48 protein-coding genes, 1 pseudogene and 1 riboswitch (2 of these 50 running past the window's edge) are annotated in these 57174 nt (G+C 61.7%); of the genes and pseudogenes, 27 read left to right on the top strand and 22 right to left on the bottom strand.

Features of this window, described 5'->3' with window-relative positions; all coding sequences use genetic code 11:
- Together CDO35_RS04450 and CDO35_RS04445 are read left to right on the top strand one after the other, a co-directional pair.
- Window positions 1–566, top strand: partial view of a glycosyltransferase family 2 protein gene (locus CDO35_RS04450; protein WP_099522750.1) — the 3' portion only. Its footprint begins 331 nt before the window's first position; 566 of the gene's 897 nt are visible here — the last part of the coding sequence; the start codon falls outside the window, past its left edge; the stop codon is at window positions 564–566.
- A 71-nt stretch (window positions 567–637) separates the two neighbouring features.
- Complete coding sequence (locus CDO35_RS04445) at window positions 638–1807, top strand: O-antigen ligase family protein (protein ID WP_099522749.1); 1170 nt, start codon at window positions 638–640, stop codon at window positions 1805–1807.
- Between the two features lie 42 nt (window positions 1808–1849).
- Here CDO35_RS04445 and CDO35_RS04440 read toward each other — a convergent pair whose 3' ends face one another.
- Complete coding sequence (locus CDO35_RS04440; protein WP_099522748.1) at window positions 1850–2455, bottom strand: BUD32 family EKC/KEOPS complex subunit; 606 nt, start codon at window positions 2453–2455, stop codon at window positions 1850–1852.
- A 183-nt stretch (window positions 2456–2638) separates the two neighbouring features.
- Window positions 2639–3490: a lipopolysaccharide kinase InaA family protein gene (locus CDO35_RS04435; RefSeq protein ID WP_099522747.1), complete on the bottom strand. Its 852-nt coding sequence runs from the start codon at window positions 3488–3490 to the stop codon at window positions 2639–2641.
- A 223-nt stretch (window positions 3491–3713) separates the two neighbouring features.
- On the opposite strand from CDO35_RS04435, the gene msbA reads away from it, so the two are divergent.
- From msbA to CDO35_RS04405, 6 genes and pseudogenes are all read left to right on the top strand, one after another.
- On the top strand, window positions 3714–5543 hold the full coding sequence (gene msbA / locus CDO35_RS04430) for a lipid A export permease/ATP-binding protein MsbA (RefSeq protein ID WP_099522746.1): 1830 nt from the start codon (window positions 3714–3716) through the stop codon (window positions 5541–5543).
- Window positions 5543–6439, top strand: coding sequence for a GNAT family N-acetyltransferase (locus CDO35_RS04425; protein WP_099522745.1), 897 nt, complete (start codon window positions 5543–5545; stop codon window positions 6437–6439). Before msbA ends, CDO35_RS04425 begins: the two co-directional genes overlap by 1 nt.
- 4 nt (window positions 6440–6443) lie before the next feature.
- Window positions 6444–7880, top strand: a complete 1437-nt coding sequence (locus CDO35_RS04420; RefSeq protein WP_099522744.1) for a PIG-L deacetylase family protein — start codon at window positions 6444–6446, stop codon at window positions 7878–7880.
- Window positions 7881–7924: 44 nt separating this feature from the next.
- Window positions 7925–9346 (top strand): bifunctional D-glycero-beta-D-manno-heptose-7-phosphate kinase/D-glycero-beta-D-manno-heptose 1-phosphate adenylyltransferase HldE, encoded by a 1422-nt coding sequence (gene hldE, locus CDO35_RS04415; RefSeq protein WP_099522743.1) that lies wholly within the window; start codon window positions 7925–7927, stop codon window positions 9344–9346.
- Window positions 9347–9497: 151 nt separating this feature from the next.
- The gene (locus CDO35_RS04410; protein WP_099522742.1) at window positions 9498–10778 is read left to right on the top strand and encodes an acyl-CoA dehydrogenase family protein; all 1281 of its coding nucleotides are present in this window, start codon (window positions 9498–9500) and stop codon (window positions 10776–10778) included.
- Between the two features lie 10 nt (window positions 10779–10788).
- A pseudogene (locus CDO35_RS04405) lies at window positions 10789–11989 on the top strand (acyl-CoA dehydrogenase family protein).
- 56 nt (window positions 11990–12045) lie between these two features.
- Here CDO35_RS04405 and CDO35_RS04400 read toward each other — a convergent pair.
- The 10 genes from CDO35_RS04400 to thiC form a co-directional block, all read right to left on the bottom strand.
- Window positions 12046–12768, bottom strand: a complete 723-nt coding sequence (locus CDO35_RS04400; protein WP_099522975.1) for a PqiC family protein — start codon at window positions 12766–12768, stop codon at window positions 12046–12048.
- A 171-nt stretch (window positions 12769–12939) separates the two neighbouring features.
- Window positions 12940–15189, bottom strand: coding sequence for a DNA topoisomerase IV subunit A (parC, locus tag CDO35_RS04395; protein ID WP_099522741.1), 2250 nt, complete (start codon window positions 15187–15189; stop codon window positions 12940–12942).
- A 7-nt stretch (window positions 15190–15196) separates the two neighbouring features.
- A complete protein-coding gene (locus CDO35_RS04390) occupies window positions 15197–15682 on the bottom strand; it encodes a retropepsin-like aspartic protease family protein (RefSeq protein ID WP_425048525.1) in 486 nt (161 codons plus the stop codon).
- 35 nt (window positions 15683–15717) lie between these two features.
- A complete protein-coding gene (locus tag CDO35_RS04385; protein WP_099522739.1) occupies window positions 15718–16701 on the bottom strand; it encodes an esterase-like activity of phytase family protein in 984 nt (327 codons plus the stop codon).
- Window positions 16701–18599 (bottom strand): DNA topoisomerase IV subunit B, encoded by a 1899-nt coding sequence (gene parE, locus CDO35_RS04380; RefSeq protein WP_099522738.1) that lies wholly within the window; start codon window positions 18597–18599, stop codon window positions 16701–16703. The genes CDO35_RS04385 and parE overlap by 1 nt, the downstream gene beginning before the upstream one ends.
- Window positions 18600–18614: 15 nt before the next feature.
- On the bottom strand, window positions 18615–19226 hold the full coding sequence (locus tag CDO35_RS04375; RefSeq protein WP_099522737.1) for a YqiA/YcfP family alpha/beta fold hydrolase: 612 nt from the start codon (window positions 19224–19226) through the stop codon (window positions 18615–18617).
- A gap of 61 nt (window positions 19227–19287) precedes the next feature.
- On the bottom strand, window positions 19288–20109 hold the full coding sequence (cpdA, locus tag CDO35_RS04370; protein ID WP_371919640.1) for a 3',5'-cyclic-AMP phosphodiesterase: 822 nt from the start codon (window positions 20107–20109) through the stop codon (window positions 19288–19290).
- Window positions 20110–20301: 192 nt separating this feature from the next.
- Complete coding sequence (locus CDO35_RS04365; protein WP_099522736.1) at window positions 20302–20754, bottom strand: DUF1249 domain-containing protein; 453 nt, start codon at window positions 20752–20754, stop codon at window positions 20302–20304.
- Window positions 20745–21344, bottom strand: a complete 600-nt coding sequence (locus CDO35_RS04360) for an NUDIX domain-containing protein (RefSeq protein ID WP_099522735.1) — start codon at window positions 21342–21344, stop codon at window positions 20745–20747. Before CDO35_RS04360 ends, CDO35_RS04365 begins: the two co-directional genes overlap by 10 nt.
- Window positions 21345–21442: 98 nt before the next feature.
- Window positions 21443–23326 (bottom strand): phosphomethylpyrimidine synthase ThiC, encoded by a 1884-nt coding sequence (gene thiC, locus CDO35_RS04355; protein WP_099522734.1) that lies wholly within the window; start codon window positions 23324–23326, stop codon window positions 21443–21445.
- Between the two features lie 97 nt (window positions 23327–23423).
- A riboswitch (TPP riboswitch) is annotated at window positions 23424–23530 on the bottom strand.
- Window positions 23531–23753: 223 nt separating this feature from the next.
- Here thiC and CDO35_RS04350 point away from each other — a divergent pair.
- On the top strand, window positions 23754–25196 hold the full coding sequence (locus CDO35_RS04350; RefSeq protein WP_099522733.1) for a TolC family outer membrane protein: 1443 nt from the start codon (window positions 23754–23756) through the stop codon (window positions 25194–25196).
- 195 nt (window positions 25197–25391) lie between these two features.
- On the opposite strand, the gene waaA is transcribed toward CDO35_RS04350, so the two are convergent.
- Window positions 25392–26657, bottom strand: a complete 1266-nt coding sequence (gene waaA / locus CDO35_RS04345; RefSeq protein WP_099522732.1) for a lipid IV(A) 3-deoxy-D-manno-octulosonic acid transferase — start codon at window positions 26655–26657, stop codon at window positions 25392–25394.
- Between the two features lie 202 nt (window positions 26658–26859).
- A complete protein-coding gene (locus CDO35_RS04340) occupies window positions 26860–27747 on the bottom strand; it encodes a LysR family transcriptional regulator (RefSeq protein WP_099522731.1) in 888 nt (295 codons plus the stop codon).
- A gap of 89 nt (window positions 27748–27836) precedes the next feature.
- Between CDO35_RS04340 and CDO35_RS04335 the strand changes: the two genes are divergently transcribed.
- From CDO35_RS04335 to CDO35_RS04320, 4 genes are all read left to right on the top strand, one after another.
- Complete coding sequence (locus CDO35_RS04335; protein ID WP_013713833.1) at window positions 27837–28169, top strand: DMT family transporter; 333 nt, start codon at window positions 27837–27839, stop codon at window positions 28167–28169.
- Window positions 28170–28232: 63 nt separating this feature from the next.
- On the top strand, window positions 28233–29408 hold the full coding sequence (locus CDO35_RS04330; RefSeq protein WP_099522730.1) for an NAD(P)/FAD-dependent oxidoreductase: 1176 nt from the start codon (window positions 28233–28235) through the stop codon (window positions 29406–29408).
- Window positions 29405–30214 (top strand): aldo/keto reductase, encoded by an 810-nt coding sequence (locus tag CDO35_RS04325; protein ID WP_099522729.1) that lies wholly within the window; start codon window positions 29405–29407, stop codon window positions 30212–30214. Before CDO35_RS04330 ends, CDO35_RS04325 begins: the two co-directional genes overlap by 4 nt.
- A gap of 288 nt (window positions 30215–30502) precedes the next feature.
- A complete protein-coding gene (locus tag CDO35_RS04320; protein ID WP_099522728.1) occupies window positions 30503–31411 on the top strand; it encodes a metal ABC transporter ATPase in 909 nt (302 codons plus the stop codon).
- A gap of 13 nt (window positions 31412–31424) precedes the next feature.
- Here CDO35_RS04320 and CDO35_RS04315 read toward each other — a convergent pair whose 3' ends face one another.
- Window positions 31425–32957 (bottom strand): AhpA/YtjB family protein, encoded by a 1533-nt coding sequence (locus tag CDO35_RS04315; protein WP_099522727.1) that lies wholly within the window; start codon window positions 32955–32957, stop codon window positions 31425–31427.
- Window positions 32958–33131: 174 nt separating this feature from the next.
- Between CDO35_RS04315 and serB the strand changes: the two genes are divergently transcribed.
- On the top strand, window positions 33132–34346 hold the full coding sequence (serB, locus tag CDO35_RS04310) for a phosphoserine phosphatase SerB (RefSeq protein ID WP_013713838.1): 1215 nt from the start codon (window positions 33132–33134) through the stop codon (window positions 34344–34346).
- A 63-nt stretch (window positions 34347–34409) separates the two neighbouring features.
- On the opposite strand, the gene CDO35_RS04305 is transcribed toward serB, so the two are convergent.
- The 5 genes from CDO35_RS04305 to CDO35_RS04285 form a co-directional block, all read right to left on the bottom strand.
- Window positions 34410–36479, bottom strand: a complete 2070-nt coding sequence (locus CDO35_RS04305; protein ID WP_099522726.1) for an EAL domain-containing response regulator — start codon at window positions 36477–36479, stop codon at window positions 34410–34412.
- Window positions 36480–36541: 62 nt separating this feature from the next.
- Entirely contained in the window at window positions 36542–38344 is a 1803-nt protein-coding gene (locus CDO35_RS04300; protein ID WP_099522725.1) for a molecular chaperone, read from the bottom strand.
- 167 nt (window positions 38345–38511) lie between these two features.
- A complete protein-coding gene (asd, locus tag CDO35_RS04295) occupies window positions 38512–39372 on the bottom strand; it encodes an archaetidylserine decarboxylase (protein WP_099522724.1) in 861 nt (286 codons plus the stop codon).
- 70 nt (window positions 39373–39442) lie between these two features.
- Entirely contained in the window at window positions 39443–40258 is an 816-nt protein-coding gene (locus CDO35_RS04290) for a rhodanese-like domain-containing protein (protein ID WP_099522723.1), read from the bottom strand.
- Window positions 40259–40308: 50 nt separating this feature from the next.
- Complete coding sequence (locus tag CDO35_RS04285; RefSeq protein WP_099522722.1) at window positions 40309–41832, bottom strand: HDOD domain-containing protein; 1524 nt, start codon at window positions 41830–41832, stop codon at window positions 40309–40311.
- Between the two features lie 120 nt (window positions 41833–41952).
- Here CDO35_RS04285 and motA point away from each other — a divergent pair, with 120 nt between their 5' ends.
- The gene (motA, locus tag CDO35_RS04280) at window positions 41953–42804 is read left to right on the top strand and encodes a flagellar motor stator protein MotA (RefSeq protein ID WP_099522721.1); all 852 of its coding nucleotides are present in this window, start codon (window positions 41953–41955) and stop codon (window positions 42802–42804) included.
- Window positions 42805–42807: 3 nt separating this feature from the next.
- Window positions 42808–43812, top strand: coding sequence for a flagellar motor protein MotB (gene motB, locus CDO35_RS04275; RefSeq protein ID WP_099522720.1), 1005 nt, complete (start codon window positions 42808–42810; stop codon window positions 43810–43812).
- Here motB and rsgA read toward each other — a convergent pair.
- A complete protein-coding gene (rsgA, locus tag CDO35_RS04270; protein WP_099522719.1) occupies window positions 43806–44837 on the bottom strand; it encodes a small ribosomal subunit biogenesis GTPase RsgA in 1032 nt (343 codons plus the stop codon). The two genes, motB and rsgA, sit on opposite strands and share 7 nt — an antisense overlap.
- Before the next feature lie 87 nt (window positions 44838–44924).
- Here rsgA and CDO35_RS04265 point away from each other — a divergent pair, with 87 nt between their 5' ends.
- Window positions 44925–45719, top strand: a complete 795-nt coding sequence (locus tag CDO35_RS04265; protein ID WP_099522718.1) for a class I SAM-dependent methyltransferase — start codon at window positions 44925–44927, stop codon at window positions 45717–45719.
- A gap of 29 nt (window positions 45720–45748) precedes the next feature.
- Window positions 45749–46291, top strand: coding sequence for an oligoribonuclease (gene orn, locus CDO35_RS04260; protein ID WP_099522717.1), 543 nt, complete (start codon window positions 45749–45751; stop codon window positions 46289–46291).
- Window positions 46292–46391: 100 nt separating this feature from the next.
- Here the strand turns inward: orn and queG are convergent, their stop codons facing one another.
- Entirely contained in the window at window positions 46392–47456 is a 1065-nt protein-coding gene (gene queG, locus CDO35_RS04255; protein ID WP_099522716.1) for a tRNA epoxyqueuosine(34) reductase QueG, read from the bottom strand.
- 60 nt (window positions 47457–47516) lie between these two features.
- Between queG and CDO35_RS04250 the strand changes: the two genes are divergently transcribed.
- The 9 genes from CDO35_RS04250 to hflC all read left to right on the top strand — a co-directional run.
- Window positions 47517–49013, top strand: coding sequence for an NAD(P)H-hydrate dehydratase (locus tag CDO35_RS04250; protein ID WP_208019933.1), 1497 nt, complete (start codon window positions 47517–47519; stop codon window positions 49011–49013).
- On the top strand, window positions 49001–49468 hold the full coding sequence (gene tsaE / locus CDO35_RS04245) for a tRNA (adenosine(37)-N6)-threonylcarbamoyltransferase complex ATPase subunit type 1 TsaE (RefSeq protein ID WP_099522714.1): 468 nt from the start codon (window positions 49001–49003) through the stop codon (window positions 49466–49468). Before CDO35_RS04250 ends, tsaE begins: the two co-directional genes overlap by 13 nt.
- 22 nt (window positions 49469–49490) lie before the next feature.
- On the top strand, window positions 49491–50906 hold the full coding sequence (locus CDO35_RS04240; RefSeq protein ID WP_099522974.1) for an N-acetylmuramoyl-L-alanine amidase: 1416 nt from the start codon (window positions 49491–49493) through the stop codon (window positions 50904–50906).
- Window positions 50906–52786, top strand: a complete 1881-nt coding sequence (gene mutL / locus CDO35_RS04235) for a DNA mismatch repair endonuclease MutL (RefSeq protein WP_166432378.1) — start codon at window positions 50906–50908, stop codon at window positions 52784–52786. The genes CDO35_RS04240 and mutL overlap by 1 nt, the downstream gene beginning before the upstream one ends.
- A gap of 53 nt (window positions 52787–52839) precedes the next feature.
- Window positions 52840–53811 carry a tRNA (adenosine(37)-N6)-dimethylallyltransferase MiaA gene (gene miaA, locus CDO35_RS04230; RefSeq protein ID WP_099522712.1) on the top strand — a complete coding sequence of 324 codons (972 nt, stop codon included), beginning with the start codon at window positions 52840–52842 and terminating at the stop codon, window positions 53809–53811.
- Between the two features lie 100 nt (window positions 53812–53911).
- Entirely contained in the window at window positions 53912–54172 is a 261-nt protein-coding gene (gene hfq, locus CDO35_RS04225; RefSeq protein ID WP_024306757.1) for an RNA chaperone Hfq, read from the top strand.
- 12 nt (window positions 54173–54184) lie between these two features.
- A complete protein-coding gene (hflX, locus tag CDO35_RS04220) occupies window positions 54185–55486 on the top strand; it encodes a ribosome rescue GTPase HflX (RefSeq protein ID WP_099522711.1) in 1302 nt (433 codons plus the stop codon).
- A 97-nt stretch (window positions 55487–55583) separates the two neighbouring features.
- Window positions 55584–56753: an FtsH protease activity modulator HflK gene (gene hflK, locus CDO35_RS04215; protein ID WP_099522710.1), complete on the top strand. Its 1170-nt coding sequence runs from the start codon at window positions 55584–55586 to the stop codon at window positions 56751–56753.
- A protein-coding gene (gene hflC / locus CDO35_RS04210) for a protease modulator HflC (protein ID WP_099522709.1) crosses the window boundary here: on the top strand, window positions 56753–57174 show its beginning. 448 nt of this gene lie beyond the right edge of the window; only the first 422 of its 870 coding nucleotides appear in the window; its start codon is at window positions 56753–56755; the stop codon falls past the right edge of the window. Before hflK ends, hflC begins: the two co-directional genes overlap by 1 nt.

Here is a 57174-nt window from a genome sequence, read left to right as displayed (position 1 = left end):
CCAAGCAGGTCGCGTATCTGCACGATAAGCCGGAAGTAGGCATCTGCTCGGCGAACATCGATTTTATCGATGCGCAGGGCAATCCATTTCCTGACAGTGAACAGAAGCTACGTCACTTGCCGTTCCGCCGCCTGGACTTCGATGATCTCTTTCTCGATCGCAAACCTGGTCCACAAGCAGCTACGCTCATGTTTCGGCGTGAGGCGCTCGAGGCCGTAGGAGGCTTCGATCCGGAGATCCGGCTCGAGGATGTATACATTTGTCTAAAGATCCTTCGGGCAGGCTTTTACATCGATATCTTGGGCGAGGTACTGGCTGACTACCGTAAGCACGAGAGTAATACCTATAAGCATTTACGCTTTATGACTGACAATATGCTCAAGACCTATGCCTGTTTCTCTGATCATCCAAGTTACGAGGTGGTGACAAGACGTTATCTGGTCTCTATGTTTCTCAAAGCATCAAATCGCGACAAGCCCCTGGCGCGTGAGCTGATTCGTCAGATTCCGGTGCGTTACTGGAATGCCAAGGTGGTACGTGGCGCATTGCGCCTTCTGTTTGCCTGATTCAAGGGTGTTTAGCGGTTGCTTTCTGATACGGGCAACCGCTTCAGTGATCGGTTTAGGGGGAAGTTTCATTGGCGGGCTGGCGAGAGCGGATTTACAACGGCTATGTGGGCTACTGGGCGCCTCTTGCGCTTCTGGCGTTTCTGACCGGAATGTTCTGGATCGGTGATCGCTCGCTCTACCACAAGCTTTATTACGCCACGTTGGCATTGCCAACGCTGTTGGTCGCGCTAGTATCGCCAGTGCGTTTTCTGCATCAATTGCGTCAGTCCTATCTGATTCTTTTCTTGGTTTTTTCGTTGTATGTGATGCTTTCGTTGTCCTGGTCTCCCGAGCAGAATTACTCCAAGCTCAAGCAGCCGCTCTATGTGCTGATGTTGTTGCTAGCTGTGGGGGCGATGGCGGAACGCGATATGCGCCGGCTGGTGCAGTGCGTCGCACTGGCTGCCGTTTTTGCAAGCCTCTTTGCTCTGATCACCATGCTCATGTATGGCATGGATGAGAACAGGCCTGAGCGCCTGGAGGGCATGGGGGCACTATACAATCCTTTGCTGACCACGCACGTGTATGGTTTTTTCACGGTGATGGTGATGGGAGCGTTGGTTACCAGCCGACGGTACTTCGCTGTAAAGCTGTCGATGTTCGTTGTGTTGCTTTGCTTGCTGTTCCTGACCGGGTCGCGTACACCGTTGCTGGCATTGCTGGTCTGTGTGGGTTGGCTGGTGCTTCTGTTGGGCGATCGTCGTGTAGTTGTCTTAGCGGCGGTGGTATCGCTAGCGATCATGTTGGGTTTCTGGGGGGTGGATTACAACCCCCTGGAGCGGGGCTTGTCGTATCGTCCGTTCATATGGCAGGACGCTTGGCGTCAGACCTTGCCTGTGTTGTGGCTGGGCCATGGCTACGACGCCTCAATTGATATTTACCTGCCGGACCTTGATTACTTGCTGGCGGATACTCACAACCTGACGCTGGGGGTCATCTACCAGACTGGTCTGGTAGGAGGAGTGATGTGGCTGAGCCTCTATGTCTACGGCTTCTCCCAGGCTTGGCGTTACAGGTCGTCGGGCCTGGTGATCATCAGCTCGGTGTTACTTGTATATGGCTTCATGGCCGGTATGACCGAAGGTAGTGCCTTTATGTCGAGGCCCAAGGAGCATTGGTTCATTATTTGGATACCTATTGCCCTGCATTTTGCTGTCTTGCGCAAAGTTGGCACGGGTATGAAGGGGGCGTCTGCTTGATAGCAGCCCCATCATGGGCCTTTCACGATTTGGTGACGTTGTTTAGGGCTGGCTTACGCGGTTTGAAAGGGTGTCGAAGGGGAAGTCGGCTAGCCCGTTATGCTTGAGGTAGCGCTCGAAGTGGGCAAGATTACGGCGGATCTTGTCCTTGGACAGTGGGCCTGCAAGAAACTGTAGGTCGGCGATATCGATCAGGCCCAGTTGCCCTTCGGGGGTGCGAACGATGTTGCCTAGGTGTAGCGAGCGAAAGTAGATACCCTTGCGATGCAGATCTTTGAACAGCTCGATTAGCTGTTCAAACAGGGAAGCTGAAAGTTCTCCATGCTGAGTGAACAGATCCCTCAGCGTTTCCCCCGGCAGTGCTTTGTAGTGGATCGCAGTCCAGCCTGCTGTTGCCAGCTTGAACAACTGTAGAGGTTGCACCGTGGGTATACCTAGCTCTTCTAATCGTGATGCATTTTCCCAGAAGCGTTGCGAGTAGGGGCGCAGTAGGGCGGATGACAGTAAGCGCTTGCGTCTGAAGACCTTCAAATATTCGCCATTTTCAAAACGATAGACCTTCGGGCCGTGGCTATCTTCTTCAATGCTCTCTGCGCCCTGAATTAGCTTCTGGAATGCCTCTTGCGTTAGTGGCTGAGCGGTGGTCATATCAATCGTTTTCTAATGCTGGATGTTTACGCCTGCCAAGTTTTCGTCACTCGTGCTGTCTTGAGTGTTCGCGTATGGCAGGCATGAAAATTTAGCCTGCTAGGGTACGTAAAATTGTCCGCTTAGGCCACTGATCGTGCCTTGTCTTTTGTCGGTCCTCAGAGCCCGAAAGACGGCCTTGGCTCAGTGTGCTGGTTTGAGTCTCTCTAGCTGCCCGGTTTTGGGGATGAGGTGACGTTCCTTGCGATCTGCGCCGTGGTGCTTGAAGTGATCATAGAAGAGTCGAAAACGAGATTGTTCAATGCCTTTAAGTCTGGCAAGTTGCGTGCTTACAAGCTGATCATAGAGCGACTCGCTTATGAAGTCGTGTAGCTGATGCTGGTACAAGAAAGCAAACTGAAAGCCCAGCGTTTCAATGGAGTGAGGGTTGTCACCAATGTAGCAATTTTCCAGGTCAATCACCTTCAGGTCTTCAAGATTTCCCTCGTGAATCATGACGTTCCCCGCCCAAAGATCTAGGTGGTAGATACCTGACTGATTGAGTTGTGTGATCAGTTCCAGACAGGCTTCTGCGAATGAATTGGCCTGCGATGGGTTTTGCTGCAGCCAGTCGAAGCCATCAAGCCAGTCGGCTAGGTTTTCATAATTCAAAAACACCTCGGTAACCAAACCGCTACGCTGGCGAACCAGGCCGTAGCCAAGCAATTTGGGAACCAGCGTAGTACGCTTCTGCGCTTCTGCGTGATTGTTTAGCTCTTCAAGAACCCAATCATATAGGCCTGATCGGCGCCTGATCCCTAGCGTTGTTCTGATTCGCGCAGGAATGCTGTCTATTGTGGATGCCTTGATGAAAAGCGCGCTTGCTGTTTCTCGGGTGAGGGGGCGTGCAAGCCGCTTTTCTCCCGTTTTACGGCGCTTTGAGAGCAATTCCCTGATCTGCGGCCAGAGGCTTTTCAATGACTTTCCAGTCTCTGTATCTGTCGCGTAAAGAGTTGTGTTCTGGAGCTGCTGGGCGTGATGCTTGCTTTTGCTCATCCATCCGTGAGAGATCACTACTGGGGTCCTTATCTACTGAGGTGCGAGCGGCTTCGCTGTCTTGGGGCATAACAGATCATCGTAGTGGCATTTTGATATGGCGTCTACGAGTTGGTGCCTCTGAATGCTACTATGATGGCAAAACTTCTGATGCGCCTGGGCGCTTAAATAGGCAGTGCTGGTACAATCGCTTCTTGCTAATCCTGCCTGTGAGACGAGCTGAATGGCCAATCCTACCCAACAATCGAGCCTGAAAGTCTATTTGCGATTGTTGCGCTACGTAGTTCCCTACTGGGGGCTGTTCACCATCAGTCTCGTCGGGTTTCTGATTTTCGCTTCTACCCAGCCGATGCTGGGGTACATGCTCAAGTTTTTTGTCGATGGGCTAAGTAACCCCGATGCTGGCTTGTTCGCCGGTGTGCCTTGGGTGCTTGAGCATGCGCCCGGACTCGCTCAGCTAAAGCTGTTGCAAGCCGTACCACTGCTGATTGTAATGATCGCGTTGTGGCAGGGCTTAGGATCCTTTCTGGGCAATTACTACCTGGCCAAGGTATCAATGGGGCTGGTTCAGGATCTTCGTGTAGAGCTATTCAATAATCTGCTTACCCTGCCCAACCGCTACTTTGACAACCATAACTCCGGCCATCTGATTTCGCGTATTACCTACAACGTCACCATGGTCACCGGCGCTGCGACCGATGCGATTAAGGTCGTGGTGCGTGAGGGCATGACGGTCATCTTCCTGTTCGCCACCTTGCTGTGGATGAACTGGAAGTTGACCCTGGTGATGGTGGCAATCCTGCCGATAATCGGTCTGATGGTTACCAGTACCAGCAAGAAATTCCGCAAGCAGAGCAAGAAAATCCAGACCAGCATGGGCGATGTCACCCATGTCACCTCCGAGAGCATTCAGGGCTACCGGGTCGTGCGCAGCTTTGGTGGCGAGGATTACGAGAAGCAGCGCTTTCTGGGGGCCAGTGAGGAAAACAAGCTCAAGCAGCTGAAGATGGTCAAGACCAACGCCGTTTATACTCCTTCCCTTCAGTTGGTGATCTACAGCGCCATGGCGGTGTTGATGTTCCTCGTGCTGTGGCTGCGTGGTGACTCGTCGGCAGGTGACCTAGTGGCCTACATCACCTTGGCCGGTTTGCTGCCAAAGCCGATCCGTCAGTTGTCCGAGGTCAGCTCGACGATTCAGAAGGGTGTCGCCGGTGCCGAAAGCATTTTCGAGCAGCTCGATGAAGAACCGGAGGTCGATCATGGCACCCAAGAGCGCGAGCGCGTCAGTGGTCGATTGGAGGTGAAGGAGCTGAGTTTCAGCTACCCAGGCTCGGAAAAGCTTGTCCTGAACAACATTTCCTTCGTCGCCGAGCCTGGGCAGATGGTGGCGCTGGTCGGTCGCTCCGGTAGCGGCAAATCGACCCTGGCCAACCTAATTCCGCGTTTCTATCACCACGAGCAGGGGCAGATCCTGCTCGATGGCCTGGATGTTGAAGACTACACTCTGCGTAACCTGCGCCGGCACATTGCGTTGGTGACCCAGCATGTCACCCTGTTCAACGACAGCGTGCGTAACAACATTGCCTATGGTGATCTGGTCGGTGCTCCACTTGAAGCAGTCAAGCGGGCTGCCGAAGATGCTTACGCGGCCGAGTTCATCGAGAACATGGTCGATGGTTACGACACATTGGTCGGTGAGAACGGCGTACTGCTCTCGGGGGGGCAGCGCCAGCGTCTTGCAATAGCTCGCGCACTTCTGAAGGATGCTCCGCTGCTGATTCTCGATGAAGCGACCTCCGCATTGGATACCGAATCTGAGCGTCATATTCAGGCGGCACTGGATCAGGTGATGAAAGGGCGTACGACTCTGGTGATCGCTCATCGCCTCTCTACCATAGAGAAAGCTGATTTGATTCTGGTCATGGATCGCGGGGAGATCGTGGAGCGAGGCACCCATGCCGATTTGTTGGTGCGTAACGGATACTACGCTCGCTTGCATTCCACGCAATTTGAGGACGCTGTCACAGATAATTCAATCGAGCAGGATACTTGATGCTTTGTTATCTGCGTCTCTGGCGGGAGCGTGGCTGGGAGACAATCGAGGCGGCGGACTATGCCTCAGCTTGGAGCCGATTCGGAGGTAGCGTCATTACGCACCCGCTAGTGGTCGAGCGGCTTTCTGGCCTTGCCGGTATACCCGTGCGTTATCTCGGCTACTGTGCTGGGGGAGAAGTTCAGGCTGCTATTCCTACATGGGGGCGTTACCTCGCGCTGTCACGCATGGTTCTGAAGAGCAAAGGGCTGCGCGAACTCTTTGATCTTGGTAATGCTGAAGTCATTCTGCCTGCCGCCATGGACGCTGGAGCACCGTTGCGGCATGACGTGAGCTATATCTCCGAACTTAATCGGACCGCTTTCTCAGGGCTTCGCCAGCAGAAAGATCAGTTGGCGATGGCCCGGGCCCCTGAAGAGCTTTCGAAGAAGTTTCGCTACAATCAGAGACGTGAGCTGCGTCTATTCGAGGATGCTGGCGGCACGGTCCGTTCAGTGGGCGAGTTCGCTCCAGATGAATTCGCTGCTATCTATACCGAGTTGTTCGAGCGCCGCTGGGGCTTTTCCGTGCCTGGAAAAGGCCATCTGGGCGACGTGTTTGCGTTGTTGCGCGAGTTGCTTCAAGGCTCCTTGCTGATGTTGGATGGCGTTCCGGTTGCTGTTCAGGTGTTGTACAGGGTTGAGTCGCCAAACTGGTGCAGTTACGAATACATCAACGGCGGAGTTGACCCCCGTGCTCAACACCTCAGTCCGGGCAGTGTCCTGAGTTTCATCAATACTCAAGCTGCATGGTCTGACGCTCGACAGCAAGGAAAGGCATTGCGCTACTCTTTTGGTAGAGCCGATCGAGAGTACAAGGATCGTTGGTGCAACAGGGTTGCCGCGTTTCGGACATAAAGAAATGGAAACACGTAAGCAAGGACTGTTGCGCCGTCATCGGCGCAACAAGCGCATTACTATGGCTGTGGCGCTACCTATTATGGTGGCGCTGGACTGGTTTGCTGGCTGGAGTAGCCTGCCAGTACTTTTGCTGGTGGCTTGGATTGCTCACGAGGCTTGGTTCTCTGACCATCTCTTCTACTCCCCGCGAGACGACTACCAGTACTCCTTTCCTACTTCGAGCCAGATTGCTACCGGGACATTGAACAAGGGGCTGATAGTTCTGGATGCCGTCGATCTCACGGAGGCAATGGATACACTTATTCTTGAAGTCTTTATCCGTAGCTCCTGGCTGGGACGCTGGTTAGACCCCCATGTTCTGATCTGTGGTGAGACTGTGCTCGACAGGCAGGATTTTGAGCAAGGCGCGTGTGGTCGGCGTTACCTCAATATTTCTGGTTTGTTGCCCGAGTTGCAGAGTGGAAAGCTGCGATTGCGTACGCGCTTCTGTCGGCTTTCGCCTGACGTACGGTTATACGCATTTTCAAACCCTGATTATGCAAGGCGACGTGTGATGGTCGTCGCGCCGCATGCGGACGATGCCGAGCTCGCTGCCTTTGGTCTCTATAGTCGAAGTGACGAGGCCTTTATTGTGACGCTTACTCAAGGTGAGATCGAGGCTCATAACTATGCGCGAATGGGGCTCGACAAGGCCGCAGCGGCACGTCTCAAGGGGCGTCTGCGTAGCTGGAGTAGCCTAGCTGTTCCGCTGTGGGGGGGGGTCCCTGCAAGCCGGTGCGTGCAGTTGGGATACTACTGTCTTCAGCTGACGCCCATGGCATCGGCTCCAGAGCAGGCTTTCCCGTCTCTGGAGTCGGGGGAGTCGGATATACGCAGTGTGCGCCGCTTTAATCCCATTACTCTGCCTGGCGATGTCGACGGCGTGCCATCGTGGCGCAATCTTGTTGGTGATCTGGCTGCTCTGCTTGTCGCTTTTCGTCCAGAGGTGGTAGTTCTGCCTCACCCTGAACTAGATCCTCACCCTGATCACATCCAGACCAGTAAGCTTCTCGACGAGGCCGTTGCCCTCAGTGATTGGCGCCCTGCGGTGCGTCTGCTCTATGCCAATCACCTATACGATAATGATCGTTGGCCCATGGGACCTGCTGGTAATGGCATATCTTTGCCCCCTTGCCATACAGGTCTGTCGATCAACGGACTGTGGAGCCCGCTTCTGAAAGATTCTGTACGGATGGACAAGGCGCAGGCGTTGGCTATGCAGCATGATCTGCAGGCACCATTGCCATTCAAAAAACGCCTCCGCCGCTTAATTCAGTGGGTGCTGGCTGGGCGGCGTTGGCCCGAAGTCGGCCAGGATGATTTCTTCCGTAAAGCAGTACGCCGTCATGAGCTGTTCTGGGTGAGCACGTCACCAGATCGGGACGTTCGGGCTGAGTGAGTGCCCATGTTATTATTCTCTCCATTTTTTGCTTTGGAGCTCCCATGAATCTGACCATGCCCCGCTATGACCAAGCTGCCGTTCTGGTAGTGGGCGATGTGATGCTCGATCGCTACTGGCATGGCGGCACCTCGCGGATTTCTCCCGAAGCCCCGGTGCCCGTGGTGCGTGTCGACCAGATCGAGGACCGCCCAGGTGGTGCTGCCAACGTGGCACTGAATATCGCGGCACTCGGTGCGCGGGCGCTGTTGGTTGGCGTCACGGGTGAGGACGAAGCCGCCGACAGCCTCAGCGACAGCCTGCAGGGCGTGGGGGTGGAAACCCATTTCCAGCGTATCGATGACCAGCCCACCATCGTCAAGCTGCGAGTCATGAGCCGCCACCAGCAGTTGCTGCGCATGGACTTCGAGGAACCGTTCAGAACCGACACCGCCGCTCTGGCGCGTGAGGTCGATGCACTGCTCGATGGGGTCAAGGTGCTGGTGCTATCGGACTATGGTAAAGGTGCGCTGCAGAACCATCAGGTGCTGATCCAGGCGGCGCGCAACAAGGGCATTGCGGTGCTGGCCGATCCCAAGGGCAAGGACTTTTCCATCTACCGTGGTGCCAGTTTGATCACGCCTAACCTGCACGAGTTCGAGCTGATCGTCGGCGGTTGTGCCGATGAGGCCGAGTTGGTCAGCAAAGGCGCCAAGCTGATGCGCGAATTGGAGCTGGGCGCTTTGCTGGTGACTCGCGGCGAGCACGGCATGACCCTGCTGCGCCCGGAGCATGCGCCACTGCATCTGCCGGCCCGTGCCCGTGAAGTGTTCGACGTCACAGGCGCAGGCGATACGGTGATTTCCACCCTGGCCGCCTCCATCGCGGCGGGCGAGGAGCTGCCGCTGGCGGTGGCCCTGGCCAATCTGGCCGCTGGCATCGTCGTCGGCAAGCTGGGCACTGCAGCCATCAGCGCGCCCGAGCTGCGTCGTGCGGTGCAGCGCGAAGAAGGTTCCGAGCGTGGCGTACTGAGCCTGGATCAATTGCTGATCGCCATCGAAGATGCCCGCGCCCATGGCGAGAAGATCGTCTTCACCAATGGCTGTTTCGATATCCTTCACGCCGGTCACGTGACCTACCTGGAGCAGGCGCGCGCGCAGGGCGATCGTCTGATCGTGGCTATCAACGACGACGCTTCGGTCACCCGTCTGAAAGGCCCCGGCCGCCCCATCAATGCGGTCGACCGCCGTATGGCGGTACTCGCTGGCCTGGGGGCGGTGGACTGGGTGGTGAGCTTCAGTGAAGACACGCCCGAGCGCCTGCTCAAGCAGGTGCAGCCAGATGTGCTGGTCAAGGGCGGTGACTATGATGTCGACCAGGTGGTCGGTGCCGACATCGTCCAGGCCTATGGCGGCGAAGTGCGCGTGCTTGGTCTGGTGGAGAACAGCTCCACCACGGCAATCGTCGAGAAGATTCGCAGCAAGTGAACGCGGGCTGAGCAAGGCGCGAGTCTTGCTCCGTCTGTTCGTTTCCAGTCATGGCTTGACCCGATTGCCGCCCGGCGGCGGCTTGAGGGTCATAGGCACTCTCCGGTTCTGACTTCATCATCAATGGCATTCCTCTCTGGAGTGAGATGCCATGGTTGTCGATGTACAGGGCCAGGCGCTGAGCGTACTGAGCAAACTGGCCCAGGCCGACTGGCCGGATCGCCTCAAGGTACGCAAGTCCTTCGAAAAACTCGTCTACAGCGGTAGTCGCGCCAGTTTTCGTCTGGCTGCCGGACGTGCAGCGAGCAAGCCGCGCGAGGCGTGTCCTGCGGCGGGTGATCTGTTCGACCTGTCCTTGACCGATGAGCAGCAGATGCTGGTGGATATGCTGCAAGGCTTCGCCCTAGACGTGTTGCGCCCCGCTGCGCATGAGGCCGACGCTCAGGCACGGGTGCCTGCTGCGTTGATCAACCAGGCCCATGAGTTGAGCCTGGCTCACTATGGCGTCGGTGAAGCGCAAGGTGGTCTGGCCGGTGAGCGTACGGTATTGAGCAATGCGCTGATCGCCGAGAGCCTGGCGCAGGGCGACTTTTCCCTGGCAGCCGCGTTATTGGTGCCGCTGTCGGCTGCCAACTGCATTCGCCGCTGGGGCACTGCGGAGCAGCAGGCCGCCTGGCTGCCGGCGTTCGTCGCTGAGGAACGCGCGCCAGTCTTCGCCTTGGCTGTCAATGAGCCTGGTGTGCTGGCCGACCCAGCTCAGCCGGCGACGCGGGCGCGCAAGCGCGGCAAGCACTATCTGCTCGACGGTGAGAAGACATTGGTCATCGCGGGGCTGGAGGCAAGCCGGCTGGTTGTCAGCGCCCAGGCGGGCGATGGTCCAGCGCTGTTCGTCGTCGACGCGGCGAGCAAGGGTGTCAGTCGCCGTGCCGAGCCTTGCATGGGGCTCAAGGCTTGCGGGCTGGCGCGTATCCAACTAAAGGGCGTCAAGGTGCCGAGCGACTGCCGCCTGGCCGGCAAGGGGTTCGACTTTAAGGCCTTTCTCGACCTCGGCGCGCTGGCGTTCTGCGCACTGGCTGTGGGGACGGGCCAGGCCGCGCTGGGCTTCGTGATGACTTACTGCAACGAGCGCCAGGCGTTCGGTGAGCCGATCAGCCACCGTCAGGGGGTGGCCTTTATGGTGGCCGATATCGCCATCGAACTGGATGCCATGCGTCTGTTGACCTGGCGTGCCTGTGCACGTGCCGAGGCCGGCTTGCCATTTCGCCGCGAGGCTTACCTGGCGCGTCTGCTCTGTGCGGAAAAGGCGATGAAGATCGGCTCCGATGCGGTGCAACTGCTCGGCGGCCATGGTTTTACCCAGGAGCCCCCGGTCGAGCGCTGGTATCGCGACCTGCGCAGCGTCGCCGTGCTCGCTGGCGGCCTTCATCTATAGGGTGGCAACGATGAATCTGGAAACTCCGAAGAAATTCCGAGGCCTGCAACACCAGGCTGGACAGGTGGCCAAGCACTATTTCCGGCCAATCTCGCGCAAGTATGACAAGGTCGAGCACGCCTATCCCAAGGAGCTGGATCTGCTTGCCGCGCTGCTCGACGGCATGAACGAAGGCTCTCCCGAGGCCGTCGGCGCTGGTTCGGCCAGCAAGCGTGGTGCGGCCCGTGAGCAACAGGAACGGCGGCAATATGGCGGCGCTGCTCGGTGTGATGGAGCTGTGCTGGGGCGACGTTGGCCTATTGCTGGCCATGCCTCGCCAGGGGCTGGGCAACGCGGCCATCGCGGCGGTGGCCAATGACGAGCAACTGACACGCTTCGGCAGAACCTGGGCGGCCATGGCCATTACCGAGCCGGGATGCGGCTCCGACTCGGCGGCAATTCGCACCACGGCGGTGAAGGATGGTGATCATTACATCCTCAATGGCGAAAAGATCTTCGTTACATCTGGCGAGCGAGCGGACTCGGTGGTGGTGTGGGCCAGCCTGGACAAGCGTCTGGGCCGAGCGGCGATCAAATCCTTCGTGGTCGAAAAGGGTACGCCCGGGATGACGGTTACCCGTCTGGAGAAGAAGTTGGGGATCAAGGCGTCCGATACGGCCTCGATCAGCTTCAGCGACTGTCGGGTGCCGGCTGCCAACCTGCTGGGCAATGCCGAGATCGACGTGCAGAAAGGCTTCGCCGGGGTCATGGAGACTTTCGATAACACCCGCCCGCTGGTCGCCGGGATGGCCGTCGGTGTGGCTCGCGCCGCCCTGGAGCGTGCTAGTGAGCTGCTGAGCAAGGCCGGCTGTCGCTTCGATTACGCCAAGCCACTGCTCAGCGTCAGTCATGCCGAGGCTACGCTGTATCGCCTGGAGGCGGAATGGGAGGCTGCGCGTCTGCTGACGCTGAAAGCGGCGTGGATGGCCGACAACAAGCTACCCAACTCGAAAGAGGCCTCCATCGCCAAGGCCAAGGCCGGGCGCGTGGCCAGCGAGGTGACGCTCAAGTGCGTCGAGCTGGCCGGCGCCCTCGGTTATGGCGAGGATGAGCTGCTGGAGAAGTGGGCGCGCGACTCGAAGATTCTCGATATTTTCGAGGGTACTCAGCAGATTCAGTTGCTGATCGTCGCGCGTCGGGTGCTGGGCAAGAGTTCCGGCGAGCTCAAATAGAGCGTCCCAGTGCGTCCTGGTCGCAAACAAAAAGCCCGCAATTGCGGGCTTTTTGTTTAGAAACGGAAGACTTCCGTATCGATCTTGATGGGTTCTGCCACCGGGATTTTCGGCCCGGTAGCTGCAGGTTCCTGCGGTTTGGCTTTGGCGATCGGGGTCTTTTTGCGCGGGGGCTCAGGCGTGGGCTCAGCCGCTGCGATGGGCTGGATGGCCACCGCCAGTTCCGCGGCCAGGCGTTGCAGCAGGGCGCTCTGCGCCTTGACCTGTTCAGCCAGAGGCCCGTTGTGCGGCTCTTCCAGGCGAATCAGGCGGCTGTCGCGCAGTTGTCCTCGGCGGTCGAGCAGGCGCCATTGCGCTTCGAGTACGGCGGGTTGAGTTGGGCCGGAGTCCAGGCGTGTAATGGTCAGCATGACCTGCGCATCGGCGCTGAAGCCGGGCGCCGCCGGGGCCAGCACCAGGCGCTGGCTGTCCAGACGCCAGGCCAACTGGCGCAGCATCTGCTGGTCGATGTCGTTGGCCAGGCCGCTGGCCCAGCGCGCATCCTGAGCCGCGACCAGGCTGCCGTCTGCCTGGCGTTGCAGCAAATTCTGCTGGCGCAGGTAATCTGCCACGCTGATCGGACCGACCAGTACGGTTACACCGTTGTCCTTGGTCGGCGTTACGGCACTACCGCTATCGAGTTGGTAAAGAGGCACCGGCTTCTGCTGCAGCAGGCTGCAACCGCTCAATACGAGCAGTGTGGTCAAAAGCAGGGCCACGGGGCGTACTACAATCATCATCAATCCCAGGCAGCCGCTTTTGGGGCAGCTGCACATCGAACCCATATCATTCAAGGGGTCATTCGCGCATGACCCGGGGCGCGTATCATCCGTCAAACCGCGCCACGACTCCAGCCTTGACTGCCGGCTGGTAGCGCGGATTTCCCGGAAGAACGGGGCGTGTTGCCGACGCTATTCCACCAGAAGCTGGTCGACGCGCTGGAAGCCGCGCGGCAGTTTGTTGCCACGTCGGCCGCGCTCGCCCTTGTAGTGCTCGAGATCGTCGGCTTTGAGTGTCAGGGTACGCTTCCCGGCCTGCAAAACCAAACTGGCGCCGCTGGGCAGCACGGCCAGATCGGTCAAATACTCCTCGCGTGACGCCACTCGCTCACCCGGAATGCCGATGATCTTGTTGCCCTTGCCTTTGCCCAGTTGCGGCAGATCGGTGACCTTGAACAGCAGCAGGCGGCCTTCGGTGGTCACCGCGGCCAGCCAGCCGTCTTCCAGATTGCTGACGGGCTTGGGGGCGACCACTTTGGCGCCGTTGGGCAGGGTCAGGAGCGCCTTGCCTGCCTTGTTCTTGGCCTGCAGATCCTCGCCCTTGACCACGAAGCCGTAGCCGGCGTCGGAGGCGATCACGTACAGCGCGTTGTCCTCCGGCAGCATCACGCATTCGAAGGTCGCACCCGGTGGCGGTGTCAGACGACCGGTCAGCGGTTCACCCTGGCCGCGCGCCGACGGCAGGCTGTGGGCGGCGAGCGAATAACTCCTGCCTGTCGAGTCGATAAACACCGCGTACTGGTTCGAACGGCCCGGTGCGGCCGCCTTGAAGCCGTCGCCGGCCTTGTAGGACAGGCCGGTGGCGTCGATATCATGGCCCTTGGCGCAGCGCACCCAGCCTTTTTCCGAGAGCACCACGGTGACCGGTTCGGTCGGCATCAGCTCGGTTTCCGACAGGGCCTTGGCTTCGGCGCGGGCGACGATCGGCGAGCGGCGGTCATCGCCGTACTTCTCGGCGTCCTCGATGATTTCCTTGCGCACCAGCTTCTTCAGCTTGGCTTCGCTGCCGAGCAGGGCCAGTAGCTTCTCGCGCTCCTTGGCCAGCTCGTCCTGCTCGCCACGGATCTTCATTTCTTCCAGGCGGGCCAGTTGGCGCAGGCGGGTGTCGAGAATGTAATCAGCCTGCACATCGGTGAGACCGAAGGTTTCCATCAGCACCGGCTTGGGCGAATCCTCGGTGCGGATGATGCGGATCACCTCGTCGAGGTTGAGGAAGGCAATCAACAAACCTTCCAACAGGTGCAGGCGCTTTTCCACCTTGTCCAGGCGGAACTGCAGGCGACGACGTACTGTGCCGACGCGGTACACCAGCCACTCGCTGAGCAGGGTGCGCAGGTCCTTGACCTGCGGCTTACCATCAAGACCGATGACGTTGGTGTTGACCCGGTAGCTGGATTCCAGGTCGGTGGTGGCGAACAGGTGAGTCATCAGTTCATCTGCGTCGACGCGGTTGGAGCGCGGGATGATGACGATGCGGCACGGGTTCTCATGGTCCGACTCATCACGCAGGTCAGCGACCATCGGCAGCTTCTTGGCCTGCATCTGTGCCGCGATCTGCTCCAGCACCTTGGACCCGGAGACCTGATGCGGCAGGGCGGTGACGACGATGTCACCGTCCTCAACACTGTACACGGCGCGCATGCGCACCGAGCCGCGGCCGGTTTCGTAGATCTTCAGCAGGTCGGCCTTGGGCGTGATGACTTCGGCTTCGGTGGGGAAGTCAGGGCCCTGGATATGCTCGCAGAGCTGCTCGACCGTGGCGCTCGGCTCATCCAGCAGACGCACGCAGGCCGCGGCCACCTCGCGCAGGTTGTGCGGCGGCACGTCGGTGGCCATGCCCACGGCGATGCCGGTGGTGCCGTTGAGCAGCAGGTTGGGCAAGCGTGCCGGCAGGGTCGCCGGCTCGTTCATCGTGCCGTCGAAGTTCGGCACCCAGTCGACCGTGCCTTGGCCCAGTTCGGACAGCAACACTTCCGAGTAACGCGACAGGCGCGCCTCGGTGTAGCGCATGGCAGCGAAGGATTTGGGATCGTCCGGCGCGCCCCAGTTGCCTTGGCCGTCGACCAGGGTGTAGCGATAGCTGAACGGCTGCGCCATCAGCACCATGGCTTCGTAGCAGGCGCTGTCGCCGTGTGGGTGAAACTTGCCGAGCACGTCACCGACGGTACGCGCCGACTTCTTGTGCTTGGAGTCGGCGTCCAGGCCCAGCTCACTCATGGCGTAAACGATACGGCGCTGTACGGGCTTCAGGCCGTCGCCGATGTGCGGCAGGGCGCGGTCCATGATCACGTACATGGAGTAGTTGAGATAAGCCTGCTCGGTGAAGTCGGCGAGTGACCGGCGTTCAACGCCTTCCAGGCTCAAATCGAGGGATTCGCTCATGCGGGCCTCATTGCAAGGTTGATTGGCGCAGCACCAGGGTGCCGCCCTTCTGACTGAATTCGAGTTGTTTCAGGGCGCTCATGCCCAGCAGCACGTCGTCACCGTCCATGCCGGGAGCGATCAGTGCGGCGACGTCACGCAGTTCGATATCGCCCAGGCGCAGGCTGTCCAGCCGTGTGCGATGCCCGGTGGCACGGCCATTGGCAGTGCTGATGATGATCGGTGCGCCGCGTTGCAGGCCAAGCTGCTCGGCAACCGTGCTGGGGATCGCCACCTGGGTAGCGCCGGTATCAAGCAGGAAGGTCACGTTCTGCCCATCGATCTGGCCATTGACCACGTAATGCCCCTGACGGCTGCTGGCCAGGCTGACTTCGACGAAGCCATCGCCATGTAGCGATTGCGGCGCCTGGTTGGGATTGCGCTGGCGATCTTCCCAGTTGCCGAAGAAATGCGTGGCCAGCAGCAGACCGGCACCCCAGGCGAGCACCCACATCACGCGTCCGGCACGGCGGCCGGGCGTCTGCTCACTCACGGGCGCCGGCTCCAGCCGCCCTTGGGCGCAGCGAAACGCCAGACGATGGGGCGTTCTTCACCATCGGCGCGGGTCTGGCTGCCGTTGTCGACGCCGATCCAGGCCCCGTCCTTATCGATCCACAGCGCTTCGGCCATGCCGTAGTTGGGCGTATAGCGGCGCGGCTCGGTCAGTGCCTCGGCGGCGAATGACCAGCAGATATCCGCAATACCGTCGCTCAGCGTGCGGCGGCAGATACGATGAGCCTGGCGTTCCAGGGTGAAGAGTTTTTCGCCGAAATAGGCCAGGCCGGAGAAGTCGCGAGGGGCCGAATGGCCGCCGAGGGCTTCCGGGGAGGGTTCATCACCGCTATCGCTGGTCAGCACGCAACCGCCCGTGCAGCGCCAGCTACTGCCGCGCCGATGCAACACGGTCAGGCCGCGACGACGTTGTTCCGCTGCCAACCACAGGCGTTCGCCTGCCGGGTCGATGGCGATGCCTTCGAAGCCCTGGTTGAAATGCAGCAGCATGCCGCTGGCGCGCGCCTGGCGCACCAGGCCGCTGGGCAAGTTGAGCCACTGTGCGTTGCCGTTGCTGCTGACCTGCAACACGGCGGCACGGGTTTCGCTGGCCAGGTAACGGTTGCCCTGCGCATCGCACGACAGGCCTTCGAAATCCAGCTTGCCGCCACGTACCAGGCCAGCCGCCCAGTTGCGCATGCGCAGGCCCCAGGGTAGAGCGCTCTCGGGCGGTTCAGGGGCGACGAAGGTTTCCGCGTCGGCGCGCAGCAGGCCCTCTTCACGATGCAGTTGGTAGATACGGTCGTCGTCGCGGTCGGACACCGCCCATATCGTGTCGCCACACATGGCCAGGCCGGATAGATTGCCGCTGGGCATTTCCGTCACCGGGTACTCAGCCTGCAACTTCAGTTCTTCCAGCACCACTGGCTCGGCGTGCGCGACGCCGGCCAACAGACCGAGTGCAAGGAGGTGGTTGCGCATCAGGCCAGTACCTCGGCCAGGTTGCCCTTGCTTTCCAGCCAGCTCTTGCGATCACCAGCGCGCTTCTTCGCCAGCAGCATGTCCATCACTTCGCGGGTGCTTTCGAAATCATCCAGGGTCAGTTGCACCAGGCGCCGGGTGTTCGGGTCCATGGTGGTTTCGCGCAGTTGCGGCGGGTTCATCTCGCCGAGGCCTTTGAAGCGGGTGACCTGCGGTTTGCCGCGGCGTTTCTCGGCCACCAGGCGATCGAGGATGCCGTCACGCTCGGCGTCGTCCAGGGCGTAGAAGATCTCCTTGCCCAGGTCGATGCGGTACAGCGGCGGCATGGCCACGTAGACATGCCCGGCATCCACCAGCGGGCGGAAGTGACGGACGAACAGGGCGCAGAGCAGGGTGGCGATGTGCAGGCCATCGGAGTCGGCGTCAGCGAGGATGCAGATCTTGCCGTAGCGCAGCTGGCTCAGGTCGCTTGAACCCGGATCGATGCCGATGGCGACGGCGATATCGTGCACTTCCTGGCTGGCCAGCACTTCGCTGCCGTCCACTTCCCAGGTGTTCAGGATCTTGCCGCGCAGCGGCATGATGGCCTGGAATTCCTTGTCGCGCGCCTGCTTGGCGCTGCCGCCGGCGGAGTCACCCTCGACCAGGAACAGCTCGCAGCGCAGCGGGTTCTGCCCCGCGCAGTCGGCCAGCTTGCCAGGCAGCGCCGGGCCCTGGGTGATCTTCTTGCGTTCGACCTTCTTGCCCGCCTTGAGGCGGCGGCCGGCGTTGCTGATGGCCAGTTCGGCCAGTGCCAGGCCGGTTTCCGGGTTGGCGTTGAGCCACAGGCTGAAAGCATCCTTGACCACGCCGGAGACGAACGCGGCGGCCTCGCGCGAGGACAGGCGTTCCTTGGTCTGGCCAGAGAACTGCGCGTCCTGCATCTTCATCGAGAGGACGAAGGCGATGCGCTCCCAGACGTCTTCCGGTGCCAGCTTGACGCCGCGCGGCAGCAGGTTGCGGAACTCGCAGAACTCGCGCATGGCATCCAGCAGGCCCTGACGCAGGCCGTTGACGTGGGTGCCGCCCTGCGCAGTGGGAATCAGGTTGACGTAGCTTTCCTGCACCGCGTCGCCGCCCTCCGGCAGCCACAGCAGGGCCCAGTCCACCGCCTCCTTGTTGCCAGCCAGGGCGCCGCAGAAGGGCTCGACGGGCAGGCGTTCGAATTCGCTGACGGCGTCGACCAGGTAGGAGCGCAAGCCATCTTCGTAATGCCACTCGACTTTCTCGCCGGCGGCCTTGTCCTCGAAGGTCACCGACAGGCCCGGGCACAGCACGGCCTTGGCCTTGAGCACATGCTTGAGGCGGCTGACCGAGAACTTGAAGGAGTCGAAATACTTGGCGTCCGGCCAGAAATGCACGCTGGTGCCGGTGTTGCGCTTGCCGACCGTGCCGATGACTTCCAGGTCGCTGGCCTTGAAGCCATCGGCGAAGCTCATCTGGTACTCGTTGCCATCACGCTTGACGGTGACCACCACGCGCGTCGACAGGGCGTTGACCACGCTGATACCGACGCCGTGCAGGCCGCCAGAGAACTGGTAGTTCTTGTTGCTGAACTTGCCGCCGGCGTGCAGCTTGGTGAGGATCAACTCGACCCCGGGCACGCCCTCTTCCGGGTGGATATCCACCGGCATACCGCGGCCGTCGTCGAGCACTTCCAGCGAGTTGTCCTCGTGGAGGATCACCTGGATGGTCTTGGCATGCCCGGCCAGGGCTTCGTCGACACTGTTGTCGATGACTTCCTGAGCCAGGTGGTTGGGGCGCGTGGTGTCGGTGTACATGCCCGGGCGCTTGCGCACCGGGTCGAGGCCGGAAAGGACTTCGATGGCGTCTGCGTTATAGGCGTTCTGCTGGGCCATAGGGTCTCTTGTTCGTCAATTGAATACGGAAAAGTCGGTATCACGCCAGAGTGTGGCGTTAATACCGGCAAAAGCGAAGAGGGTCGGCAGGCGTTCGGCAAAACCCTGGAAACCGTGGTCGCCACCGGCCTGGATGCGCAGGGCGCAGGCGCGGTAGTAACGCTCGGCGTCGCGGTAGTCGAGGGTCTCGTCGCCGGTCTGCAGCCAGACCTGATAGCGCGCAGGGTCATGCGGTGCCGGGACTTCGAGTTCGGCCAGGGCGTGGACGTGATCCTCGGTCAGGTCCCAGGTCTCGTCGCTGTAGTAGTTCTTTTGCGGGCCCAGATAACCGTCGAAACGCAGGTGCGGTCGTACGGCCGGGTTGATCAGCAGGGCCTTGAGGCCGTGTTGCTCAGCCAGGTAAGTGGCGTAATAGCCGCCAAGGGAGCTGCCTACCAGCAGCGGCGCGCCGAGTTCGCTGATCAGCGCCTGCAACTGCGCCATGGCCTGGCGTGGATGATGGTGCAGGGCCGGTACGCGCAACTGATTTTCCAGGCCAAGATGGACCATGGCGCGGCTCAACTGGCTGGCCTTGTGCGAGGCAGGCGAGCTGTTCAGGCCGTGTATATAGAGGATGGATGCGGTCATGGAGCGGGAGGCTACTCGTCCGGGGCCTCAAGCTGCAAGCTTCAAGCTGATTGGGGGTATGTCAGTAGCCCTTGACGCTGTAGTCGACTTCGAAATCAATGCCGGTGACGCGCGATACGCCGGTGTCCAGCCTGCCGTCGGCATGCAGGCACAGCCAGCGATAGCCGGGGGCATCGCTGCCCACCTGAAACTCCTCGCTGCCCGGCGCGAACTGTACGCAGGTCGAGGGCGAGGCGAGCAGGCGCAGGTTATCGCGTATCTGGTCGAACTCCTGGTGGATATGCCCCCAGAGCACGGCCCGCGCCTGCGGGTAACGGTCAAGGATGGCGAACAACGCATCGGCGTTACGCAAGCCTATGGGCTCCATCCACTTGCAGCCGATGGATACCGGGTGGTGATGCAGGCAGATCAGGTGATGGCGCTGCGGTGCTTCGCTGAGGGCGCGTTCGAGCAGTTCGAGTTGGCTGTCGGCAAGAAAACCGGGCACGGCGCCCGGTATCGAGGAGTCGAGCAGGGTAATGCGCCAGGCGCCGAGGTCGATCACCGGTTCCAGCAACTCACTGTCTTTGCAGGCGGCCTGCATCGGTGGAGTTTCATCGTGGTTGCCCGCCAGCCAGCGAGCCGGGGCGGCAATGGCCGAGGTGAGTTGGCGAAAGCGCTGATACGACGCGACGCTGCCGTCCTGAGAAAGATCGCCCGTGGCGAGGATCAGGTCTATCTGCGGCTGCTCCTGCTGCACCCGCTCGATCACCCGTTGCAGGCTGTCGCAGGTATCCATGCCCAGCAGCTTGCCGTCCGCTTCGGCGAACAGATGGCTGTCGGACAACTGCACCAGCAGGACCGAGGATTCAGTGGATGGGGCGGGCAGGCTCGGCAAGACCATCTCCTAAGGCATTATCGAGTGAATTATGGTGGTTGCTGCGGCAAAGGGAAAACCCGGGAAGCGGACGCAGATCACAGAAAAAACGCCGAGAGCGTTTTTGACGTGGCTTGCGCTAACCCTTGGCAACGAAAACCATGCAAGCAGAACAGCCCCGTAATATCGGCCGGGCAGTGCAAAGCTTGATTGCTGGAACTACATCACCGGCTGTGGCTCGTGCCCGCATGCCAGGCAATGGCTCAGCCACTCGCCAAGGAACAAGTTGAGCTGACTCTTTTCATCCGGTTGATGCATCGCCGCGTTGGGGTAGGGGTAGCGTATGTGCAGACGCCGCGCGTTCTCGGCGCTGACCACTTCGGCCATGCGCGCATCGTGATAAACCCGCACCTCCAACTGTGGCACCGGCAGCCAGGGCAGGCTGTGTTCCTGGCGTACGCGCAGGGTGGTGGTATAGGGGCAGCTTTCCAGTACTTCCAGCGCCAGGATGCCGAGCAGGTGCTCGCCCTGACTCAGGGCTACGCGACGGCTTTGCGTGTGCTCGCGCATGTCTGGCAGCAGACGCATCAGGCGCGCGTAGTTGGCCTCGCAAGCCGCTTGCAGCTCGACCAGATCGACCCGATAGCGCTCGCGCAGCAGATTCACGACCACATCCCCCGCACTTCATCACGATTCAGCGCCAGCCATTGCAGGGCGATGATGCTGGCAGCATTGTCGATACGGCCGTCGCGCACGGCGGCCAGCGCATCTTCCAGCGGCATTACCTGGACACGGATGTCCTCGCCTTCCTCGGGCAGGCCATGCACACCGCCGGCACCTTCACTGCTACAGCGACCGACGAACAGATGCACGCGCTCGTCCGAGCCGCCGGGCGAGGGGTAATACTGGGTGATCGGCCACAACGAAGTCAGGGGCAGGTCGGCTTCCTCGATGGCCTCGCGACGCGCGACCTCCTCGGGCTCTTCGTCCTTGTCGATCAGACCGGCGACCAGTTCCAGCAGCCAGGGGTTGTTGCTCTTGTCCATGGCGCCGACGCGAAACTGCTCGATCAGCACCACTTCATCGCGCTGCGGATCGTATGGCAGCACGCAAACGGCATCGTGACGCACGAACAGCTCGCGGGTCAGTTGCGGACCCATGTTGCCGGCGAACTGGCGATGGCGCAGCTTGATCCGGTCGAGGCGATAGAAACCGCGAAAGCAGTTCTCGCGCTCGATGATGTCGATGTCGTCTTTGCCCATGGAAGCTCCCCAGATAGTCGTAACGGGCCAAACTACGACCCGTTACCTGTCACACTAGCGAGCATAGCGCTGTCAGATCAAGCTTCCATGACGGCCTGCTACACGCGTTGGTAGAGCTGGCTGCCCTGCGCCTTGAATTCCTCGGCCTTGGCCTGCATGCCCTGCTCGGCATCCAGATCGACGGCGTCGATGCGCTGCTCCTTGGCGTATTCACGCACTTCCTGGGTGATCTTCATCGAGCAGAACTTCGGCCCGCACATGGAGCAGAAGTGCGCCACCTTGGCCGAATCCTTCGGCAGCGTCTCGTCGTGGTAGGCGCGCGCGGTGTCCGGGTCGAGGCCGAGGTTGAACTGGTCTTCCCAGCGGAACTCGAAGCGCGCCTTGCTCAGTGCGTTGTCGCGGATCTGCGCGCCCGGATGCCCCTTGGCCAGGTCGGCAGCATGTGCGGCGATCTTGTAGGTGATGATGCCGGTCTTGACGTCATCCTTGTTCGGTAGGCCGAGGTGCTCCTTGGGCGTGACGTAGCAGAGCATGGCGCAGCCGAACCAGCCAATCATCGCCGCACCGATGCCGCTGGTGATGTGGTCGTAACCCGGGGCGATGTCGGTGGTCAGCGGGCCGAGGGTGTAGAACGGCGCTTCGTCACAGCATTCCAGCTGCTTGTCCATGTTCTCCTTGATCAGCTGCATCGGCACGTGGCCGGGGCCTTCGATCATGCATTGCACGTCATGTTTCCAGGCGATCTTGGTCAGCTCGCCGAGGGTTTCCAGTTCACCGAACTGCGCTTCGTCGTTGGCGTCGGCAATCGAGCCCGGACGCAGGCCATCGCCCAGCGAGAAGCTGACGTCGTAGGCCTTCATGATTTCGCAGATGTCTTCGAAATGGGTGTAGAGGAAGTTTTCTTTGTGGTGCGCCAGGCACCATTTGGCCATGATCGAGCCGCCGCGCGAAACGATGCCGGTGACGCGCTTGGCGGTCAGTGGCACATAGCGCAGCAGCACGCCGGCGTGGATGGTGAAATAGTCGACGCCTTGTTCGGCCTGCTCGATCAGGGTGTCGCGGAACAGCTCCCAGGTCAGATCTTCGGCGATGCCGCCGACCTTCTCCAGCGCCTGGTAGATCGGCACGGTGCCGATCGGTACCGGCGAGTTGCGGATGATCCACTCGCGGGTTTCGTGGATGTGCTTGCCGGTGGACAGATCCATCACGGTGTCCGAGCCCCAGCGGATGCCCCAGGTCAGCTTGGCCACTTCTTCTTCAATCGAAGAGCCGAGCGCCGAGTTGCCGATATTGCCGTTGATCTTCACCAGGAAGTTGCGGCCGATGATCATCGGCTCCAGCTCCACGTGGTTGATGTTGGCAGGGATGATGGCGCGGCCACGGGCGACTTCGCTGCGCACGAACTCGGGAGTGATTTCTTTCGGAATGCTGGCGCCGAAGCTATGGCCGGCATGCTGCTCATTAAGCAGGCCGGCTTCACGCGCTTCGGCCAGCTTCATGTTCTCGCGGATGGCGATGTATTCCATCTCGGGGGTGATGATGCCCTTCTTGGCGTAGTGCATCTGGCTGACGTTATGCCCGGCCTTGGCCCGGCGCGGGTTGCGCACGTGAGCGAAGCGCATCTTGGTCAGCTCGGCATCATTCAGGCGGCGCTGGCCGAATTCGGAGGACAGACCCGGCAGTTTCTCGGTGTCACCGCGGTCTTCGATCCAGGCGCTACGCACGTCGGCCAGGCCTTTGCGCACGTCGATGGTGACGTTCGGGTCGGTGTAGGGGCCGGAGGTGTCGTAGACGGTGACCGGGGCGTTGATTTCACCACCGAAGTCGGTCGGCGTCACGTCCAGGCTGATCTCGCGCATCGGCACGCGAATATCCGGGCGCGAGCCCTGGACATAGACTTTCTGCGAACGAGGGAAGGGCTTTACCGACTGTTGATCGACCTGTGCAGATTCGCTCAGGTTCTTTTGTTGTTGTGCGCTCATCAAGGCTCTCTCCGGGATAGATGTCGGAGTTGGAACCTGAGCGGACGAAGGGCGTGAGATGCACCATGGGTGGTGCCGAGAGGACTCGCCGATTTACTGGCGAGGACATCTTGTTCCCTACGCAGGCCTTAACCTGATCAGGTTCAACGGGATCCGGCAGCTGCCAATCTCAGCCCCGCATTTGGGGCACCCCGACAAGAACTCGGGCAGTCTAAACAAGCTGGTGGGAGAAAACCAACTCGGCGGTCAATAAATATCGACCCGTGCGTCGGAAAACGACTGTTGGTGCGGTGAATGATGGATTGTTCCCGACGAGCAACATAGCTTGCCGCCAGCTAGACTGATGCTGCCCATGGCGTGCTTGACCCCCGCCTGCGGCGCCCCGTAGCCTTGCCGATTACCGCCTATTCAAGGATCGACAACCATCATGTTGCGCAGACTTTCCCTGGCAATCGCCGTGGCCGCCGCTTCGGTGGGCCTGGTTCAGGCCGCAGAGGCCCCGCTGTCGAGCAAGACCGACCTGGTCACCGTGTATCAGGAAGCGGCGCAGAACAATGCCGATATCGCCGCCGCGCGCGCCGATTATCAGGCTCGCCGAGAAGTCGTGCCGCAGGCGCGCGCTGGCTTGCTGCCCAACCTGTCGGCTGGTGCCAACTACGGCGACACGCGCACTGAAATCGATTCGCCGAGTGCGACGATCTCGCGCAGTGGCCTGGTGTACCAGGCCAACCTCAGTCAGCCGCTGTTTCGCGCTGACCGCTGGTTCCAGCTGCAGGCGGCCGAGGCCACCAGCGAGCAGGCCGCACTGGAGTTGTCCGCCACCGAGCAGAACCTGATCCTGCAAAGTGCTGAAACCTATTTCGCCGTGCTGCGTGCCCAGGACAACCTGGCCTCGACCCGTGCCGAAGAGGCGGCCTTCAAGCGCCAACTGGATCAGGCCAACGAACGTTTCGATGTCGGCCTGTCGGACAAGACTGACGTACTCGAAGCTCAGGCCGGCTTCGATACGGCCCGTGCCAACCGCCTGCTCGCCGAGCGCGCTGTGGATGACGCCTTCGAAGCGCTGGTGACCTTGACCAACCGCGACTACGTGGCTGTCGAAGGGATCGTCCACACCCTGCCGGTGCTGGCGCCGACGCCTAATGACGCGAAGTCCTGGGTCGATACCGCCGCCGCACAGAACCTCAATCTGCAAGCCAGCCTGTACGCGGTAAACGCTGCCGAAGAAAATCTGCGTCAACGCAAGGCCGGCCACGCGCCGACCCTGGATGCGGTGGCCAGCTACCAGAAGGGCGACAACGACAGCCTGGGTTTCACCAATTCCGGGGCATTTGGTGCGCCGCGTTATAGCGGCGATGTTTCGCAGCGTTCCATCGGTCTGCAATTGAATATCCCGCTGTACAGCGGCGGCCTGACCAGCTCGCAGGTACGTGAGGCTTATCAGCGTCTCGGCCAGACCGAGCAACTGCGCGAAAGTCTGCGCCGCCAGGTGGTGCAGAACACCCGTAACCTGTTTCGCGCGGTGAACACCGACGTGGAAACCGTACAGGCGCGTCGCCAGTCGATCATCTCCAACCAGAGCGCACTGGAAGCCACCGAGATCGGCTATCAGGTCGGTACTCGCAATATTGTCGACGTGCTCGACGCCCAGCGTCAGCTGTACAGCGCCGTGCGCAACTACAACGATGCCCGTTATGACTACATCCTCAACAACCTGCGCCTGAAGCAGGCTGCCGGCACCCTCAGCCCGGCCGACTTGGAGGCACTGGGTAGCTTCCTCAAGCCGGACTACAACCCGGACAAGGACTTTCTGCCACCGGATCTGGCTTCTGCCGCCGAGGAACGCCTGAAGAACAATCAGGATTTCTGAGGCGTTCGCAGCAAAGCAAAAGCCCGACGCAAGTCGGGCTTTTTCATTTTGGCGATGTGTCACGTAGCGTGCGCTGCGCGCACCGATCTGGCTGGTGGTGCGCTACCCGTGTTTGAACCGAGCAAAATCAGTCGTAGCCCGGATGTAATCCGGGGAATGTTGTCGGCGTGATGCTTGCCCCGGATTGCATCTGGGCTAGAGAAGACGCTGCAAACTCTTCAGCAAGCGCTCCAGCGCACCCTGGTTGGCCTTGAGCACACTAAGGCCGGCCTGACTCATGCTTTGCATCTCGCTCGGCTCGTTGAGCAATGTTGCAACCCTGTCCGCCAACTGCGCGGCGTTTTCCACCTCGCTCAGGGCGCCGGCGTCACGCAACTGCGCGGCGATTTCCAGGAAGTTGAACAGGTGCGGGCCGCTCAATACCGGTTTGCCCAGAGCTGCCGGTTCCAGCAGGTTATGCCCGCCATTGGCCACCAGGCTGCCGCCGACGAAGGCAATATCCGCCAGCGCATAGAGAAACAGCAACTCACCCATGGTGTCGCCCAGCAGCACCTGGTCGCTGGCTTGCACGGCCTCACCCATGGAGCGGCGGCGTGTGGTCAGCCCTTGGCTGATGCACAGCTCATGGACCGAGTTGAAGCGTTCGGGGTGGCGTGGCACCAGGATCAGCAGCGAGTCCGGCCTTGTCGCCAGCAACTGGCGATGGGCGGTGAGGATGATCTCGTCTTCCCCTGCGTGGGTGCTGGCGGCGATCCACACCGGGCGCTGTTCGGCCTGCCACTGACGGCGCAGCTCGACGGCGCGTTGCAGCAGCTCGGCGTCGATCTTCAGGTCGAACTTGATAGAGCCGGTCACTTCCACGCACTCGGGGCGTGCGCCCAAGGTCAGAAAACGCTGCGCCTCGGCCTGAGTCTGCACGGCGATCAGCGACAGCTCGGCGAGCATCGGCGCGGTGAGCTTGGCGAAGCGTGCATAGCCGCGCGCCGAGCGCTCTGACAGGCGTGCGTTGGCCAGCGCCACCGGGATGCCGCGCTTGGCGCATTGGTGGATGTGGTTCGGCCACAGCTCGGTTTCCATCACCACGGCTAGGCGCGGTTGCACACGGTTGAGAAAACGCGCGGCAGCCCAGGGCAGGTCATAGGGCAGGTAGCAGTGCTGCACGCTGTTGCCGAACATGGCCTGGATGCGCTCGGAGCCAGTCGGCGTCATGCAGGTGACGGTGATCGGCAACTCGGGATGGTGCGACTGCAGCGCGCGGATCATCGGCGCGGCGGCGATGCTCTCACCGACCGAGACCGCGTGCACCCAGATGCCGCCGGGTTTCATCGTTGGCAGGCCAAGGGAGAATCGTTCGTTGATACGCCGCGCGTAAGCCGGCGCCTTGCGCGCGCGCAGGGCCAGGCGCAGGGCAATCAGGGGCAGGGCCAGGTGCAGCAGCAGGGTGTAGATGAGTCTGTTCATGGGGGCGCAGCTTAGCGTTGCCAGCCATGCGCTGGAAGGGCGCCTCTAAAAACTACCTGCGTTGTCATCACTGCGTTAAAAACAATCTGGAACGCCAGCCCGGTCAAATGCTCATTTACAACTCGTAAACTGCGCTTTTTCGCTTGTTTTTGCCTTGTGCTGACCGCCTCGCCTACGCTTTTAGAGGTGCCCTGGCGGGCAGTCATGCCTGCGGGCGTAGCAGTTCGCGCGCCAGGCAGTCGGCCAGCCAGTTGGCCGCCGGGCCGAGCGCGCCGTCGCGCCGGGTGACGAGCTCCACCACCAGCGGCAGCGGTGCCCAGTCGCTGCGCAGTTCCTGCAGGTGGCCCTGGTAGGTCGGGTACTGCGCCACATGGCGCGGCAGCCAGGCCCAGCCAACACCGCGTATCACCAGCTCGGCCATCACATAGAAGCTGTCGGCGCGCCACACCAGTGGACTGATCTGCTCGCCGCCGGGGTAGTGGCTGTCCTGCGGCGTCATCAGCAACTGGCGATGTTCGGCCAGGTCACGCCGCTCCACGCTGTCGAGTGCAGCCAGCGGATGGTTCGGATTGCATACCGTGACCATCTCGATGGTGCCAAGGCGCTGGCTTTCCAGTTCCCGCGGCATCTGCTCATGATGAAACAGCAGGCCCAGGTCGGCCTGGCGCTGCAGCAGCTTGCGCGCCACGTCGCCCTGCGCACCGCTTGACAGCTGCACTTCGAGTAAGGGAAAGGCGTCGGCCAGTGCTTCCAGGCTGGCCAGCACCGGCTGGTAGGGCATTGCTTCGTCCTGTGCCAGGCGCAGGCGCGCCTCCTCGCCGCGCGCCAGGCCGAGCGCGCGGCCGTCCAGGCGTTCGCATTGCTGCAACACGCTGCGAGCCTGCTCCAGCAGCGCGACGCCTGCTTCGGTCAGGCGCGGCTGGCGCCCACTGCTGCGTTCGAAGAGGGTCACGCCGAGGTCGCTCTCGAGCAGGGCGATGGCGGTGCTGACCGCCGATTGCGCGCGGCCGGTGTGCCGCGCTGCGGCGGAGAAGGATCGACTCTCGGCGGTCAGGACGAAGAGTTGCAGCTGATCGAGATTCCAGTTCATGGCCAACCTATCTTGATCGCAGATAGGTAATGACTTTATCCCATCATGGAAGCACTTAGAATCGTGGCCATCTTTCAGGAGTCGCCACCATGCCCGGATACCTCTATCTCGCTATCGCCATCGCGGCCGAGGTGATTGCCACCACCTCGATGAAGGCTATCGACGGCTTCAACAAACCCTTGCCGTTGCTGCTGGTGATCGGCGGTTACGCGATCGCCTTCTGGATGCTGATTCTGGTGGTGCGCACCATCCCGGTGGGCATCGCCTACGCCATCTGGGCGGGGTTGGGCATCGTCCTGGTCAGCATCGCGGCGATGTTCATCTACCAGCAGAAGCTCGATCTGCCGGCCGTCCTCGGCATGGGACTGATCGTCAGTGGCGTGGTGGTGATCCAGCTGTTCTCGCAATCGACCGGGCACTGATCGGCCGCGGGCGAGGAAGTTGACGGGTTATACTGCGCGCCTGTTTTTCGCCGAGGCCCGTCCATGTCCCAGTCTCTCAGCACCGATGTCCTGATCGTCGGCGGCGGTATCGCCGGCCTCTGGCTCAATGCGCGCCTGCGTCAGCAGGGCTTCGCCACCGTTCTGGTGGAGCGTGGCAGCCTGGGCGGCGGGCAGAGCCTGAAGTCGCAGGGCATCATTCATGGCGGAGCCAAATATGCCCTGCATGGCGCGCTGACCGGTGCTTCCGAAGCCATCGCCGATATGCCGCGCCGCTGGCGCGAAGCGCTGGCCGGCAATGGCGAGCTGGACCTCTCCGGTGTGCGCATCCTGTCCGACGCCCATTATCTCTGGTCGCCCGGTACCCTGGCCGGCAACCTCACCAGCTTCTTCGCCAGCAAGGCGGTGCGCGGTCGGGTCGATCAGGTCAAGGGTGAGCAATTGCCGCCGGCGCTGCAGCATCCGAAGTTCAAGGGCAAAGTCTATCGACTCGCCGAGCTGGTGCTCGACGTGCCGAGCCTGATCGCGCGTCTGGCCGAACTGGCCGGTGATGGCCTGCTTGCCGCCGAGCGTATCGAACCGCTGCAGGAAAACGGTGAGCTGTGCGGGTTAATCGTCGACGGTCGCGAGATTCGCGCGCAGCGCGTGGTGCTCAGCGCCGGGGCCGGTAATGCCGAGCTGCTCGCCACGCTGGGCATCGAACAGCCCGCGCAGCAGTTGCGTCCACTGCATATGGTGCTGGCCAAGGGCCCGGCACTGAAGCCGCTGTACGCGCACTGCCTCGGCGGTGGGCCGAAGCCGCGGGTCACCGTCACCACCCATCCGGCCGCCGATGGCCAGTGGGTCTGGTACCTCGGCGGCGATCTGGCCGAGGCTGACGGCGTTGCGCGCGACGAAGGCGCTCAGATTCAGGCGGCGCAAAAGGAAGTGGCCTCGCTGCTGCCCTGGGTCGACCAGAGCCAGACGCGCTGGGCGACATTGCGCGTTGATCGCGCCGAGCCCGCGCAGTCGGGCCTGGTGCGCCCGGACAACGCCTTTCTCGCCGAACAGCAGCGCCTGCTGGTGGGCTGGCCGACCAAGCTGGCGCTGGCGCCGGACTTTGCCGATCGCGTGCTGGCCACGCTGCAGCGCGAGCAGGTGCAGCCGGCCGGCCATGCGCCGCTGCCCGAGCTGCCGCACCCGCCGCTGGGGCAGCCAGTCTGGGAGGCGCTGCTGCCATGACCACGCTGCACGACCTCTATCGCCCGCTGGGTTCCACCGGCTTGCGCGTTTCGCCGCTGGGCCTGGGCACGGTCAAACTCGGTCGAGATCAGGGCGTGAAGTACCCCAACGGTTTCACCATCCCTGACGATACGCAGGCCTTGGCCTTGCTGCGGCAAGCCCGCGAGCTGGGGATCAACCTGATCGATACCGCGCCGGCTTACGGCGTCAGCGAGCAACGCCTCGGTCCACTGCTGCGTGGCCAGCGCGATGAGTGGGTGATCGTCAGCAAGACCGGTGAGGAGTTCGAGCAGGGCCAGTCGCACTTCGACTTTTCCGCCGCGCATACCCGCCTGTCGGTCGAGCGCAGCCTCAAGCGCCTGGAGACCGACCGTATCGACCTGTTGTTGGTGCACTCCGATGGCAACGATCTGGCAGTACTGCGTGAAACGGGCGTGTACGAGACGCTGGCAGCGCTCAAGCGCGAGGGCAAGATCCTCGGCTACGGGATTTCCGGCAAGACCGTCGAGGGCGGGCTGCTGGCGCTGGAACAAGGCGACTGCGCCATGGTCACTTATAACCTGAGTGAGCAGGGCGAGAAGCCGGTGTTGGACTACGCTGCCAGTCACGCCAAGGGCATTCTGATCAAGAAGGCGTTGGCCAGTGGGCATGCCTGCCTGGCCGAGGGTGTCGATCCTGTACGTGCCAGCTTCGAGCTGATCTTCGCGCATCCGGGCGTCAGCAGCGCCATCGTTGGCACCATCACGCCCGCGCACCTGGCGGGCAATGTCGCTACGGTCGCAGCGGTTTTGCAGGGTATCCGCTGAGAACCTATTCACGATCTCGCGAGCTAGAGCGATACAAGGCAAAAACAAGCGAGGAAGCGGAGTGTACTGTTGTACATGAGCATTCCGAGCTTATTTTTAACGCAGTAGCGCCGAAGCGCAGCAGCTCGTGAACAGGTTCTGAGGTCCCCGGTCACGTCCTCTTACAGCCTTGGGTTGTGCTGAGTGGTCGGCTTGGGGCAGCCTTGAGCGGTTTTCGCTTCAACCTGATCCTCGCGTGAAGGCCGCTCGTCGAGCTGGATTCACGCCCAGCCGGAACAAGGAGTCGAGATGCCGCGTACGCTGATCCGCAAGGACCCGAGTAACTTCAAGACCCTGCCACTGTTCGTCGAAGCCGGCCCCGATGGCCTGAGATACCAGAGCCTGGGACAGCCGCTGAATTTCCAGCAGATGCTCGAGCGCCGCCGTCCGGTCGAGGTGGCGGACAGTTCGCGTTTTTCCATCGAGCTGGCCAACCTTGGTGTATCGGTACGTATGACCCTGCGCCTGCACGGGCGTGACTACTGGTTGCTGGTGCGCCAGCGCCGCCCGGACCGTGGCGATACCGTCCTCAAGCTGATTTCCGGCTACGTGCCGGCGCACGAGCTGAATCTGCCGCTGCTTACTGCGGTTCAGGAAGTAGCCGAGGAATGCCTGCTGGAGAGTGCCGATGGCTGGCTGGGAGGACGTTTTGCCGATACCTGGTTGCCCACGCCCTATCAGGGTGCGCTGCGCTATCGCGAGTCGAGTCACTTTCGCCTCAGCCCGCTGTCCGGCGCTGCGCGGCCAGTACAGTGCGGCAACCTGACCTTGCTCGAGCGCCCGCGCGCCTATGTGCATCTGCCTACCGCATCCTTGCAGCTGGTCTACGACCTGAGCCTGGAGTTGCCACGCGATGCCCGCCAGTTGAGCCTGTTCCACGTCGACGAATGCCTGGAAGACGGCCGCCTGGTGGCGCGTCTGGAACGTCGGCGGCCGGACATCTATCTGCTGGCGTTGCAGCGTGGTGTGCCCAGCGGTGGGCTGTTCACCCTGCGCAAGGGCGAGTTGCTGCCCGCCAGCACCCGCGGGGTATGGCTGTCGGAGAGTTTTGCCGAACAGGATGGCTGGCTGGTGCGCGACGAGCGGATTCGCTGGAAGGACTGGCTGCAGCGCTACGGTGTAAAGACGCCGCAGCGGCGCGCATTGGCCAGTGCTTGAGTGACGCCGAGCGTCAGTGCGCCCGGCTGTCGCGCATGCGCGTCAACTGCCGCTCCAGCAGTGCCGGATAAGGATCGAGCAGGCGCTCCACGCAGCTGGCCCCTTCCGGGCTGGCAATCGGGCGGATGCGGGCGCGCTGGCGGGCCAGGGCATCCTGCGCGACGCGTTGCTCGACCAGCAGCAGGTTGCGGCTGTGTTGCGACAAGGCCAGGGCGTCCAGGGCGCTGTCGCTGAGCAGCAGGTCAGCCTGGCCCAGCTCTTCCAGATCACGGCCCAGGGTCAGCCCCAGCTGTAGTTGCAAGGTGATGCCGCTGTCGGCGACCTCGATCTGCAGGGCATGGCCCAGGGCGCGCATCAGCTCGCCACAGCAGATCGCGTGGGTCAGGTAGTCTTCACCGCATTCGCGCTCATGGAACAGCATCAGGCTGCTGCCGTCCTTGAGGGTATGCAGTTGCCCCTGATAGAGCGCGGCGGCTTGTTCCAGGCAACCCCGATAGCGATCCAGCAGGTCCAGTAGTCGCGTGCGTGGTAGGCGACGAAGCTGCTCCTGAGCACCGAGTTGAATGGCCAGCACGGCGCTGGCTTGTGAGGGGCGCGGAGCCTTGGCGACCTGCGCAGGCGCTTCGGAGTCGTCACGCAGGTCGGCAAAGGGATCATCCGGCTCTATGGCGTCGGGCCAGGGTTTGAGCTGCTCGTCATCGCCATTCTCATCGCGGATGTGCGTTTCATCGAAGGCATGCTCGGACTCTATCTCCTCCTGCTCGTCGAAGTGCTCGTCGTCTTCTTCGGGGAGATAGTCCTCGCTGTCATCGAGCAGCTGTTCGTCATCCAGTTCCTGTTCGGGCTCCGGTTTTTCCGGTACCAGGCGCGCCTGCAGTTGACGCGCCAGATCACCGATCTCGTCGTTGCGCCCCGCCCCCGGTGCAGGGTCGTCCGGGTCACGCAGCCACAGGCGCATTTGCAGCAAGGGCGTGGAAATGTAACGGCCTAGGCGCATGCTCAGGGACAGGGTCAGGGCCAGCAGGATCAGGCTGAGAATGCCCATGCTCTGCAGGCTGATGGTCATCGGCTGCTGGAACTGGCTCATGTCCAGGCTGATGCGCAACTGTCCGGCCATCACCTCCTGGAACGTGATGGGGGTGGTGTACAGACCCTCGGTTTCGCCCAGAACGCTGCGCGTCGGGCGCGAGCCAGCTTCGGCGAGGATGCGGTTATCCACGCTGTAGATGGCCGCATGGGCAACCAGCGGGTTCTTCGCCAGGTTGTTCAATAGTACGTTGAGGCTGAGGATGTCGTTGGACACCAGCAGCTCGGTGGACGACGCCGCCGTCTGGGTGATCAGCGCCTGACCCAGTGCATCGGCCTGCTGCTGCATGGCCTGCTTGAATTGCATGCCCATGACCCAGGCATAGATGACCATCGCCAGGGCTACCAGCAGCACGCTGTGGCTGGCAATACGCAGCACCAGAGGCACCCGCCGCTGACGCAGCGCGTGGAAGATCAGGATGAAGAAGTTATCGGGTTTGACGGGCGCAGGCCGGTTCACAGAGCACGGCTCTTGTCGACTGAAGTTGCCGCGCAGTATAGCGAGCGGTCTGGGGCGGGCAAAGCGCATGGCTGCCCGGATCGACGGGAAACTGGGTAGAATGTGCGCCTTTTCGTCGGTCGGTGGCCAATTCGCCGCTTGCCTGCCTCAATCGTTTGCCTTGGAGGGTGCGTCTTGCGCGAAATCGTCCTGATCAATATCACCGGCGAAGATCGTCCCGGACTCACCGCTGCCATCACCGGGGTGCTGGCTCAAGGCGGGGTGAACATCCTCGATATCGGTCAGGCGGTGATCCACGACACCCTGTCGTTCGGCATCCTTATCGAAATTCCTGACAACGGCCGCTCCCAGTCGGTGCTCAAGGACTTGCTGTTCACCGCCTACGAGCTCGACCAGCAGGTGCGTTTCACCCCGGTTTCCGAAGACGACTACCGTCAGTGGGTTGGTGGCCAGGGCAAGGCGCGCCATATCGTGACCCTGTTGACGCGCAAGGTCAGCGCCGAGCAGTTGCAGCGCGTCAGTGCGATCACTGCCAAGTACGGCCTGAACATCGATCATATCGACCGTCTTTCCGGGCGCATGCCGCTGGACATGCCGGCCGAGCAGGGCAAGGGCTGCATCGAGTTTTCCGTGCGTGGCGAGCCGGCTGATCCGGTCGCCCTGCGCGCCGAATTCCTCAGCGTGGCGCAGGAACTCAACGTCGACATCGCCTTCCAGCGCGACTCGGTGTTCCGGCGCAATCGCCGTCTGGCCGTGTTCGACATGGATTCGACGCTGATCGAGGCCGAGGTCATCGACGAGTTGGCCAAGGCTGCCGGCGTAGGTGAGCAGGTGGCCGAAATCACCGAGCGCGCCATGCGCGGCGAGCTGGATTTCCGCGCCAGCTTCAAGGAGCGCCTGGGCTTGCTGCAGGGGCTGTCGGAGGACGTGCTGGAAGAGATCGGCGCGTCCCTGCGCCTGACCGAGGGCGCCGAGGTGTTGTTCGCCGAACTCAAACGCCTGGGCTACAAGACTGCGATTCTCTCCGGCGGCTTCACTTACTTCGCCAAGCAACTGCAGGCCAAGCTGGGCATCGACTACGTGTTCGCCAACGAACTGCAGATCGAGAACGGCAAGGTCACCGGCGTGGCTGTCGAGCCCATCGTCGATGCGCAGCGCAAGGCCGATCTGCTACGCGAGCTGGCGCAGAAGGAGGGTTTGCAACTGGAGCAGACCATCGCTGTCGGCGATGGCGCCAATGACCTGCCGATGCTCGGCCTGGCCGGTCTTGGCGTGGCATTCCGTGCCAAACCGCTGGTCAAACAATCGGCCAAGCAGGCGATCTCCACCCTTGGGCTGGACGGCATTCTTTATTTGCTGGGCTTCCGTGATCGTGAGGGGCAGGAATAAGCGCCGCGTTCTTTCGGAAACGAAAAAGCCGCCTGAATAGGCGGCTTTTTATTGGGCGAGGGTTTATTCGTCGCCAGCCGAGAAGTCGTAGTCCATCGACTGACTCGGGCCTTGCAGGTAGTAGCCCTGAATGAAGTTGACCCCGGCCTGCCACAGCGTGGCCAGCACGCTGGCGCTCTCGACGAAGGGCACGATAGTCAGTTTTGCCTGGGCATGCAGGCTGCTGAGCAGCGTCTTCAGCGCTTCCTGGTTGTCGGCGTTGGTCAGGTCCTGAGAGAACGAACCGTCGACTTTGACGAAGTCCACTTGCAGGTGCTTGAGCGTGTTGAACGGGTTCAGCGCACAGCCGAACTGGCTCAGGGCTGCCTTGCAGTGCAGCTCCGCCAGGCCTTGGGTCAGCGCCTTGGCCTGTTTCAGGTAGGCGATGGCGTCCGGTTCGCTGAACTGGAATACCAGCGAGTCTGACGGCAAGCGCGCCGCTTTGAGTGCCACGCTGAGCCAGGGTAGCAGGGTCTGGTCCTGCAGGCTGGCGCTGGACAGGTGCACGAACAGGCGGGTGTTGTGGCCTCTGGAGCGGTGGTCCGCCAGTAGCTTGATCGAGTTGAGAATTACCCAGCGGTCGATCTTCTCACCGAGGCCGGCATCTCTGGCGGCGGCGAGGAATTCCAGCGGCGGCACCTCTGTACCCTGAGGGTTGAGCAGGCGCAGCAGCACTTCGTAGTGTTCGTGGGCATCGCCACGCAGGCTGATGATCGGCTGGAACAGCAGGCGGAAACTGTTGTTCTCCAGCGCCTGCTGCACCATCGCCAGCAGGTTGCCGCGGTTGGCCGCTGCAGCGAGTTCATCGGCCGGGTTGAACAGTTTGATGGCATTGCCGTCGCTGAGCTCGTCGGCGCAGCGGTGCGCGCGGTCGATGACTTCCTGCGCCTTGGCGGTTTTCTCGCTGAGGCCGGCAACGCCGACCGACAGCGTGGTCTGGGCGGTGCGGCCGCTGACGTCGAACAGGTGGCCTTCGACCTTCTTCAGCAGCGTCGCCAGGCTGGCTTCGCATTGTTCGGGCGCCTGGCCCGGAAGCAGGGCGGCGAATACGTCGTCACCGAAGCGGGCCAACTGGGTTTCTGCTGGGAAATGCGCACGCAGCAGACCAGCCAGATCGGTCAGCAGCAGGTCGATGCCGGCCAGACCGATCTCGCCCTGCATGCTGGCGTAGCGGTCGACACGGATGTACGCCAGGGTCGAGGGCTGGCCGCTGTTGATGGCGCGCTCGGCGGCGTTGTCCATCAGCTCGAGGAAGTGGTTGCGGTTGAACAGGCCGGTGACCAGGTCCTGGCTGCTGATCTCACGCAGTTTCTCTTCCAGTTCGGCATTGGAGGTTTCCGCACGGATTACCACCTGAATGCACGGCTCGCCATCATAGGTGGCGGGAGAAAAGGTCATTTGCGCGGCGAAGCTGCTGCCATCGGCGCGCACGCCCTGGCAATTGAGCTCGGCGTGGCCTTCAGCGCTCTGGTAGTTCTTCAGGAAGTCCTTGAAGGCCCCGTGATCGGCACTGGCGATCAGGTCGATCATCGGCATGCCTTCGAGCTCATCACCGTCCTCGTAGCTGAACAGCTCGAGGTAGGCACGGTTGGCATAGATGTGCATGCCGTCGTGGACGTAGGTGATGGCGTCGACCGAGCTTTCCAGTAGCAGCTGGCAGCGTTTCTCGGCTTCGCGTAATGCCACTTCGGCGGCACGACGGGCGCGGCGCTCTTCGAGATTGGCCAGCTCGCGCTTGGCGACCAGCACCAGGCGTTCATCCTCGCCTTGCGGCAGGGCGTCTTGTGCGCCGAACAGCAGGGCTTCGGTAATGATCTCGGAGTCATTATCCTCGACCAACTGGATGACGGGGATGTCCTTGGCCTGACGGCGGATGGCACTGATCGCCTCACCGGGGTCGAGATGCTCGCTGCTTGCTGCGCAGATCAGCAGGTCCCAGGTCTGTTGCAGCGTCTCTGCGAGGTCATCGCTGGAGGTCAGGCGATGCACGCGAGTGGCATGCCCGGCATTGCGGAACAGACTGACTAGGCGCTCTGCTTCGTTCTGCGAGTCTTCGAGAATCAGCAGGCGGATGGTTTTTTTTTCGATGGCCATAGAGGGGTCATTACCGCGCCGAACGGACGCGAAAAGGCGACAAATGGTGGATTCGCCGGAGCCTACAGCGACTTCCAGAGCGAGTCAAAATCTTCCTCCCCAGCAGGCTTCTGGCTTTGCGAGGCTGTGACAGGTGTCCCGGGCGCACCTTCTTCTTCGCCTACGCGGCGATATTCGAACTGGCTGAAACTGCCGGTGCTGACCTGTCTGCGGGTGAGCAGCGCGCGGTGTTCTTCACCGTGGTCGTTGATCAGTACCTTGCTGCCCTCCTGGAACGGCAAACGCGGTGTGATCAGGCTGGCGGGACGAGAAATGGCACTGATTTCCGGTAGCAGAAGGGCGCGCAGGTATTGGCTGTTCTGCTCGGCTTTGCGCAGCAGTTGCAGGCCGCAGGGGCGGGCATGCGGCGCGATCAGCTCGATACCCATTTGCGTGCCGCCGCCACGGACCTGGCGAATCCAGCGCACGATGGCCACGCTCCAGCCCTGGCTGGGATTGTCTTGTACGCCTAACAGTTCGCCGGCCTGCAGTTGGCTGGGAACGTCCTTTGGCCAGGAAAGGCAATAGCCACCGGGGCTGTGATTGACGATGGGCAGAGGAAAGGTCGGGTAGCTTTCGCCATTGCTCTCGGGTTGAGCCTGCTCGCCGGGGGTTACCTTGGTGTACTGAATCTCTTCGAAGTGGATTTCGTCAGCCGCATTGCGTTGGGCATCGAAGGCGTTCGACCAGACATCAGGCTCGCCCGTGGAAGGCTTGAATACCGCAGCACCGAGATCGGCAGGGCGCTTGAGTACTTCGGCGAACGAGCAGCGTCCGGCGAGGAAGAAGTGCAGCGCGGTCATGCCGATGCACAGGGTCAGGCTGCCGTGGCCCGCCGTGCGCTGGAAGGTGCGTTCGGCGATGTCGCCCCAGGCCGCCGCGACGTGTTGCAGCAGGTCGAGGCTGATGCCCTCCGGAATCATCAGGCGCGATTTGCTGCGCTCTTCTTCCGGCAGATCGAGGTATTCCTTGATGGCGTCGACCAGTGGCTGTGTATCGATGCCCAGCAGGTTGTGCAGTTCGCTGCTCTGGTACAGCGACTTGTAGCGTGGTGGGCCGTCGATCTGCGGCGCCAGCACGAACAGGCTGTCCGGATGATCGCCCGGCTGCAGCTTGACCAGCGTGCTCCAGGGTTCCAGCGCTTCTGCCAGGCGTGCAATGCCGTTCTGGCGCATCTGGTTGGTACGCGCGCAGCCCAGCAGCAGTGCGGTCACGTAGGTCTGCTCGGTGCTCTGGCCCTGAGTATGGCGTGCCAACGGGTCACGAATGACCTGACGCTGCAGGCGCTGCTCGCAGGCGATCTGATAGAGCTGGTGCAGCTCCAGCCAGAGCCCTTCGGGCACCGGGCAGTAAAGCTGACTGGCACGAATCAGCGGGCTGCACAGGCTGTGGCTGGCACGCTGCAGGGAGACGGCGAGCAGTTGGTCGCGATCCTTGCCGCTGCGGGTGATCACGCGGGAAATGATCAGCTTGTAGCCAACGGCCAGGTGGTTTTGCAGCGCCTGGCACAGGTTGGCCACCTTGCGCGGGCGTTCGTCGAGCACGATGGCCTGGTTGAGAAAGTGGCGTTCCAGGTGTTGGCAGACGAAGCTGACTTCCGGGCGTAGCAACTCCAGCAACTGCAGGCGGTTTTCCGAGGGAGTGAGGAATTGATTGAGTTCCACCAGGCTCTGATACAGCTGGCGTGCAGTTTCACCGATGTTCGCCTTGGGCAGGCCAGCGATCCAGCGTTTGAGATCGCGGGGGCTGCCGTCGCAGAAGCTGAGGCTCTGCTTGCTCGGCGTGGGAACGCGCAATAGCTGAAGGTGGGTACTCTGTTTATCCATCAAACTCGGAGGCTCCGGCCACGCACTAGCAAGCGGCTCTAGTAATAGTCTTTCGAACTCTAGCAGTATCTGCCTGGGCTGGCAGCCCGTCTGTGTGGACGGTCTACCTCGCCAGAGTACGGATCTATGACCGAACGGTCGAGATGCGGGTGCTTTTTCTCAGCGACTCAGTCCTGGGTTGTGCCCATCAGTTGGCCCATGCGCACTGCGCTGCCAGCACCTAGTTCTTCGGCCCATTGCACCTGATTAGGGCCGAACAGAACGATGGCAGTGGAACCCAGTTTGAAGCGACCCATCTCGGCGCCCTTGACCAATTCGATCGGTCCACGCGCTTCGGCGTCATAGCGTGTGCTCTTGAGCTCGCGCTTGGGTGGGGTGACCAGGCCAGCCCATACCGTCTCGACGCTGGCGACGATCATCGCGCCTACCAGCACCACTGCCATCGGACCGCGCTCGGTATCGAACAGGCAGACGACGCGCTCGTTACGGGCAAACAGCTCCGGCACATTTTCCGCAGTGGTCTGGTTGACCGAGAACAGGCGGCCCGGCACGTAAACCATTTCTTTCAACGTGCCGCCCAGCGGCATATGGACGCGGTGGTAGTCCTTCGGCGAGAGGTAGACGGTGGCGAACTGGCCGCCCATGAAGGGCGCTGCGCGTTCGGCGTCGCCGCCAAGCAGTTCGACAGCGCTGAAGCTGTGGCCCTTGGCCTGGAAGATGCGGCCGTGCTCGATGGCGCCGAGTTGGCTGATCACGCCGTCGGCCGGGCTGAGAATCGCGCCGGGAGTTTCATCCAGCGGGCGCGCGCCGTCTTTTAGGGCGCGGGTGAAGAACGCGTTGAAGTGTTCGTAAGTGCGCAGGTCTTCGATTTGCGCTTCGCTCATGTTGACCTGGTACTGCTTGGCGAACCACGAGATCAGCGGATTCTTCAGCCAGCCGATACGGCATTCGGCAACGCAGCCGATCAGGCGCGACAGCAGGTGATGAGGCAGCAGGTACTGGCTGAGGATAAAAAGACGTTGTTTCATCGTGTTTCCTTAGAAGGTTCTGAACCGGCACTGGCGTGGCCAGGCCGGGGATATCTGATCGTCAGCGCGCTCAGCGTTCGATGGGGGTGTCGGGCAGATTGCCCCACTCGGACCAGGAGCCTGCGTAGGCCTTCACGCGTGGGTAGCCGAGCGCCTTGGCCACCACATAGCTGAAGCCGGAGCGGCGGTGCGTCTGGCAGTGAGTGATCACTTCCTTGTCGGGCGTGATGCCCAGGTTTTGCAGGACATCGGCGATGTCCGTACGGATGCGCATGCCACGTTGCGGGTCCATGCCAGCGGTCCACTCGAAATGGGTGGCGCCAGGGATATGCCCACCACGCGCTGAACTCAGTTTTTCGCCGCGGTATTCGTCTGCGCCACGCACGTCCCAGATGGCCAGGTCGGCAGCATCCAAGCGCGACTGCAGATAATCGCGAGTGGCGGTGGGGGCATCGCTCAGCGTCAGTGATACCTCGGTGCGGGTCACGGCTGGCTCTTCCTGGCTCAGCTCTAGGCCATCGCCAACCCAGGCCTGCAAACCGCCGTTGAGGAAGTGGTAGCGCGCATGGCCGATCACGTCGAGCAGCCAGATGAAACGACCGGCCCAGGGGCCGCCCTCATCGTCGTAGACCACATAAGTGGCATCGGCGTGGTGGCCAATATCGGCGAACAGCGCTTCGAGTTGGGCTTGCTCGGGTAGCAGGCCGGGAGCGGGCGGTACACCTAGTTGCGTGCGCTTGGCATCGACCCAGCGTGCGCCGGGGATATGGCCGGCTGCATAGCGCGCAGCACTGCTCAGGTCGAGCAGGATCAGATCGGGGGCGTCCAGGCGCTCAGCCAGTTCAGCCGGCTCGATCACCAGTGGCAAGTTGTCGAAGGCGGACATGACGGCCTCCTTGAATGAAAAGAGGTCGATTGTAGCGGAAACAGAGCGCTTCAGCGCCCGCGCCTGGAAAAGCTGCCCAGTGCGCGTTCGATGCACTGCACGGTCTTGCCGAATGCCTGTAGGCAGACGTCGTTGAGTGGTTGGCCGCCCTGGTCCGCTATAACCAGCATCACCACGCGGCCATTGTTGGCCACAGAGCGCAGCAGCAGGTGTTCGCTGGGGAACAGTGCCTTGAGGTTGCCGGGCAGTAGGGCGGAAAACTGCGCGATGTTGCTCGGTGTCAGGCGCAATTGTCCTGGCGCACTGAGCAGGCGCTTCAACACCTGGCTCTGTGCTGGATCGAGGCTGAGGGTCGCTGCGCTGGCATCGAGGCCGGCATGTTGCTGGCTCTGCAGGCGAGTGTGATTACGATCGGCAAGTAGCAGCAGCACGCGTTTCAGGCCGCAGGCCTGCAAGGCGTCACGGGCGCAGGCCGTCAGCTGCGGCACATTGGCAAAGGTGCTGGGGTCGGAGAGCAGGCGTGCGCAGTGCTGGCGCCAGGCGGCGAGGTCGTCGCGTTTGGGGGGGGCAGCTACGCTCACGGCTGGTTTGAGGCGATGAGCGTCCCAGGGCCAGATCAGTGCCTGCGCCGGGTGCCACAGTGCGGGGTCGTGGATCAAGCGCGCGCTGCTCACTGCGTGCTGGTGCACTTCCTGCTGCAGTTCGTTCAGGGGTATCTGCAGGTACAGCCCGGTCAGTCTTTGCCAGCGCAGGCAGTGCGCGGTATCCCAGGCCTGATGCGCTGATACCGCCAGACCGTTGGCCAGCAGCACGCAATTGCTCGGGTGAGTGAGCCAGTGGCGCAGGGGGATGTCGGCGTCGAGCATCTGCTGTTGATGCAGGGGATGCTCGTTATCACGGGCGATGTGCAGCGCCTTGACCAATTGACGCCGATCTCGCTCCAGCAAGCGGTAGCCGCGAACGATCCACTCGGGCAGGCGCCAGCGCTCGGCCAGTTTGACGCACAGCTGGATCAAGGTGACCCCGAGCAACTCCTTCTCGACGACGGCAGGGCGCTCGCCTTTGAGCAGTACGCGCTGTTCCCAGGCCTCGAAGAGTTGAGGATGGGCGCACAGCAGCGGCCAGATAGGGGAGAGAAACAGCAGGCTGCAGCCGTGCAGTTCATTCCACAGGCGTGCCAGGCGTGCGCCGAACAGGCCGCGCGCCTGTTGGCTGGCATGCTGACTAATCAGCAGGATCTGCTTGAATGGCAGAGGGATGTCGCTTTCTGGCAGGGCAGGTGCCTGGTTGAGAAGGGCTTCGCAGCGGCTCAGTCCCAGACGTGAAAGTGCCGTTTCGACACTCTCGGCGGGATCGCTGAGGCTGTTGCCCGACTGGTTGGCTTCACGCAGTACTTGCAGGGCAAAGGATGGGCTGGCTTCTATTGCCTCGGCAATTTCGCGCCAGGTGCGGCGGCTGTCGGCGAGGATGCGACGCAGGCGCAAATGCTGCTGCTGCTCGATTGGCAGTGGCAATTTGCCCAGTTGTTGTAACCAGGCATCCAGCGTGCGTGGCAGGGACTTTGACGTCGACATATTGGCTCGAGTCGAAACTGGCTTTTGACCATAACTGGCTATAGTCTGGCGTATAAGTTCCGATAATTAGAAGGGTTGTTTTTAATAACCCATCCACTAGGCTCTTCAAGCGTTTATTTCATGGTAAGAATCATAGGCATCATTGTTGTCTTTGGCTGTGTGCTCGGTGGGTTCATACTCTCGGGCGGCAAGTTTATGGCCTTGGTCCATCCCTTCGAGGTTCTGATTATTGGCGGCGCGGCGCTGGGGGCATTCCTGCAGGCCAACCCCGGCAGCATGTTCATGACGGTGTTCAAGAAGTCGTTGAGCATGTTTGGCAGTCGCTTCACTCACGCCTATTACCTCGAAGTGCTCAAGCTGCTGTACGAGATACTCAACAAGAGTCGCCGCGAGGGCATGATGGCCATCGAGGCCGACGTCGAAGACCCCAACGCCAGTCCGATTTTCAGCAAGTATCCCGGTGTGCTCAAGGATGCGCGGATGACGGCATTCATCTGCGATTACCTGCGCATCATGTCTTCCGGCAACATGGCTCCGCACGAACTGGAAGGCCTGTTCGATATGGAGCTGGCCAGCCTCAAAGAGGAAGTGGAGCACCCGGCGCACGCCGTGGCCAAGGTTGCCGACGGCATGCCAGCCATGGGTATCGTTGCGGCGGTGCTGGGCATCGTGATCACCATGTCGATCCTGGCCGAGGCGGACAACGCGCAGATCGGTGAGAAGGTGGGCACGGCGCTGGTCGGTACCTTCCTCGGCATTCTCGCTTCGTACGGTTTCTTCGGCCCGTTGTCGAACGCGCTGGAGCATGACGCCAAGGAAGAGCTGAACCTTTATGAAGCGATCAAGGCGACCCTGGTCGCTTCCGCCTCGGGCATGCCGCCGACCCTGGCCGTAGAGTTCGGGCGCAAGGTGTTGTACCCGGCGCATCGCCCGAGCTTCAGCGAGCTCGAACAGGCCATGCGCGGCAGCTAAGCCATGGAAAATAACCAACCCATCATCGTCAAGCGGGTCAAGAAGACCGCTGGCGGACACCATGGCGGTGCCTGGAAGATCGCGTTTGCCGACTTCGCAACCGCCATGATGGCGTTCTTCCTGGTCATGTGGCTGATGACATCGGCCACTCCGGAACAGAAGAAAGCCATTTCCGGCTATTTCCAGGACCCGATCGGTTTCACCGAGAGTGCCAGTCCATACGCCATCGATCTGGGTGGTACGCCCACGCCAGCGCCCGAGCGCACCCTCAATCCGGACATCTCCGAGACGCCGGAGAGTCAGCCGGATGAGGCCGGAGTCAGCACCGATCAGATCGAAAACCTGGCCGAAAAGATGGAGCAGGAACGTCTGGAGCTGCTATTGCAGGAGCTGCAGAACAAGGTCGAGGAGAATCCCGAGCTGCAGCGCTTCAAGGATCAGATACTGTTCGAAATCACTCAGGATGGTCTGCGCATCCAGATCATGGACGCCGAGAACCGACCGATGTTCGCCCTCGGCAGTGCCAACCTTCAGCCCTATTTCGAAGACATCCTGCTGGCCATGGCCGACACCATTCGCGCGGTGCCGAACAAGATCAGCGTCAGCGGGCATACCGATGCCAAGCCGTTCATCGGCCGTGGTGATTTCGGTAACTGGGAGTTGTCATCCAACCGTGCCAATGCCGCGAGGCGCACGCTGGTGGCCGGCGGGTACCCGGACGAGCAGGTAGCGCGTGTCGTCGGGTACGCTTCGTCGGCGTTGTTCGATCGTGAGGATCCGTTCAATCCGGTCAATCGGCGCATCGATATCGTCGTGCTGACCAAGAAGGCGCAGCGCGCTATCGAGGGCGAGCAGGGCGCGGGTGCAGAGTCGTCAGCACAAGAGCCGGCCCCCGCCGGCAGCCCGCCAGTGCCGCCCGCCGACGCGCTACCGGCCGATCAACTGCGTGAGCGGCTGAATATCTTCGAGACTGGCAACAGTCCGCTTGACCAGTTGAACAATCAGTAATCGTCTTCCGGCAGGCTGGCGATGATGTGCCGATAGCTGGCCATGCGCTGTGGCTGTACGCGGCCGTCTTCCAGCGCCTGCAGCAGGGCGCAACCGGGTTCGCGATCATGCTTGCAGTCACGAAAGCGGCAGCGTCCGAGCAGGTCGTGGAATTCGATGAAGCCCGCCTCCACGTCGTCCCGGCTGACATGGCCAAGGCCGAACTCGCGAATGCCGGGGGAGTCGATCAATTGGCCGCCACCGGGAAAGTGGAAAAGTCGAGCGGTAGTGGTGGTGTGCGTGCCCTTGCCGGTCAGCTCCGACAGCGCACCGACACGTGTATCGACGCCGGGCAACAGGCTGTTGACCAGCGATGACTTGCCCACGCCAGATTGGCCCACGAATACGCTGACGCTGCCGTTCAAGCGCTGTTTCAGCTGCTCCATGCCGTCGCCTTGATGGGCTGAAACCTCCAGCAACGGATACTCGAGCTCACGATAGACCTTGAGCAGAGCGTCCAGCGCGACCTGGTTCTGCTCGTCGATCAGGTCGGCCTTGTTCAGCAGCAGCAACGGGCGAATACCCGCGTGCTCGGCGGCCACCAGATAACGGTCGATCAGATTGGCGTGCGGCTCGGGCAGTGGTGCGAAAACGATGACGATCTGGTCGACGTTGGCCGCCACCGGCTTGAGTTGGCCGCGCATGTCGGGGCGGCACAGCTCACTGTTTCGCGGCAATTGCGCGACGATGACGCCATCACCCTGATTGCCCGGACGCCAGACCACCTGGTCGCCAGTGACCAGCGCCGGCAGGTTGGCGCGCAGGTGGCAGCGAAACACCTGGCCGGCCATTTCACCCTGCAAACCCTCGATTTCCACCTGCACGCCGAAGTGGGCTATTACCAGGCCGGTCTGTTCCGGGCCGAGGTCACCGCCTTCCAGTGCTTCCACTGCCTTCGATTCACGCTTGGCGGCGCGGGCCGCGCGCTCACCTTGAATCTTTTCGATCCGCCAGTTCTGGCGGCGGTTGAGTTGGCGTTTGGCCATGGAGCTTCCGGGTAGTGGAGTGTTGATCGCGGCGAGTTTAGCATGAGCGCTCGGCGGCCATTCGGCTGTCAGGAACAGAGGTCGGGAATGACGATAGGCGAGGAAAGAACGGTGCTGCGGCTACCGTTGTTGCGTGCTCTTTTAGCGCAGGGCCTGTCCCTGGCGCTGGTGGTGGTGCTGGTCTATCTGCTGGCGTTGCTGCCTTGGCGCATGTCGTTGTTTTCAGTGGCGCTGCTACAAGGTGTCGTGGCCGCCGGGATAGGCTGGCGCTTGGGGCTGTCACGCTGGTGGTTGTGGATCAATCTGGCGTTTCTACCCGCACTGCTGGTGATGCAGCGCGCTGAATTACCGGCCTGGCTTTTCCTGCTGGGATTCGTGCTGTTGCTGCTGGTCAACTGGAACAGTTTGCGTGAACAGGTGCCGCTTTACCTGAGTGGGCGCAAGGCGCAGCAACGTCTGCAGCAGTTCATGAGTGAGCGTGAGCCGCCGCTGCGCTTCGTCGACCTGGGGTGTGGTACGGCAGGTACGGTACTGCAGCTGGCCAGGCAGTTTCCGCGCGGACAGTTCGTGGGGGTCGAGACGGCGCCCCTGCTCTTCGCTTTCGCCTGGCTGCGCTGTTTGCTGCAGGAGAACTGCAGCATTCGTTATCGGAGTCTGTGGCAGGTCGAGCTTGGCGAGTTCGATGTCGTCTACTGCTTCCTCTCGCCTGTGCCGATGCCGCGCCTGTGGGCCAAGACGCAAGCCGAGATGCGTACTGGCAGCTGGCTGATCAGCAATACCTTCGAGATTTCGGGTGTGCCAGCTGATCGCGAGCTTGACGTCAGCGAAGGGCGGCAAACCTCTCTGTTTCTCTGGCAGATGAAGGGTGCCGAGATCCGCTAGACTTGGCGCCTGAGCCAAGGAGCCTAACCATGCAAAACCCCAACAACCTGATCTGGATCGACCTGGAAATGACCGGGCTGGAGCCAGAGCGTGATGTGATCATCGAGATGGCCACTATCGTCACCGATAGCGAGCTGAACGTACTGGCTGAGGGACCGGTGATCGCCGTTCACCAGAGCGACGAGGCTCTGGCCGGCATGGACGAATGGAACACCCGCACCCATGGCCAGAGTGGCCTGACTCAGCGCGTGCGTGAGAGCAAGATCGACAGCGCCGCTGCCGAGGCGCAGACCATCGCCTTTCTCGAACAGTGGGTGCCGAAGGGTAAGTCGCCAATCTGCGGCAACAGCATTGGCCAGGATCGCCGCTTTCTCTACAAGTACATGCCGGCGCTGGAAGCCTACTTCCACTACCGCTACCTGGACGTATCGACGCTGAAGATCCTGGCCGGCATGTGGGCGCCAGAGGTCAAGGACAGCTTCCAGAAAACCGCCACTCACCAGGCACTGGATGACATTCGCGAATCCATCGCCGAGCTGCGTCACTACCGCAAGCATTTCCTCAAGGTGTAAATGAGCCCGCTCGTAGGGTGCGCCGCGCGCACCGAGCGGTTGTCGCGGTGCTGGCGTTCACTCGTGTAGCCCGGATGAAATCCGGGAAAATTCATCCGGGCTACAGCGCGTTGTGCCGCTCCAGCGCCCATTCCACGTGTTCGCGCACAAGTTCCGACGGGTGTTCGCGACGGGCAGTGAGCGCCTGCAGCACTGGGATGGTCGAGGGTGCATTGCCAAGACCGACTGCCAGGTTACGTAGCCAGCGCTCGTAGCCGGCGCGGCGTAGTGGTGAACCTTCGGTACGACTGAGAAATTCTGCTTCCGTCCACAGGAACAGCTCGGCCAGGCCGCTGTTGTCCAGGCCATGGCGCGGCTGGAAGTCGCCCTGCTCGGTGGGACGAGCGAAGCGATTCCAGGGGCAGACGATCTGGCAGTCGTCGCAGCCGAACACCCTGTTGCCGATCGGCGCACGCAACTCTGTCGGGATCGAGCCCTTCAGTTCGATGGTCAGGTAGGAGATGCAGCGTCGGGCGTCCAGCATGTAGGGGCCGGCGAAGGCCGCTGTGGGGCAGATATCCATGCACGCGCTGCAGCGTCCGCAATGCTCGCTGCCATGCGGTGTGTCCACCGGCAGTGGCAGGTCGACGAACAGTTCGCCGAGAAAGAAGTAGCTGCCGGCCTTGCGATTGAGCACCAGGGTGTTCTTGCCTATCCAGCCGAGGCCGGCCTTTTCGGCGATGGCCTTTTCCAGCACTGGGGCGCTGTCGACGAAGGCGCGGTAGCCGAACGGGCCTATCTGCTGCTGGATGCGTTCGGCCAGTTGTTGCAGGCGCTTGCGGATCAGCTTGTGGTAGTCGCGGCCCAGGGCGTAGCGCGACACGTAGGCCTGCTCCGGTTCCTGCAGGCGCTGGGCCATCTGCGTATCGCCGGGCAGATAGTCCATGCGCAGGGACACCACGCGCAGGGTGCCGGGCACCAGCTCATCCGGGTGCGAGCGTTTGCTGCCGTGGGCGGCCATGTAGTCCATCTCGCCCTGGTAGCCAGCATCGAGCCAGCGTTGCAGGTGCGCCTCATGCTCGCCCAGCTCGACATCGGTGATGCCAACCTGCTGAAAGCCCAGCTCACGCCCCCAGTCCTTGATGGACAGGGCCAGAGCATTGAGGTCGAGGGTTTGATCGGACATGGGCGGGCGCAGGCGATGGACGTGGGTATAATTCTGCCAGACATCCGCTGCGAGCGAGCCATGCTTCTACCCGCCTCTTTACCGTTGAGCCTGCACAGCGCCGAACAGGTGCGTGCGCTGGATGCGCAACTGATCGCCGCCGGCACCCCCGGCTTCGAGTTGATGCAACGTGCGGCACATGCGGCCTGGCGCGCCTTGCGCAGGCGCTGGCCGGATGCAGACGAAATCACCGTACTGGCTGGGCGCGGCAATAATGCGGGTGATGGCTACCTGATTGCCGCTCTGGCTCGGCGTGCTGGGTGGCGTGTGCGAGTGCTGGCGGTGGGGGATGCTGCGGCTCTGAATGGTGATGCTGCTCAGGCTTGTGCCGAGGCCAGGCGTGCAGGCGTGGATATCCTGCCCTGGAGCGAATGCGCGCCACTGGCTGGCATCCTGGTCGATGCGTTGCTTGGCACGGGCCTGGCTGGGGCGGTGCGTGAGCCTTATGGCCAGGCGATACGCATGCTCAACCAGAGTGGCTTGCCGGTGCTGGCGGTGGATATTCCTTCTGGCTTGAATGCTGACAGCGGCGCGTGTCTCGGTGTGGCAGTGTGCGCCGATCTGACCGTGACCTTCATCGCCCTCAAGCTCGGCCTGCTGACGGGAGTTGGTCCGGAGCTATGCGGCGAGCTGAAGTTCGATAATCTGCAGGGCGACGCTCAACTTTCGGCCCAGGCGCCCAGCGTGGCGCAGCGCCTCGATTCCGCCAACCTCCCACGGTTGAGCGCGCGCTCGCCTGTGGCGCACAAGGGGCAGTTCGGTCATCTGCTGGTGGTCGGGGGTGATCTGGGCATGGGCGGCGCTGCGCTGCTCTGTGCTGATAGCGCATTGCGCGCCGGTGCCGGCCTGGTATCACTGGCGACTCGTTCCGAGCACGTTGCGGCGTCCCTGGTGCGGCGGCCTGAAATCATGTGCGCTGCAATCGCTTCCGCCAATCAGTTATTGGCACTGAGCGAGCGCGCCGATGTCTGTGTGGTAGGGCCTGGCCTGGGGCAGGGCGCCTGGTCGCGCAGTTTGCTGTCTGCTGTCTGCGGTCTCGATGTACCTCAGGTCTGGGATGCCGATGCGTTGAATCTTCTGGCCGCCGGCCAGGTCACCGCGCCTGGTCAGGGTGTGCTCACGCCGCATCCGGGCGAGGCGGCGCGCTTGCTGGGCTCCGATACCGCAAGCGTGCAGGCGGATCGGCCGGCTGCGGCGCGAGCGTTAGCGCAACGTTTCGGGCTGGTAGTGGTACTCAAGGGCGCAGGCAGCTTGATCGCTGAACCGGGCGGGCGGCTGGCGTTGTGTGATCGCGGCCATCCGGCGATGGCGGGCGCAGGGTTGGGAGATGTGCTGGCGGGATTGATTGGCGCACTGCTGGCGCAAGGCATGGCAGCGTATGATGCGGCCTGCCTGGCGGTGTGGCTGCATGCGCGGGCCGGTGAGGTGCTGGCTGCGCAGGGTCGTGGGCTGGCTGCTGGTGATCTGCCTTGCACCATTCGTCAGTTATTGGAGGAGTTGTGTCCTTGTGTGAAGTGAAACTCGAAGCAGCTGACGAAGCTGCGATGCTGACTTTGGGTGCGCGGATTGCCGAGATCAGCGGTGGCCTGGGCATCATCTATCTGCATGGTGATCTGGGCGCCGGCAAAACCACCCTTTCACGTGGCATTTTGCGCGGCCTGGGCCATGCTGGTGCGGTCAAAAGCCCGACCTTTACCCTGGTCGAACCCTACGAAATTGGCGACGTGCGCGCCTTTCATTTCGATCTTTACCGTCTGGTCGATCCTGAAGAGCTGGAGTTTCTCGGCATCCGTGATTACTTCGAGGGGGATGCCCTGTGCCTGATCGAATGGCCGCAGCGTGGCGCAGGCGTTTTGCCAAAGCCCGACCTGGACATTACCATTGACACCCAAGCGAGCGGCCGTTCGCTGTTGCTGCAGGGGCATGGGGCTCGAGGGGAGGCCTGGTGCAAGGCCCTGAGCAGCGAGCAATGAATAAGAAGCGATGGGGTTGGTTATGCGCATAGGCGCGCTGGTTACCGCTGTGGGAGTGTTGTTGGCGGCCCTGGCTGCCGAGGCCCTGGCTGCCTCCGATATACGGGGCGTGCGTCTGTGGCGTGCCCCGGACAATACTCGCCTGGTCTTCGATCTGTCTGGGCCGGTACAGCACAGTGTGTTCACCCTGGCCGCACCTGATCGCATCGTCATCGACGTCACGGGTGCCAAGCTGGCGACCAATCTCGAGCAGCTTTCGCTGGCCAACACCCCAATCACCGGTGTGCGCTCGGCTCAGCGCAGCGCTGACGACCTGCGCGTGGTCATCGATTTGTCGGCGCCGGTGTCGCCGAAGAGTTTTACTCTGGCGCCTAATCAGCAATATGGTCATCGCCTGGTGGTCGATTTGTTCGACCAGGGCAGTGCGCTACCCGCCACGCAAACGCCCAGTATTGCTACTAGTGAACCTCCTGTGCCGGTCACGCCGACCCAGCCGCCACCCAAGTTGACCCCCGTGCCCAATGGCAAGCGCGATATCGTCGTCGCCATCGATGCCGGCCATGGTGGTGAGGACCCGGGTGCACTGTCGCCGGTCAAGGGACAGTACGAAAAGAACGTGACGCTGGCTATTTCCAAAGAGTTGCAGCGGCAGATCAATGCCGAAAAGGGTTTCCGAGCCGAACTGGTCCGCACGGGGGATTACTTCATCCCGTTGCGTAAGCGCACCGAGATCGCGCGCAAGAAAGGCGCTGACCTGTTCGTCTCCATTCATGCCGACGCGGCGCCGCGCTCCTCGGCGTTCGGCGCTTCGGTCTATGCCTTGTCCGAACGGGGTGCCACGTCCGAGACCGCGCGCTGGCTGGCCGACGCCGAGAACCAGTCCGACCTGATCGGTGGCGCCGGCAACGTCAGCCTCGATGACAAGGACAAGATGCTTGCTGGTGTGTTGCTGGACCTGTCGATGACCGCGTCACTGTCCTCCAGCCTCAATGTCGGGCAGAAGGTGCTGTCGAACATGGGCGGCATCACCCCGCTGCACAAGCGCCGTGTCGAACAGGCGGGTTTCATGGTGCTGAAATCACCGGATATTCCCTCAATCCTGGTGGAAACTGGCTTCATCTCCAATCCCAACGAGGCGAGAAAGCTGCACACCGCCAGCCATCAGCAGGCGCTGGCGCGTTCGATCACGTCCGGGGTCAAGCAGTTCTTCCACGAAAACCCACCACCCGGCACCTACGTCGCCTGGTTGCGCGACGAGGGCAAGATCGCCGCTGGCCCGCGTGAGCACGTGGTAGCGCGTGGCGAGAGCCTGGCGTTGATCGCCCAGCGTTACCAGATCAGCCTGGCGTCCCTGCGTAGTGCCAACAAGCTCAATGGTGACGTGATCAAGGTCGGCCAGACATTGCAGATACCCGCCACAGCGCTGGCAGCCCAGTAGTGAGTGTCATGTCCCGTATTCATTTGCTCAGCCCGCGCCTGGCCAACCAGATTGCTGCCGGTGAGGTAGTCGAGCGTCCGGCGTCGGTCGCCAAGGAATTGCTGGAAAACAGCCTGGATTCCGGTGCGCGGCGTATCGATGTCGAAGTCGAGCAAGGCGGCGTCAAGCTGCTCAAGGTGCGTGACGACGGTGGTGGTATTGCCCCGGACGACCTGCCGCTGGCGTTGGCGCGCCATGCCACCAGCAAGATTCGTGAGCTGGAAGACCTAGAAGCCGTGCTCAGCATGGGCTTTCGTGGCGAGGCGTTGGCCTCGATCAGTTCGGTGTCGCGCCTGACCCTGACTTCGCGCACCGCCGATGCCGAGCAGGCCTGGCAGGTGGAAACCGAAGGCCGTGACATGGAGCCGCGGGTGCAGCCTGCCGCGCATCCAGTCGGCACCTCGGTGGAAGTGCGTGACCTGTTCTTCAATACCCCGGCGCGGCGCAAGTTTCTGCGTGCCGAGAAGACCGAGTTCGACCATCTGCAGGAAGTGATCAAGCGTCTGGCGTTGGCCCGCTTCGATGTTGGCTTTCACCTGCGACACAACGGCAAGACCGTGTTTGCTCTGCACGAGGCGGGCGACGAGATCAGTCGTGCGCGCCGCGTCGCTTCAGTCTGTGGGCCGGCTTTTCTCGAACAGGCGCTGCCAATAGAGATCGAGCGCAGCGGTCTACGTTTGTGGGGGTGGGTTGGGTTGCCGACCTTCTCCCGTAGTCAGGCGGATCTGCAGTATTTCTACGTCAACGGCCGCATGGTGCGCGACAAGCTGGTGGCCCATGCGGTGCGCCAGGCCTATCGCGACGTACTGTTCAATGGTCGCCACCCGACCTTCGTGCTGTTTCTGGAAATCGATCCGTCGACGGTGGACGTCAACGTTCACCCGACCAAGCATGAAGTGCGTTTCCGCGACAGTCGCATGGTTCATGACTTCCTTTACGGGACATTGCATCGTGTCCTGGCCGATGTGCGCCCGGAGGATCAGGTGGCGGCCCCGGCGGCCATATCGCCCGTGGTGCGCCCGACCGGCCTGGCCGCCGGGGAGTTCGGCCCGCAAGGCGAGATGGGCCTGGCCGCCAGCATTCTTGAAACCCCGCCGGCCACTGCGCAGCCGGCCTGGCGCGGCAGTGGTGCGGGTTACCAGCAGCCTGCTGGTAACCCCGGCGTATCCGCTGGCGAAGCCCAGGCCACGTATCGCGAGTATTTTTCGCCACTGCCGACGGCTCAGGTCCAGCCTACACCGCAGGAGCAGGGCGACATTCCTCCGCTCGGCTACGCTGTGGCACAGCTCAAAGGTGTCTACATTCTTGCCGAAAACGCTCAGGGCCTGGTGGTGGTGGATATGCACGCCGCCCACGAACGCATCACCTACGAACGCCTGAAACATGCCATGGCCAGCGAAGGTTTGCGTGGCCAGCCGTTGCTGGTACCTGAGTCCATCGCCCTCAGTCAGCGCGAAGCCGATTGCGCCGAGGAACATGGCGAATGGTTCCAGCGTCTGGGCTTCGAGCTGCAGCGTCTCGGTGACGAAACCGTGGCGATTCGCCAGATTCCGGCCCTGCTCAAGCAGGCCGAAGCCACCCAGTTGGTGCGTGATGTGCTGGCCGATCTACTGGAATACGGCACTAGCGACCGCATCCAGGCGCATCTCAACGAGCTTTTGGCGACCATGGCCTGTCATGGCGCGGTGCGTGCCAACCGGCGCCTGACCCTTCCCGAGATGAATGGCTTGCTGCGTGATATGGAGCAGACCGAGCGTAGCGGCCAGTGCAACCACGGGCGCCCGACCTGGACGCAACTCAGCATGGATCAGCTCGACAAGCTGTTCATGCGCGGTCAGTAATTGAATGAAGCCCTGAGTCAGGGGCGCCTGTCTTCGTGTTTCGAGTCATATCGATGTCTTCGCTTCCTCCTGCAATCTTCCTGATGGGGCCGACCGCCGCCGGCAAGACCGACCTGGCCCTGGAGCTCGCTCGCGTGTTGCCGTGTGACCTGATCAGCGTCGACTCGGCGCTGGTCTATCGCGGCATGGACATCGGCACGGCCAAGCCGGAGCGCGACGTTCTGGACGCGTTTCCCCATGCATTGATTGATATTCGTGACCCGGCCGAGAGCTATTCGGCGGCGGAATTTCGCACCGATGCGCTGGCCGCGATGGCCGAGAGTGCTGCGCGCGGGCGTATCCCGCTGTTGGTCGGCGGCACCATGCTCTACTACAAGGCCTTGCTGGAAGGGCTGGCTGATATGCCCAGTGCTGACCCGGCGATCCGCGCCGAGCTGGAAGCGCGTGCGGTGGCCGAAGGCTGGGAGGTGCTGCATCGGGAGCTGGCAGCGGTCGATCCGCAGTCCGCTGCGCGTATCCATCCCAATGATCCGCAGCGTCTGACTCGGGCGCTAGAGGTCTATCGCCTGAGCGGCATGAGCATGACCGAACATCGCCTGCGTCAGGCTGCAGGAAATCCCGATGCGGGCACATCAGGCGCCGGGCAATTACCCTATACTGTTGCTCAGCTTGCTATCGCACCAGCGCAGCGTCAGGTTTTGCATGACCGCATCGCTCAACGATTTCGGGTGATGTTGGAACAGGGTTTCGTGGAAGAGGTCCAAGCCCTGCGTAGACGAAGTGACTTGCACGCGGGATTGCCGTCTATACGGGCGGTGGGTTATCGCCAGGTATGGGAATACCTCGATGGCGAGCTGTCCCGGGACGAAATGGTCGAGCGGGGCATCATCGCCACTCGGCAATTGGCCAAGCGTCAGTTCACCTGGTTGCGCGGTTGGGAGAACGTGCATTGGCTCGATAGCCTGGCCTGCGACAATCTGTCTCGCGTCTTGAAATACCTGGGAAGCGTCTCCATATTGAAATGAGACCTTGCCGCTGGTCGTCTATCCTTGGGGGTGGGACGGCCTGAAGCCATTGTTTACCTACTAAAATTATTGAAATTGATCCTCGAAAGGAGTGCGGCACATGTCAAAAGGGCATTCGCTACAAGACCCTTACCTGAATACCCTGCGTAAGGAACGCGTCCCTGTTTCCATCTATCTGGTCAACGGCATCAAGCTGCAGGGCCAGATCGAGTCCTTCGACCAGTTCGTCATCCTGCTGAAGAACACTGTCAGCCAGATGGTCTACAAGCATGCCATCTCCACCGTCGTGCCAAGTCGTCCGGTACGCCTGCCAAGCGCTGGCGACTCCGAGCAGGGCGATAGCGAGCCGGGTAACGCCTGATAGGGGGCTGCATTGTTCTTCGAGCGTCATGAGGGCGGTGAGCGGGCCATCCTGGTTCATCTGGAAGGCCAAGACTCCGAGGCGAGCGAAGATCCCCAGGAGTTCCAAGAATTGGCCATGTCGGCGGGTGCTGACATGGTCGCTTTCTTTAGCGTGCCCAGCAGTCGCCTGACTGCCAAGTTTCTTATCGGCAGCGGCAAGGTCGAGGAGTTGCGCGACCAGGTCAAGGCCATCGAGGCCGATCTGGTCATCTTCAATCACACCCTGACACCGAGCCAAGAGCGTAACCTTGAACGCGCTTTCGAGTGTCGTGTGCTTGATCGTACGGGTTTGATCCTCGATATCTTCGCGCAGCGTGCGCGCACCCACGAAGGCAAGTTGCAGGTCGAGCTGGCTCAGCTCGATCACATGAGCACACGCCTGGTGCGTGGTTGGACTCACCTCGAGCGGCAGAAGGGCGGTATCGGTCTGCGTGGTCCGGGTGAAACCCAGCTGGAAACCGACCGCCGCTTGCTGCGCGTGCGCATTCGCCAGATCAAGCAGAAGCTCGAGAAGGTGCGCAGTCAGCGCGAGCAGGCGCGCCGTGGGCGCAGGCGTGCGGATATTCCTTCGGTTTCCCTGGTGGGTTACACCAACGCTGGCAAGTCCACGCTGTTCAATGCCCTGACCACTTCCGAGGTTTATGCGGCTGATCAGTTGTTCGCCACGCTCGACCCGACCTTGCGGCGTCTCGAACTCGACGACCTGGGGCCGATCGTGCTGGCCGATACCGTGGGTTTCATTCGTCACCTGCCGCACAAACTGGTCGAAGCCTTCCGTGCTACGTTGGAAGAGTCGAGCAACTCCGATCTGCTGCTGCACGTTATCGATGCCCATGAGCCCGAGCGTATGGCGCAGATCGAGCAGGTGCAGAACGTGCTCAAGGAGATCGGCGCACACGAATTGCCGATGCTCGAGGTATACAACAAGCTGGATTTGTTGGATGGTGTCGAGCCGCAGATCCAGCGCGATGCTGATGGCAAGCCGCTACGTGTCTGGTTGTCGGCCCGCGAGGGACGTGGCCTTGAACTGTTGCGTCAAGCAGTGGCGGAGCTGCTGGGTGAAGATTTGTTCGTCGCTACGCTGCAATTGCCGCAACGCTTGGGGCGACTGCGTGCGCAGTTCTTCGCGCTGGGGGCAGTGCAGAGCGAGGAGCATGACGAGTTGGGGCATAGCTTGCTGGCGGTACGCTTGCCGCGAGTCGAGCTCAATCGCCTGGTGAGTCGCGAAGGTTTGGAGCCTCAGGCCTTCATCGAGCAACATACTTTGCAATAAAGCCTGGGACAGTGGCTTTGCTGTCACCATAGGGCTTTGGGTAGCATTGGCCGGCGCGCCGTGGGCGCGCCTTCGCTTTATCAGTACGGAGAACGCTATGGCTTGGAATGAGCCGGGTGGCAACTCGAACAATCAAGACCCTTGGGGCGGCCGCAAAGGCGGTGGTCGGCAGGGGCCGCCGGATCTCGACGAAGCGTTCCGCAAGCTGCAAGAAAGCCTCAATGGGCTGTTTGGCGGTGGCAAGAAACGTGGTGACGACGAATCTGGTCGCAGTGGCGGCGGCGGTGGCTTCGGCCTGCTATTCGTCGGCCTTGGCCTGTTGGCGGTGGTATGGCTGTACAGCGCGATCTATGTGGTGGATGAGCAGGAGCAGGCTGTGGTGCTGCGCTTCGGCAAGTACCACGAGACCGTTGGTCCTGGCCTGAATATCTATTTCCCGCCAATCGACCGCAAGTTCCAGGAAAACGTCACGCGTGAACGCGCCTACAGCAAACAGGGCGCCATGCTGACCGAAGACGAGAACATCATCGAAGTACCGCTGACCGTGCAGTACCGGGTGAGCAACCTGCAGGACTTCGTGCTCAACGTCGATCAGCCGGAAGTCAGCCTGCAGCACGCCACCGACAGTGCCGTGCGCCATGTGGTGGGTTCCACCGAGATGGACCAGGTACTGACCGAAGGCCGTGAACTGATGGCCAGCGAGGTGCGTGAGCGCCTGCAGCGTTTCCTCGACAACTACCGGACCGGTATCACCATTACTCAGGTGAACATCCAGAGTGCTGCGGCGCCGCGTGAAGTTCAGGAAGCCTTCGATGACGTGATCCGTGCCCGTGAAGACGAGCAGCGTGAGAAGAACCAGGCCGAGTCCTACGCCAACGGCGTCATTCCGGAAGCGCGTGGTCAGGCCCAGCGTCTGCTGGAAGAGGCCAACGGTTACCGTGATGAAATCATCGCCCGCGCTCAAGGTGAGGCGGATCGTTTCACCAAGTTGGTCACCGAGTACCGCAAGGCGCCTGAGATCACTCGTGAGCGTCTGTACATCGACACCATGCAGGAAGTGATGAGCAACACCAGCAAGGTTCTGGTCACCGGTGACAAGGGGCAGAACAACCTGCTCTATCTGCCGCTGGACAAGATGATCGACAGCCGTGGTGGCGCTTCTTCCTCCAGCTCCGCCAACAGCAGCAATTCGACAACGCGTGATCCGGCCGTGCCGCTGAGCAGCGATCTGTCGCAGCGTAACCTGCGTACCCGGGAGGGCCGTTGATGAACAACAAGTCCCTGATCGGCCTGATCGTGGCCGTGGTTGTGGCCCTGGTGGCATGGAACAGCTTCTATATCGTGGCGCAGACGGAACGCGCGGTATTGCTGCAGTTCGGTCGTGTGGTTCAGCCTGATGTGCAGCCTGGTCTGCATGTGAAGATTCCTTACGTCAACCAGGTGCGCATCTTCGATGGTCGTCTGCTGACGCTGGATTCAACTTCCTCGCGCTTCCTGACCTTGGAGAAGAAAGCGCTGATGGTCGATGCCTACGCCAAATGGCGGGTGAAGGATGCCGAGCGTTTCTATCAGGCGACGTCTGGTATGAAACAAGTGGCAGACGAGCGTCTGGCGCGTCGTCTGGAGGCATCGCTGCGTGACCAGTTCGGTAAGCGCACTCTGCACGAGTCGGTATCTGGTGAGCGTGA

This window comes from Pseudomonas sediminis (assembly GCF_002741105.1).
Lineage (GTDB): Bacteria > Pseudomonadota > Gammaproteobacteria > Pseudomonadales > Pseudomonadaceae > Aquipseudomonas > Aquipseudomonas sediminis.
Note: the sequence above shows the minus strand (reverse complement) of the source record. Positions and strands in the feature narration are given on the sequence as shown.

Bases quoted from the DNA above. Each gene is read 5' to 3' on its own strand.
- CDO35_RS04440 (WP_099522748.1), bottom strand. From the start codon at position 2,455: ATGACCACCGCTCAGCCACTAACGCAAGAGGCATTCCAGAAGCTAATT.
- CDO35_RS04435 (WP_099522747.1), bottom strand. From the start codon at position 3,490: ATGAGCAAAAGCAAGCATCACGCCCAGCAGCTCCAGAACACAACTCTT.
- msbA (WP_099522746.1), top strand. From the start codon at position 3,714: ATGGCCAATCCTACCCAACAATCGAGCCTGAAAGTCTATTTGCGATTG.
- CDO35_RS04425 (WP_099522745.1), top strand. From the start codon at position 5,543: ATGCTTTGTTATCTGCGTCTCTGGCGGGAGCGTGGCTGGGAGACAATC.
- CDO35_RS04420 (WP_099522744.1), top strand. From the start codon at position 6,444: ATGGAAACACGTAAGCAAGGACTGTTGCGCCGTCATCGGCGCAACAAG.
- hldE (WP_099522743.1), top strand. From the start codon at position 7,925: ATGAATCTGACCATGCCCCGCTATGACCAAGCTGCCGTTCTGGTAGTG.
- CDO35_RS04410 (WP_099522742.1), top strand. From the start codon at position 9,498: ATGGTTGTCGATGTACAGGGCCAGGCGCTGAGCGTACTGAGCAAACTG.
- CDO35_RS04400 (WP_099522975.1), bottom strand. From the start codon at position 12,768: ATGATGATTGTAGTACGCCCCGTGGCCCTGCTTTTGACCACACTGCTC.
- parC (WP_099522741.1), bottom strand. From the start codon at position 15,189: ATGAGCGAATCCCTCGATTTGAGCCTGGAAGGCGTTGAACGCCGGTCA.
- CDO35_RS04390 (WP_425048525.1), bottom strand. From the start codon at position 15,682: ATGTGGGTGCTCGCCTGGGGTGCCGGTCTGCTGCTGGCCACGCATTTC.
- CDO35_RS04385 (WP_099522739.1), bottom strand. From the start codon at position 16,701: ATGCGCAACCACCTCCTTGCACTCGGTCTGTTGGCCGGCGTCGCGCAC.
- parE (WP_099522738.1), bottom strand. From the start codon at position 18,599: ATGGCCCAGCAGAACGCCTATAACGCAGACGCCATCGAAGTCCTTTCC.
- CDO35_RS04375 (WP_099522737.1), bottom strand. From the start codon at position 19,226: ATGACCGCATCCATCCTCTATATACACGGCCTGAACAGCTCGCCTGCC.
- cpdA (WP_371919640.1), bottom strand. From the start codon at position 20,109: ATGGTCTTGCCGAGCCTGCCCGCCCCATCCACTGAATCCTCGGTCCTG.
- CDO35_RS04360 (WP_099522735.1), bottom strand. From the start codon at position 21,344: ATGGGCAAAGACGACATCGACATCATCGAGCGCGAGAACTGCTTTCGC.
- thiC (WP_099522734.1), bottom strand. From the start codon at position 23,326: ATGAGCGCACAACAACAAAAGAACCTGAGCGAATCTGCACAGGTCGAT.
- CDO35_RS04350 (WP_099522733.1), top strand. From the start codon at position 23,754: ATGTTGCGCAGACTTTCCCTGGCAATCGCCGTGGCCGCCGCTTCGGTG.
- waaA (WP_099522732.1), bottom strand. From the start codon at position 26,657: ATGAACAGACTCATCTACACCCTGCTGCTGCACCTGGCCCTGCCCCTG.
- CDO35_RS04340 (WP_099522731.1), bottom strand. From the start codon at position 27,747: ATGAACTGGAATCTCGATCAGCTGCAACTCTTCGTCCTGACCGCCGAG.
- CDO35_RS04335 (WP_013713833.1), top strand. From the start codon at position 27,837: ATGCCCGGATACCTCTATCTCGCTATCGCCATCGCGGCCGAGGTGATT.
- CDO35_RS04330 (WP_099522730.1), top strand. From the start codon at position 28,233: ATGTCCCAGTCTCTCAGCACCGATGTCCTGATCGTCGGCGGCGGTATC.
- CDO35_RS04325 (WP_099522729.1), top strand. From the start codon at position 29,405: ATGACCACGCTGCACGACCTCTATCGCCCGCTGGGTTCCACCGGCTTG.
- CDO35_RS04320 (WP_099522728.1), top strand. From the start codon at position 30,503: ATGCCGCGTACGCTGATCCGCAAGGACCCGAGTAACTTCAAGACCCTG.
- CDO35_RS04305 (WP_099522726.1), bottom strand. From the start codon at position 36,479: ATGGCCATCGAAAAAAAAACCATCCGCCTGCTGATTCTCGAAGACTCG.
- CDO35_RS04300 (WP_099522725.1), bottom strand. From the start codon at position 38,344: ATGGATAAACAGAGTACCCACCTTCAGCTATTGCGCGTTCCCACGCCG.
- asd (WP_099522724.1), bottom strand. From the start codon at position 39,372: ATGAAACAACGTCTTTTTATCCTCAGCCAGTACCTGCTGCCTCATCAC.
- CDO35_RS04290 (WP_099522723.1), bottom strand. From the start codon at position 40,258: ATGTCCGCCTTCGACAACTTGCCACTGGTGATCGAGCCGGCTGAACTG.
- CDO35_RS04285 (WP_099522722.1), bottom strand. From the start codon at position 41,832: ATGTCGACGTCAAAGTCCCTGCCACGCACGCTGGATGCCTGGTTACAA.
- motA (WP_099522721.1), top strand. From the start codon at position 41,953: ATGGTAAGAATCATAGGCATCATTGTTGTCTTTGGCTGTGTGCTCGGT.
- motB (WP_099522720.1), top strand. From the start codon at position 42,808: ATGGAAAATAACCAACCCATCATCGTCAAGCGGGTCAAGAAGACCGCT.
- rsgA (WP_099522719.1), bottom strand. From the start codon at position 44,837: ATGGCCAAACGCCAACTCAACCGCCGCCAGAACTGGCGGATCGAAAAG.
- CDO35_RS04265 (WP_099522718.1), top strand. From the start codon at position 44,925: ATGACGATAGGCGAGGAAAGAACGGTGCTGCGGCTACCGTTGTTGCGT.
- orn (WP_099522717.1), top strand. From the start codon at position 45,749: ATGCAAAACCCCAACAACCTGATCTGGATCGACCTGGAAATGACCGGG.
- queG (WP_099522716.1), bottom strand. From the start codon at position 47,456: ATGTCCGATCAAACCCTCGACCTCAATGCTCTGGCCCTGTCCATCAAG.
- CDO35_RS04250 (WP_208019933.1), top strand. From the start codon at position 47,517: ATGCTTCTACCCGCCTCTTTACCGTTGAGCCTGCACAGCGCCGAACAG.
- CDO35_RS04240 (WP_099522974.1), top strand. From the start codon at position 49,491: ATGCGCATAGGCGCGCTGGTTACCGCTGTGGGAGTGTTGTTGGCGGCC.
- miaA (WP_099522712.1), top strand. From the start codon at position 52,840: ATGTCTTCGCTTCCTCCTGCAATCTTCCTGATGGGGCCGACCGCCGCC.
- hfq (WP_024306757.1), top strand. From the start codon at position 53,912: ATGTCAAAAGGGCATTCGCTACAAGACCCTTACCTGAATACCCTGCGT.
- hflK (WP_099522710.1), top strand. From the start codon at position 55,584: ATGGCTTGGAATGAGCCGGGTGGCAACTCGAACAATCAAGACCCTTGG.